The following is a 57,671-nucleotide window of genomic DNA, read 5'->3' on the forward strand; positions in this document are numbered from 1 at the left end:
CCATTCCGCAAGGAAGTAAGATCCCTGAAAGATGATCAGGTTGATAGGTCTGAGGTGGAAGCGTGGTGACACGTGGAGCTGACAGATACTAATAGATCGAGGACTTAACCTATATTCTAATGTGAAGCTTGAACATTGTTATCTAGTTTTGAGAGAACATTCTCTCCATCAGGTTTGGTGGCGATAGCGAAGAGGTCACACCCGTTCCCATACCGAACACGGAAGTTAAGCTCTTCAGCGCCGATGGTAGTTGGGGGTCTCCCCCTGTGAGAGTAGGACGCCGCCAAGCTTTTTGTTTATATCCTTCCAATGGAAGAAGTTACTTTATCATTCCGCAGTAGCTCAGTGGTAGAGCTATCGGCTGTTAACCGATCGGTCGTAGGTTCGAGTCCTACCTGCGGAGCCATGCTTCCATAGCTCAGTAGGTAGAGCACTTCCATGGTAAGGAAGAGGTCAGCGGTTCGAGCCCGCTTGGAAGCTTTCCTCTAAATTATAATGATTAATGTTTAAGGTTTCTCGATGATGAGAAGGCTTTTTTTGTTTGTTTTAAAATGTTGAACTTGCTCAGTGACAAGTAGACTAATGAAAATGGAATAGATCGATTTATAAGGAAGCTTTGTATCAATTTTCTACACATTCCTTCTTTTTGTTCTTGATTCTTTAGTGCCTTTCTTATATTCTTACTAAAGTGATGATATCCTCTCTAACAAAAGACTCTGTACGTCCCTCTTCCCCCCCCGAAAGTGAAGCATTATTTATTTTTCCTTTCTTCATCTCCAGGTTTGGTTGATCTTCTTTTTCCATGTTCGGTATGTATATAAAAAGGAGTAGATGGTTTGAAAGATTTATTTGTAAAGCAAGAATGGTTTGGGCATGTGCGTCAGGATGTGCTTGCGGGTATTTTAGTGGCTCTGGCTTTAATTCCTGAGGCGATTGCGTTTTCAATTATTGCGGGCGTTGATCCGAAGATCGGGTTGTATGCTTCGTTTTGTATTGCAATTGTGATTTCGTTTGTTGGTGGACGGCCAGGTATGATTTCGGCCGCTACAGGGGCTATGGCTCTGGTCATGGTTAATTTGGTTGCCGATCATGGATTGCAATATTTGTTTGCAGCTACGATTTTAACAGGTCTGATTCAAATAGTGTTTGGACTCTGCCGAGTGTCTCGTCTGATGAAATTTATTCCGAGGTCCGTGATGGTTGGTTTTGTGAATGCGTTGGCTATTATGATCTTCATGGCTCAGCTTCCACATTTCGTCGGAGAATCAATGGCCATGTATATCATGACAGGTGGCGCCTTGTTGATTATTTATTTATTGCCGATGGTGGTAAAAGTGATACCTTCCCCACTCATTGCGATTATTGTCATGACGATCATTGCTGTATTTGGACATATTGATGTTAGAACGGTTGGAGATATGGGAGAGCTTCCTAGTTCTTTGCCTGCTTTTCTGATTCCTCAAGTACCGTTTAGCTGGGAGACACTTACTATCATTTTTCCTTATTCTTTAGCACTTGCGATGGTTGGTTTACTTGAGTCTCTTTTAACTGCACAGATTGTCGATGATATGACGGAGACGTCTAGTCGTAAGAACAAGGAAGCGAGAGGTCAAGGGATTGCTAATGTGGTTGCAGGATTCTTTGGTGGTATGGCTGGCTGTGCGATGATTGGTCAATCAGTGATTAATACGAAGGCAGGCGGGCGTGGCCGTCTTTCTACCTTTGTAGCGGGTGCATTTCTAATGGTGCTGATTTTTGTACTCGGAGATGTGGTGGTTCAAATTCCGATGGCTGCTCTTGTGGCTGTGATGATTATGGTCTCCGTTGGGACATTTGATTGGAGTTCCTTTCAGCAGCTAAAAAAGAATCCGAAAACAGATTCTATTGTCATGATTGTCACGGTCGTGACTGTGGTGTTGACTCATGATTTATCAAAAGGTGTGTTTGCAGGTGTGCTGCTTAGTGCGATATTCTTTGTAGCAAAAATATCAAAGCTTCATATTACCTCTACAGAAAGCCAAGCGGGTATTTGGGTGTATCGAATTAAAGGGCAAATTTTCTTTGCTTCTGTCACTGATTTCATCCAAGCGTTCCATCAGGAGAAAGATCTCCAAGCCGTTGTGATTGATTTGTCTGAAGCGCGTATATGGGATGAATCAGGCGTGGCAGCGATAGAACGTGTAAAGGAAAAGTATCAAGCAGCTGGTGTACAGGTAGACGTAGTTGGAATGGATACCTCGAGTCGAAAGCTTGTGAAACAGGTGAATGGTTCTTAAAAAGATCTTTCTGTTTGTTACAATAGAAAAGGTAAGAAAGTGAAGGATGGAGGTGGCCGGCATGCTTGTGCGTTTGAACCAAGTGCTCGGCCGGATGATGCCGCTTATTACGCCCATTAGTGTGTTACTCGGTGTACTATTGTCGGCCTATTTAAAGGATTATACGTTTATGGTGCCCTGGGTATTTGCCATGATGACATTTTCAGGGAGCTTGTCATCTACTTTTTCAGCTTTAAAGCATACGGTGATGCACCCATTGCCTTTGATTTTATCGTTTATGATTTTACATGTGTTGATGCCCCTTTATGCCTGGTCAGCAGGGCATTTGATATTTGCGGGTGATTCCATGACGATCACCGGTTTGACGCTTGCGATGGTGATTCCAACAGGTGTTTCTAGTTTAATATGGGCGGCGATGTATAAAGGGAATGTCGGGTTAACGTTATCCATCATTTTAATTGATACATTGCTTTCGCCATTGATTGTGCCAGCCAGCTTGTCACTCTTCGTCGGTACACAGGTCCATATGGACATGGTCGCAATCATGAAAGGGCTGTTTGGTATGGTGGTGCTGCCCTCTATTTTAGGGATGCTCGTTCGCCAGTATGCAAAGCCATCAGTGACGAAAACAATTGGTCAGACCCTGTCTCCTTTTTCAAAATTAGGCTTGTTTGTTGTCGTATCGATTAACAGTTCTGTTGTCGCCCCATATTTGCGTGAACTGGATGTTGCATTTTTTAGCAAAGCAGCGACTGTCTTTTTCATTGCGATGAGTGGGTATGCTTTTGCATGGTTGATTGGAAAGGTGATGAAATGTACTCAAGGGGAGATTGTGGCCATTGTGTATACGGGCGGCATGAGAAATATTAGTGCCGGAGCTGTGCTTGCTATTAGCTTTTTCCCGCCTGCTGTTGCTGTCCCTGTTGTGATTGGCATGCTATTTCAGCAAGTGCTTGCTGCCTTGTTTGGTTTCTTACTCAATCGTTTTGAGCTGAAGGCGCCTGCTGTGACTAAATCTTTATCATGAAAAGACCTCCATCTTATGAGATGGAGGTCTTTTTGCGAATTAATAGATGAGATATTTCTTCCGTTTCTTTTCGAACGATTTGAGGTCGTGATGATAGCGCTTCATGATGTGTTTGACGGAAGTACCTTGATTGATTTCTTCTTTGATCCAACCATTTCCGATGAGTTTATCAAAGCTGCCTGTTTGAAGGAACTGAAAGTCTTTTGGATATAAATCATGTATTGCTTTGATGATGGATAACCCTGTTTTTACCGCTTCGAATGAAGAGCGGTCTGTGACGTATAGCTGCACACCGTGTGATAGCTTACTTGCATGTTTAGAAAAAGTGGGGGTGAATGATACTGGTCTAAATTGTACACCCTTTAGTTTTAACTGATTTAAATAATCTGCTAGTTCGCTGCTATTGATATATGGAGCGCCAATGAGCTCGAACGGTTTTGTTGTTCCTCTGCCTTCAGAGACATTTGTACCTTCAATTAATCCTGTGGCGGGATATACAAAGGTACTATCCACTGTCGGCATGTTAGGTGAAGGAAGGACGAACGGCAGCTTCGTGTCATCAAACGTCATGGAACGCTTCCAATTTTTCATTTTGATGACTGTGACATCAGCATTGATATGAAACTCTTTGTTAAAGAATTTTGCTAGTTCACCAGTGGTCATCCCATGTCTTAATGGTATTGGATAGAGCCCTACAAATGAAGCGTGCTCAGGTTCTAAGACAGGGCCTTCTACTTTTAGTCCGTCAATGGGGTTTGGACGGTCTAGGACAACAAAGGGAATGTTGTTTTCTTTAGCGGCTTCCATCGCATAAGCCATCGTGTAAATATAGGTGTAATAACGAGCGCCAACATCTTGGATATCAAACAACAAGACATCTACATTTTTGAGCATGTCAGGCGTGGGTTTTCTTGTTTTTCCATAGAGAGAGTAAACAGGAAGACCTGTTTTTTCATCAGTATAGGATTCGACGCCTTCTCCTGCTTGTGCATCGCCGCGCACACCATGTTCTGGTCCATATAGAGCAGTAAGCTTGATACTTGGATGCTCAAATAGGAGATCGACACTGTTTTTCATATTTGCATCAATGCCAGTTGGGTTGGTAATGAGACCGACTCTTTTTCCTTTTAACCATGAAAGGTTGCTTGAGAGTAGTGTTTCAATCCCTGTTTTGACCGCTGCTTTTTTTCCTTTTGTGTCTGTTCGTTCTTGCTCTGCAGGGGAGGCTGCGGTCAATGTGCTCATGATGAGAATGCTTGCGAGTATCAAGCTTGCTGTTTTTTTCAAGAGAATCCCTCCTATTTGATCTGTTTCCCTTTCAAGTTGAGTCCATAGCCGAATGGATACAGGGTTTGATTTGGATGAGTGACAGATGGGATATCCACAGGCAATTTGCCCTTAGGTGATGCAGCGCCAAAAATCACTTCTAATCCAGCAGGAATATTTGGCTGATTGAATTGTCCGTTTGAGTAGCCTTTAAAACCGTAAACGGCTAGTAAGGCATCAGCCTCCTCAAAATTTGCCGCATCGTAAGGATTTCTTAGACTCATGATGACCATTTTTTTGTTTTGTGCTGCTGTTTCTTTCATGACAGCACGCGGGAAAGCAGTAGCCCATTTTTTCGGGTCCTGTACATTGTCATCAATCACACCATCATTCACAGCTGGGTCATTTTGGACAACGTAAGAGCCAGTAATCACATAGTCAGCATCTTGAATCAGTTTGGCTGTTTCTTTGGTGAAGGTCTTATCTGCAAAAGCATATGATTGGATACGTACAGGCTTGATCTTTTTTTGTTTGATCAGAGAGTTAATCGTGACAGACATGGCTTTTGTCTGATCTTCGTAAGGTGCCATGACCAAGATCTTGTTATTCTTTTTAGGCTTGAATGGTAAGGTCTTTTCGTTGTTTTTAAGCAGGGTGATCCCTTCACGTGCCATTTTTTGTTCTGCTTTCCGGTGCGACTTTTTCCCAACGACTTGAGTGGCTTTTTTGATTTTTTTCTCAAGGGTGAAGGGTTTCTTGGAAGAAATGATGCCGCGTTTGATTTTCAATTGAAGAATTTTTTCGACAGATTGGTTGATTTGAGACATCGGAATTTCTTTCTTTACAATCGCCTGTTTTACAGCATTGAACACATTCTCTAGGTTTTTTTCTGTTTTTAGAGAGGTGACTGGTGCTGGCATAAGGGCGATGTCGACACCTGCCTTAATAGCCATCACCACGGCTTCTTCCTGCCCAAAGTTATCTGCAATCGCTTTCATATTTAGGGCGTCTGTTACGACAACTCCTTGAAAGCCCATCTCTTCTTTTAATAAGTGTGTGATGACTTTTTTCGATAAGGTTGCTGGAACCATAATGTCCTCGCCATCTTTTTTGCTTTTGTACGTTGTGTGGTCAATGGCAGGGAACTGAACATGAGCGGTCATGACCATATCCGCACCAGCGTTGATGGCTTGTTGAAACGGATAGAGCTCAACCTTTTTTAAACGATCTAGATCATGTTCTACGAGCGGCAAGCCGTAGTGACTATCGACAGCTGTATCACCATGTCCCGGGAAATGCTTGAGTGTCGAAATAGTTTTTTCCTTTTGAAGTCCTTTCATGGTTTGAAGGCCAAGTCTAGTGACAAGAGCAGGATCAGAGCTAAAGGAACGGACACCAATGACGGGGTTGTTTGGGTTATTATTCACATCAAGCACAGGAGAGAAGTTTGTATTGATCCCTAGTGCGTTTAGTTCTTTGCCGATGATTTTACCTGTGTCGTATGCATTTTTCTTACTTCTAGAGGCACCAATCGACATATTTCCTGGGAAATGTGTTCCCTTTTGTAATCTTGTGACGATTCCACCTTCTTGATCAATTGAAATGAGTAATGGAATGTTCGGTGATGCTTTTTGAAATTCATGAGTGAGTTTGACGGTTTGTTTCGTATCAACGACATTCTCTGCAAATAAGATGACACCGCCTAGATGATATTTTTCAACAAGATGGGACACTTCTTTATTCATCTTTGTTAAGCCTGTAGGTGCAGATTCATCTTTTGTTTGCCAATTGCGAAAGTCTGGCATGAGCATTTGACCTATCTTTTCATCCAGGGACATGTCTTGCACCATTTGTTTTGCGGTTGGAAGAGGGGCAGAGCTAACCTTTTCCATTGGAATGGAAGAGGTTAGCAGGGCCAAAACCAGAGCAGCGGGGAAAAGAGCTTTTAACATCGAATTCCTCCTTTTACTTAAAAGATTCGTAGATTGCGGTCATGATGCTTCCATAAGTACCAGTTGGGAAAAGGTCACCTTCAAATTGATTTGGGTTGGTTTCAGGTGAAACGACAGGCGAATGTTTCTTATTTGTCAGCAAGACGATACCTAGATTATGTTTTGGATCAATCAATGTCATGGTTCCGGTCCAGCCAGTATGTCCATAGGCTTCGTTACTTGCATATTTTCCAAACATCCATTCCATGTCAGTATGACCGTTTTTTCGCCAGCCTAGCCCGTATGTTGGGTTTGTATCAGAAGAGGCTGTAAAGAGATCGATAGAAGCTTGATCAAAGATGGTGGTTTTTCCATAGCCTCCTTTGTTCAGCATGAGCTGGAGCAGCACGGCCATGTCTGATATGTTAGAAAAAAGTCCAGCATGACCAGAGATACCTGCCATTGAGTAATATGCTTTCTCATCGTGGACTTCGCCTAGCAGGGTGTACCTGCGAATGTTTTCAAAATCAATGACACCATCTCGCGAATTACCTAAACGTTCGGTTGCTGCAAAATGCTTTTGTTTGAATCTTTTTTGCAGTGGATTGAACATTGTATGTTTGAGACCTAGCGGCCGATAGATTGTCGACTCTACATATTGATCAAGAGGCATACCTGTTTTTTTCTCAATGATCATGCCTAACAGCATGTAATCAATGTCACTATAAATGTGCTGGGTGCCTGGTTTGTATTGTAGCGGCACCTTTGGCAGCCATTTCATTGTTGTCTTTCTATCTTGAGAGAAAAAAGAGCCGGCGGCTTCTTTGCTATAAAATAAGACACTGGAAGGGAGACCGGCAGAATGGGTCAGAAGATCTTTTACACGAAGTTGATTTTTACCGGTTACCTTTGCATCTGGTTCATCTTTAAAATCTGGCAGGATGGATTGTATTTTTTCGTTCACATCCAGTTTTTTCTCGTAGACGAGCTTTTGCAGGGCATAGTTGGTCGCATACATTTTGGTGTTGGATGCCAAGTCGAACAGTGTATTCTTTTTCATTTTCTTATATGATTTAAGTTCAGTTGTGCCTTCGTATTTTTGCCTGTAGCCATAGGCTTTTTGATGGACGATTTTTCCGTCTTTGATAATGATGAGTGCGGCTCCTGGAAATCCTGCTTTGATGTCGTTTTGAATCATGTGATCAACCTTCCTAAGCTGCCTGGAAGAAAAACCTGCTTGTTCCGGTCGTTTTGCCTTTTTTAAGACGGGATATTCTTCAGGTGCTGTTTTAGACAAAGACGATACAGGATGGGAGCTAGTTGCAAATGTTTGTGCTGGTAATCCAAGGAGCATGAGCAGACTTGTAATTAAGAGAAAGTATTTCTTCAAGAGTTAGACCTCCTATTGCTTATTTTTCCTCAAATTCAACAGCCATATCATCATGAAAACCAAATAAGTATGTGAAAATAAATCCAGCGACATATGCAATAAAGAGTCCGATTAAGTAAAGAAGCATTTGATGTGTGTGAACAATAAAGGTTAATGGGAGACCTGATACACCAATCGCCTTCGTTGCAATTTGGAAGTAGGCTTGAAATGCGCCGCCGATTCCAGCGCCAAGACAAGCGGTGAGAAATGGCCGTCCCAGCGGGAGTGTGACACCGAAAATGAGTGGTTCACCAATGCCGAGCATCCCTGAAGGAAGTCCACCTGCGATGGCTCTTTTGAGTTTTTTCTTTTTTGTTTTCATATAAATGGCGAATGCCGCACCTACCTGTCCTGCACCGCCCATAGCGAGAATTGGCAAAAGCGGGTCATCTCCAATGGAATTAATGAGTTCCATATGAATTGGTGTCAGTCCTTGGTGAAGTCCTGTCACAACAAGTGGAAGGAAGGTCGCACCAAGAACAAATCCAGCGAAGATTCCGCCCATATTTAATAGATAAGTTAATCCTGAGGTGATGGCATCAGATATAAATCCGCCGACTGGCATGAAGACAACGTACGTAAAAATGCCTGTAATGAGTAGTGTGATGGTTGGTGTGACGATGATATCAAGTGATTGCGGGACGAAGCGTCTAATTCGGGTTTCCACAAGTGCCATAAAGATGGCGGCTAGAAGAACACCGATGAGCCCGCCTCTGCCTGGTAGAATATTTGTGCCAAATAACATAATGTCTGCGGAGGCTGGGTTAATAATGAGGATACCAGCTAATGCGCCTAATGCAGGAGAGCCTCCAAACTCCTTTGCGGCATTTGATCCGACTAAAATACCGAGATATGCGAACAAGCCTGAACCAATAACGGTTAAAATGATCGCTGCTTGAGACTTTTCATCGAGCCAGCCTGCTTGCACGATTGCTTTCGTAATCCCTGTAATAAGACCTGATGCAACGAGTGCCGGAATGATAGGAATAAAGATGCTGGCAATCCGTCGTAAGAACAGCTTGAACGGTGTGCGGTTCTTTTGTGAAATGGCTTGCTTGTTTTTTTGTGCTTCATTGTTTAAATCATAAGAGCCAGAGGCATTTAGCAGCTGTTCAAACGCACTTGATACTTGGTTGACAACACCTGTACCTAAAATGATTTGAAGCGTTTCTGCCTCGACGACACCTATGACGCCATCGAGTTCTTTAATTGCTGTGATGTGAACTTGTTCATTGTCAATCGGTGTAATTCGGAGACGCGTCATACAATGTGTATGGGAAGAGATGTTTTCAGAACCACCACAGAGAGAAAGAATGTCTTTCGCCAACTGCTGATATTTCTTTTGATGACTCATGTTGAATCCCCCTTTGATTTTCGTTTCATGGAGCGGATGGCATGTCTTGTCTTATCAATATATTGCGCTGTCTCTTCATATTGACGGGAAGCTAAGCTGAGGAACAAGACATCAATTAAGTAGAGCTGTGCCATTCTAGAGGAAGTGGCTGCACTGCGAAAAGGTGCTTCATTGGAACCGGACGTCGATAGGTGAACATCACTTAAAGCAGAAACGCTTGTTTGACCAGGATGCGTTAAGGCAATGGTTTTCACTTGATTGTCTTTTGCGAGCTGAAGGGCTTGAATGATGTCTAACGTTTCTCCTGAAAAGGATATACCGAACACAATGTCATTCTTTCCTGCATTTGCGATGACCGTTGATGCGATGTGCATGTCAGTGAAGGCAGTCGCTGCATAATTGATTCTGAGAAATTTCTGCTGGGCATCCGCTGCGACGATGCCAGATGCACCGACGCCGATAAAATGGATTTGGTTTGCATGCAGCAGTAATTGAACAGCTTTTTCTAATGCTTCTGCATTTAAAATAGAAGCGGTGTCCTTAATCGATTGAATCGAGTTTCCTGCTGTTTTTTGAATAATGGATTGAAGCGGTTCATCTTGTTCGATATCACGATAGCCTTGTTTATCGTCGTGCATCAAGTCTCCAGCGATTCGCATTTTTAAATCGTGATAGCCATCTAGCCCGAGAGATTTACAAAGGCGGATGACAGCAGAGCTGCTTGCTCCGGCTGCCTGACTGATCTCGTGTACTGTGCTTTTAATGACTTTGTCAGGATGGGCAAGGATATAGTCTGCAATGATTTTTTCAGATTGGGGGAGCTTTGCTTTCATTGTGTGTAGTAGGGTGAGTCCACCTGCTGACATGAGCTCTGCCTCCTTTAGGATTGATGATGAGAGATGGCTTTGTCGATATGGCCATTCGCTTTGTTGAGTAAATCCTTGGCTGTTTTTTTGTCTGTGTTTGTTTGGAGCATGACGATGGCGGTTTTGACTTCTAAGTCTGCTGCTTCAAGAGTCTTCACGGCTTGTTCATAGGAAGCGTTTGTCACATGTTGAATGATGGTGATGGCGCGTTCTTTTAATTTATAATTGCTGACTTTTACATCAACCATCAGGTTTTCATATACTTTACCTTGTCTGATCATGACAGAGGTCGAAAGCATATTTAAAATCATTTTATGAGCGGATGCGGCTTTCATTCGTGTTGACCCAGTGATGGCTTCTGGTCCTACAATGACTTCAATGGCGCAGTCTGCCAGCTCGCTAATTTCTGCTTGTTCATTGCAGCTGAGGGCTACTGTTTTTGCGCCGATGGATTTAGCGTAGTTTAAAGCGCCGATGATGTAGGGTGTCCTGCCGCTGGCGGCGATACCGACGACCGTATCTTTTGATGTCAGGTGAATGTGTACTAAATCCTGTTTGCCGGCTTCTTCACTGTCTTCCACATCTTCGGCAGCATGTGAAAAAGCAGAGTCGCCGCCTGCCATGATACCGACAATCACATCAGGTGAGACGCTATAGGTAGGGGGACATTCAACAGCATCCATCACGCCAAGTCTGCCGCTTGTCCCGGCTCCTAAATAAACGAGTCTACCCCCATTTGAAATGGATTCATAGGCGAAGTCACTTGCTGTTTTGACATGTGGTAGGACACGGTTCACTGCTTGAGCGACCTTCATATCTTCTTCATTGATCAGCTGGAGTATTTCGAGCGGATCTGCTTGTGATATTCCCATTGTGTTAGGGTTTCTTGATTCTGTTGTCAAAGAACGCAATTGAGATGGCTGCATGCGACATTCCTCCTTATTTCTTCATTTTCAGTATATTCAGTGTGATATGAAATTTCAACATTATATTTAAATATTGAAATTATATTTCACTCGAAACGTTGTGCTAACTGGAGGTAAATAATTAGAAAATAAAAAAAATAAAAATCCCCTTTACAAAAGGGGGACAACCTGTATATAATAACTTTTGTCAGCTTCACGGAAACAGCAAACTTGACAAACTGGCCCGTTGGTCAAGCGGTTAAGACACCGCCCTTTCACGGCGGTAACACGGGTTCGAATCCCGTACGGGTCACCATGATGTGGAGGATTAGCTCAGCTGGGAGAGCATCTGCCTTACAAGCAGAGGGTCGGCGGTTCGAGCCCGTCATCCTCCACCATATGCCGGTGTAGCTCAACTGGTAGAGCAACTGACTTGTAATCAGTAGGTTGGGGGTTCAAGTCCTCTTGCCGGCACTGTTTTTTCTTTATCAATTCCATATGTGGAGGGGTAGCGAAGTGGCTAAACGCGGCGGACTGTAAATCCGCTCCCTCCGGGTTCGGCGGTTCGAATCCGCCCCCCTCCACCATTTTTGGGCTATAGCCAAGCGGTAAGGCAACGGACTTTGACTCCGTCATGCGTTGGTTCGAATCCAGCTAGCCCAGTTAAGACACCTTTTTCAAAAAGGTGTCTTTTTTTATGTTGGCAGACGGAATGTATAACTATTCAAAATATTGTTGAGTTGAGTCAGAAGGCATTGAGAAAGTAAAATATAAGCATGAACGGAAAGGGGATGTACATATGGGAGATCAAAAGAAGGTCACGATTGTCGGAGTTCCGATGGATTTGGGTCAAATGAGAAGGGGCGTCGATATGGGACCGAGTGCGATTCGGTGTGCAGGTGTAAAAGAAAAATTGGAATCGCTTTCATTTGATGTGGAGGATCTCGGCGATATTTTGGTTGAACAAAGAGATGATGAGAAAGGTTTATATACAAGTGAAAAGCTAAAAAATTTAACGGAGAATGCTGGTGCGAATCAGCTGCTAGCTGAGAAGGTTGACAGTATTGTGCAATCAGGCTCATTCCCGCTCATTTTAGGCGGTGATCACAGCATTGCGATAGGAACACTTGCGGGGGTAGCCAAGCATTATGAAAACTTAGGTGCCATTTGGTATGATGCACACGGTGATTTAAATACAGAGGAAACCTCTCCTTCTGGAAATATACATGGTATGCCGCTTGCAGTCAGTCTCGGCCTTGGGCATGCTGATTTAACGAACATTGGTGGTTATTCCCCTAAATTGAAGCCTGAGAATGTTGTTATAATTGGTGCTCGATCCTTAGATGAAGGAGAGCGGGCATTGATTAGAGAGAAAGGCATTAAAGTGTATACGATGCATGAAATAGATCGTTTAGGGATGACAAGGGTGATGGAGGAAGCCATTTCATATTTAAAGGAAAGAACAGATGGTGTCCACCTGTCGCTTGATTTAGATGGACTAGATCCAGCGGAGTGCCCTGGTGTAGGAACTCCTGTGGCGGGTGGCATTAGCTACCGGGAGAGTCATCTTGCCATGGAGCTTTTAGAGGAAGCGGGTATTTTGACTTCAGCTGAATTTGTTGAGGTGAATCCGGTTTTGGATGAAAAAAATAAAACAGCCGAGGCAGCTGTTGCGTTGATTGGCTCGTTAATGGGCGAAAAGCTATTGTAGAGCGGGACTTGTTCCCGTTCTTTTTTGTTTTGGAGAAATTTAAGGATATATTAAGGTTTTTACCGGTGGATATGCGTAACACGCTGTCAAAAATTTGTTACACTATTTTTTAGAGGAGAATGAAACCTTTTGGAAAGAGATTCGTATACATAAAGACCGGTGAAGGCAGAGGTTGAATATACTATGGACACAATGATTAAAAAGAGAATTAAGCAAGTGAAAAAAGGCGACCAGAACGCATTTGCAGACATCGTAGACCTGTATAAAGACAAAATTTATCAGCTGTGCTACCGTATGCTTGGGAATGCACACGAAGCAGAGGATATTGCACAGGAGGCGTTTATTCGTGCCTATGTGAATATTGAAAGCTTTGATGTGAATCGTAAGTTTTCTACGTGGCTGTACCGCATTGCAACCAACCTGACCATCGACCGTATTCGCAAAAAAAAGCCGGATTATTATTTAGATGCAGAGGTGGCAGGAACAGAAGGACTGAATATGTATTCTCAAATTGCTGCTGATGGCATTTTGCCAGAGGAAGAGGTGGTGTCTCTTGAATTATCGAGTACCATTCAGCAAAAAATTCTAAGATTACCCGATAAATATCGTTCGGTCATCGTATTAAAGTATATTGATGAACTCTCGTTAAAAGAAATTAGCGAGATTCTGAATATACCCGTTGGTACGGTGAAAACGAGAATACACAGGGGTAGAGAGGCTCTCCGGAAACAGTTGAGAGACCTTTGAGTGAGGTGATTTTGATGAGCTGTCAGGAAAAAATCGTCCTGCTTATGCATCAGTATTTAGACGGGGACATTGAGCCCCAAGACGAAAAAGAATTAAAAAGCCATCTGCAATCGTGTGAGGAGTGCCGTACTCATTTTCAACAAATTGAGAAATCCATCGCGCTTGTGCAGAGTACATCTCATATAGAAGCACCAACTGATTTCACTGTAAAGGTGATGGCAGGTCTTCCAAAGGAAAAAAAGCGTGTGTCGATTCAAAGATGGATCAAAGCTCATCCGCTGATGGTGGCCGCTGCCCTCTTTCTCATTTTGATGGGAGGCAGTCTGTTTACAAGCTGGAATACCGATCATAATTTCAGTGTGTCGAAGCAGCCGAATCTCGTCGTTGTAAATGATACAGTGACCGTACCTAAAGGGGAAACCGTAAAAGGTGATGTCACTGTCAAAAATGGCAAGCTGATTGTAGAAGGCAAGGTTGATGGAAATGTCACCGTCGTCAATGGGGAACAGCTGACTGCTTCTGCCGGACAAGTCACTGGTCAAATTAATGAAATTAATGAAGTGTTTGATTGGATTTGGTACAAAATGAAATCCACAGCACAAAATGTGATGCGGGTCATTGGACCAGAGGAGCAAAAGTAATCATACGGGTCGAGAGCAGTCTCTTTATGGGGCTGCTCTTTTTCTATATTATAGGTCAGAATGTATGCGAACTAGCACGCCAGCCATATATGGCAACTGTTTTCCTTGCTGAAACAAAATGTGGTATAATAGCCACGCTATGTATTTACACATAGTCTCTTTTTTTATTAAAAATGCATCAAACGAAGAATAACTGAAAATTCTGGAGGACGAGGAAATGGCTTTAGGGGATATTCCTTTTTTGCAGTACCTCGGTAATGCTGTTGATGTTCTCGTTGTTTGGTATGTGATATATAAATTAATGATGGTCATCCGCGGAACAAAAGCGGTTCAGCTTTTAAAGGGAATTGTGGTCATTGTTCTTGTCAGGATGGGAAGTGCGTATCTCGGTCTTAACACACTTCAATGGCTGATGGATCAAGCGATTACGTGGGGATTCCTTGCGATCATTATTATTTTTCAGCCAGAGCTAAGGAGAGCGCTTGAGCAGCTTGGGCGCGGCCGTTTCTTCTCAAGAAGCGGGACACCTATAGAGGAACAGCAGCAGAAAACGATCGAGGCAATTACAAAAGCAATTAAATATATGGCAAAACGCAGAATCGGCGCGCTGCTGACAATTGAGCGTGATACTGGGATGAATGATTACATAGAGACTGGAATTCCTTTGAATGCAAAGGTGAGTTCAGAGCTGCTCATTAATATTTTCATTCCAAATACACCGCTTCATGATGGTGCTGTCATTATGAAGCGTGATGAGATTGCAGCTGCGGCTTGTTATTTACCGCTGTCAGAAAGTCCTTTTATCTCTAAGGAATTAGGGACGCGTCACCGGGCGGCAGTCGGAATTAGCGAAGTGACAGACAGCTTGACCGTCATCGTTTCTGAGGAGACAGGCGGCATTTCTGTCGCAAGAAATGGTGATCTCCACCGAGAATTGACAGAAGAAGCGCTTGAAGAAATGCTGATTGCTGAATTTAGTAAGAACAGCAAAGATGCTTCCTCGACCAAATGGTATTGGAGGGGCAAGAAAAATGGATAAGATTTTGAATAATCGCTGGGCCGTAAAGCTTCTTGCATTGGTCTTCGCTTTATTGCTGTACGGTGCAGTCAATTCAGCGCAAGCGCCCACGCCGAAAAAAATCGGTGAATCCTTTTTCCCAACATCGACGACAGATGAAGCAACCTTAACCGACATTCCTGTTAAAGCGTATTATGACGACGAGAAGTACGTCGTCACTGGTGTGCCGCAGACAGTCAATGTGACGATTAAAGGGTCAACAAGTGCTGTGAAAACAGCAAGACAAACAAAGAATTTTGAAATATACGCAGATATGCAGAATTTATCGACAGGTACACATAAAGTGGAGCTGAAGGCAAGAGATGTATCAAAGGGACTCACACTATCGATCAATCCGTCTGTGACGACGGTGACGATACAAGAAAAAACAACAGCTGAATTTCCTGTTGAAACCGAATTTTATAATCAAAATAAAATCAAAGACGGCTATTCACCTGAACAGCCTATTGTGAATCCGAAAAAAGTCACAGTCACTGGCTCAAAGGACGTGATCGACAAAATTTCTGTCATTAAAGCATTTGTGAACCTAGAGGATGTCGATCAGCAAATTGAAAAGGAAGCGAAGCTCACTGTGTATGATAGCAGCGGGAACGAGCTGCCAGTCGAATTGAGTCCGTCTGTGGTGAATATTACAGTTCCCATCTCGAGTCCAAGCAAAAAGGTTCCGTTTAAAATTGAGCGGACGGGCAGCTTACCTGACGGGATCAGTATCTCAAGCATTGAGACAAGCCCGAGTGAGGTCACGGTGTACGGCTCTCAAAAAGTGCTGGATTCGCTTGATTTTATTGATGGCGTCAAGCTGGACCTAAGCAAGATCAAAGATGATACCGAGATTGATGCCGACATTCCCCTGCCAGATGGTGTGAAAAAGGTATCGCCCGAAACGGTTAAAATCAAGGTGAAGGTTGCAACAGCGCAAGAAAAAAAGATCGATAATGTACCGATTTCTGTCGTGGGTCTGAGCAAGGATCTCACCTCTGATTTTGTGAGCCCATCTTCTGGACGGCTCACGTTAACAGCAAAGGGATCAAAGAGTGCGATTGATAAACTAAAGGCTTCAGATGTTGAAGCCTATATCAATGTTGGGGACTTGAACGAAGGAACACATGAGGTCACAATTCAAGTGAACGGTCCTCAAAATGTGACGTGGACATTATCGAGATCAAAGGTCAAAGTGAAACTGACTTCTACTGAGACAGAAGATCAGCCAGCGTCTACGAATGATCGCAAGGATCCATCTTCTGATGACGATGATCAGGATGAGAAGAGTAAAGAAGAATCCACGCAAGATAAAGCAAAGAAAGAATCAAGTCAAAGACAGCGGATCAAAGAAGATAAAAAAGAGGACGAAGCGTCCTCTTGAATGGTAAAAAAGGAGCGATTGAAACATGGGCAAGTACTTTGGAACTGATGGTGTAAGGGGTGTGGCGAATAGCGAATTAACGCCAGAGCTCGCATTTAAAATTGGGAGATTTGGCGGCTATGTGCTCACGAAGGATAAAGAACGTCCAAAGGTACTCGTTGGACGAGACACACGTGTATCCGGTCATATGCTAGAAGGAGCGCTCGTTGCAGGCTTACTTTCAATTGGCGCTGAAGTGATGCGTCTAGGTGTGATCTCAACACCTGGTGTGTCTTATTTAACGAAGGCAATGGATGCAGAAGCGGGTGTCATGATCTCTGCTTCTCACAACCCAGTTCAAGACAACGGAATTAAATTCTTCGGCGGTGACGGCTTTAAGCTGTCTGATGAACAGGAGAATGAAATTGAGCAGCTGATGGATCAGCCGGTCGATCAATTGCCACGCCCAGTTGGAGCGGATCTTGGAACGATGAATGACTACTTTGAAGGAGGTCAGAAATACTTGCAATTCTTGAAGCAGACAGCGGACGAGGATTTCACAGGTATTCACGTGGCGCTTGACTGTGCTCACGGTGCAACCTCTTCTCTAGCGACACATTTATTTGCGGATTTAGATGCAGATGTGTCCACAATGGGAACATCACCAAACGGATTGAATATCAATGATGGTGTCGGCTCAACTCATCCAGAGGCACTTTCTGCTTTTGTGAAGGAGAAGGGTGCAGATATTGGTCTTGCGTTTGATGGTGACGGAGACCGTTTAATTGCTGTCGATGAAAAAGGTGATATTGTAGACGGCGATCAAATTATGTACATATGTGCACGTTATTTGAAGGGTGAAGGCCGATTAAAGGATGACACCGTCGTGTCCACGGTCATGAGTAACCTAGGCTTCTATAAAGCGCTGGAGAAACAAGGCATTAAGAGCATCCAAACCGCTGTTGGTGACCGCTATGTGGTTGAAGCGATGAAAAAGGATGGCTATAATGTCGGCGGTGAGCAATCAGGCCATTTGATTTTCCTTGATTACAATACGACAGGTGATGGCATGCTTTCTGCGATCATGCTTGTCAATACACTCAAAGCAACAGGAAAAACATTGTCAGAGCTTGCAGCTGAAATGGAAAAATTCCCGCAGCTTCTAGTGAATGTGAAAGTGTCTGATAAATATAAAGTGGAAGAAAATGAAAAAGTAAAAGCAGTGATTCAAGAGGTCGAAAAAGAGATGAACGGTGATGGCCGTATTCTTGTTCGTCCATCTGGAACAGAGCCGCTTGTACGCGTGATGGCAGAGGCGAAAACAAAAGAGCTGTGTGATGAATATGTGACTCGAATTACCGCTGTTGTGAAAGAGGAAATGGGTATCGAGTAATAGATGAAAGCAAATCGCCAGCGGCGGTTTGCTTTTTTTTCGAATAAACGTCATAAATGGATGGATTTGTACGAATCTTATAAGCGAGGGCAATTTGCTGCCTTCATACATAGGAGAGCACATCAAAGGTAGAACATGACAAGCCTCATCGCATATAGTGTATGGAGGTCTCACTTTCTTGAGCGGGATCACCCGCTAAATTGTGATTGACGGAGGTCAGACCTTATAGTACAATCATCCTTGTGTTACTGGATTTTTATTCTATCAGGAAAGGCAGGGTAGATGTTCAGCAACTCTCTTATAATTATAGCGCCCGAACTAAGCGATCGGACGAAAGATGCTTAGTTGACGAGGATGGAGGTTATCGAATTTTCGGCGGATGCCTCCCGGCTGATCAAAAAAGAGATCACAGCCGTAAGTGTTTCTTTAAAGCAAAGAGGTGACTCTTTGTACAAAGGGAATACACATGATCTCCCAAATTAAACATGTAGAGAGGGACGAAGAAATGTCCCTTCTATTTTAGTAGGCTTTCTTTGTCCCTTTCACATGATCGGGAGGAAGAATATTTATGTGTGGAATCGTAGGTTATATTGGTCAGAATGATGCGAAGGAAATCTTATTAAAGGGTTTAGAGAAGCTAGAGTACCGCGGGTATGACTCAGCAGGTATCGCTGTGGCAAACGAAGAAGGCGTGCATGTGTACAAAGAAAAAGGACGTATCGCTGAGCTTCGTGAAGTTGTTGATGCAAATGTAGCATCTTCAGCTGGAATCGGACATACACGCTGGGCAACACACGGTGTACCAAGCCATCTAAATGCGCATCCGCATCAAAGTGCTTCTGGCCGTTTTACGCTTGTTCATAACGGTGTCATCGAGAACTATGTACAATTGACACGTGAATATTTACAAGACGTCACACTAAAAAGCGACACAGATACAGAGGTTGTTGTTCAAGTTATCGAACAATTTGTGGACAGAGGTCTTGATACAGAGGAAGCTTTCCGTCAAACGCTTCTTCAACTAAAAGGCTCTTACGCAATTGCCCTTTTCGATAACGAAAACAAAGAAACAATCTATGTGGCGAAAAACAAAAGCCCATTATTGGTTGGTTTCGGAGAAGATTTCAACGTTGTAGCTTCTGATGCAATGGCGATGCTTCAAGTAACAAACGAATATGCGGAATTAATGGATAAAGAAATGGTCATTGTCACTAAAGACGAGGTGATCATCAAAAACCTTGACGGTGATATCATGACACGTCCTTCTTATATCGCTGAGCTAGATGCAAGCGACATCGAGAAAGGCACATATCCTCACTACATGTTAAAAGAAACGGATGAGCAGCCGCTTGTCATGCGCAAAATCATCCAAGAATATCAAGACGAAAACGGCAAGCTGTCAGTCGCTGGCGATATCGCAAGCGCAGTAGCAGAAGCAGACCGCATTTACATCGTGGCTTGTGGAACGAGCTACCATGCAGGGCTTGTTGGTAAACAATATATTGAAGACTGGGCGAAAGTACCTGTAGAAGTCCATGTAGCAAGTGAATTCTCTTACAACATGCCGCTTCTATCGAAAAAACCGTTGTTCATCTTCCTTTCTCAATCTGGGGAGACTGCGGACAGCCGTGCTGTACTTGTTCAAGTCAAAGAGCTTGGTCATAAAGCATTAACGATCACAAACGTACCAGGGTCTACGCTTTCTCGTGAAGCAGACTTCACATTGCTTCTTCATGCAGGACCAGAAATCGCAGTGGCTTCAACAAAAGCTTACACAGCACAAATCGCTGTTCTTGCGATCCTTGCATCCGTTGCAGCCGAATTAAATGGTCAATCTCTTGACTTTGATCTTGTGAAAGAGCTTGGGATTGTAGCAAACGCAATGGAAGCCCTTGTCGATCAAAAGGATGAAATGGAACAAATCGCTCGTGACTTCTTCACAGTGACACGTAACGCATTCTTTATCGGAAGAGGACTTGACTACTATGTGTGCCTTGAAGGTTCACTGAAACTAAAGGAGATCTCTTACATCCAAGCAGAAGGATTTGCTGGTGGAGAACTCAAACACGGCACGATTGCTTTAATTGAAGAAGGCACACCGGTCATTGCCCTTGCAACGCAAGAGCACGTGAACCTCAGCATTCGCGGTAACGTCAAAGAAGTCGTTGCACGCGGTGCAAACCCATGTGTCATCTCACTAAAAGGCCTAGAAGACGAAGGCGACCGTTTCGTCCTTCCAGCTGTACACCCAGCACTTGCACCACTTGCATCTGTTGTCCCATTACAGCTCATCGCTTACTACGCAGCCCTTCACCGCGGATGTGATGTGGATAAACCACGTAACCTTGCGAAGAGTGTGACGGTGGAGTAGGGTTAATTTTTATAATGAAACACCCCTTTGAGAATTTGTTAAAGGGGTGTTTTTTGTTTAGGTTACTATTATTTGCGAATAATCACCATTTTCAAAGCGTTTAAGGAGATTTTCAATCTTTTTTATGGATGTTAATGAGTAACTATAAACTCCAAGCTCTTTTAATAAACAGATGTTCTCTATTTTGTAAATTGGCACTTCCCAATTATGTGCTTTACGTTTTATTAAGTCACCTTTAATTAAATAAGTAAACGTATTTTGGGGAATCGAAGGTAAATCCCAAAAATCAAAATCAGCTATTCCTAATTTCTCTATAAGATTTTGTTCGTCATTAGTACTATATTGTTGGCCGATATGATTAATTTTATCATGCTGTTCATATTCTAATAACAACTCCATAGTAGACATGAGTTTTAATACTTTTGATGATTCATCGCCATCTCCTAATTGTTTCATAAATCGCTTAATGGCAGGTTCAACATAGAATTGATTAAAATGATATGGTGTTAACTCTTCGAAAAGCCTATATAATATGCTTTCCCACTCACTGTTATAGATGTAGTATTCTCCAAATTCAGGATAAAATAGTTCAGATAATTTTTTTCCATTCTCCAGCTTTATTCGTTTGATTTTTTTTGAATTTTCACCCCATATTTCGGGGTAGATTTCTAGTAATTCATCATCATCAATGCTAAAACTTATACTCATCGAAAAGCAAGCGACGAATAATGGAATATTAATAAATCGTAACCACTGTTCATCCTCTAATATTAAATGTTCATACACAATATTTTTGAGTGGGGGGTTATCTGCTAAATGATCTCTATAAATGTTACTTTTTAAAAATTCCCTTTTTCGAAATAAAGGTTGTTCCCGATACATGAATGAACAAAATGAATCAATACAAAAGTCAATTAAATTTATTAATAATGTAGAATCACCTTGGGTTAAATAGGTTAACATTTTCATATATAAGTCGGTTTCTCTCTCAGGTAGCATTGAACCGTCTTTTTCTAATGTTGCGATTAATAAATTCAAAGATTCTTTCGTATTTAGTAACTGATAGATGTAAACTGGTGAATTATTGTCTAATACGAGATTTAATTTATCTTTGAAACCATTCGAAAGTTTGCTTTTTGATATAAGTTCGATAACTTCATCATTTTCTATTAATTCTTCTTCCTTTCCATACATCCAATCATATGCGTTATATTTTACTGTACTTACGTCATGTTCACTTAAATTATTCTCAGTTGGCGAATGTCTGTTCATTATTGAATGGTCATTATTTATTCGTGTAGGTGAGCGTCCATATAAAAGCTCAATTTGTTTATCCATTTCTATTGAGTATTGAAGGCCATAAAAGTCACATAAATCAGGAATGCTATCAATTAACATATCTAATTCTACATCCATGCAGTATTCTTCTAAAAAATCCAACTCTGAAAAAATCAATTGTTTTATATTTTTTCTAATTTTTGAGTTAAAAGATTCATAAAATATTTCGTACTCCTTAGGAAATATTTCTCGAAAACGTTCCATCGCTTTATAATGAAACACACTAAAGGCGTTTTTGAAGTATTTATCTATTAATTTATATCCGTTAAAAGCCATTCCAATATTTGTGCAACTTACGATATAATCAGGTAAATTATGCAAATCATTATATTGATATTCTTTAGGGTCATTACTCCCCATATCAATACAGTACTGATTGATTTTATACTCTAAAAATTTATAAAGTCTCGGTTGTTTTTGATTTTGTGTTAGATAAATTCTAAGTAAATCAAAGAATCTATCTAAGCTTCCCTTTTCTTGTTCTAAAATATCAATATTCCATATATTATCGTTTTCTGAAAAACTAGTTGTATAATCATCATAATGTTCTATACAACTTTGTATGATCTGTTCACTAATGTTTGAACTAAAAGAAGGTGATACATTCTTAAATAGAAACAATAATTGATTATAGAAGGAGCAGCAAGGCAGTAGTTTGGGAATCCATTGTTCACAATTCTCTTTCAAGAAGTCAAGCAGAAAATCTTGTGCTGATGGGTTTATAAAATATATAAAGATATCATCATACTCATCATCATAAACGGTCTTGATCATTGTTTCTTCAAGTTCTCTAAGACTCTCACTTAAATTCTTCGTGTGCGTTTCATTGAAATAATAATGTAAAGAATTTTTGTAGCAAACTTCTACATCCTCTTGTAATGAAGGTGTTGAAGTAATTAGTAGTAAAAAAGCTACAAACTTTGCTTCATTAGATAAATTATCAAAAATATCTCTCCAAAAATCACTTGGACAATCTAAATAATTTAACAATCGATTTAAGTAATCTTCTGGTGTTTCATAACTTTGAGGTTTTTGATCTAAAAATAGTGATAGTACCCTTGGATTATAATTGTCGTGATATACAATCTCATCTGTATGAAGATGCAAATAGTTAACATGCTCATAATTTAGTTTTGAGTAGTAGAGACGACTAAATAAAATACTTGCTTTTTCACTCTCGGAGTATGCTTCCAAGTTGCAAATTAAGGTATAGTTATCAAATACTTTTTTTAGTAAAGGACTTTTATGAATGAGTTGTTGAAGAATATATTCTCTTGTTGTAATAATTAATCTTGTATCATTAGGGAAATTTTCGATATCCTTTATTAACTTAGCTAAGCGTTCTTCTTCTTTTTTATTCTTTTCTTTTTCGAGGATACTTCCCCAGTAATCATCTAAAATAAAAACTTGTATTTGGTGATCATCTAACATACTGTATATATCATCGATTGAGTATACCCATCTAAATCCGTTTAAATGATTTTGATACAAATGGGCTAAAGCTAGAATTTGAGCGATTGTTGTTTTTCCAACACCTGGTTCTCCGGAAAGTATGATAGTTCGGTTAATGTCCCAATTCGAAACTGCTGATCTATAGACTTTTGAAGGTATAAAAGTTTTTGCTGTTTTACAAGCATCTTTTAATCTATAGGCAGACTCTCTATAAATACGACTATGTAGATATTCTTTTAACAAGTGTTCAAGCACATTTGAGTTTGGAATTAAAAGCTTTGGTTGATTAATTATCACTTTTCTGTAAGTCGGCTGTGAAAGGAGTCTGTTCAATTCAACCCTATCTAATATATCGTGTTCAGTCACATTGAATTCTTTAAATAATTCAACAATATCTTTCGTTTGTTGACGTGTTAACTCCATTGATATCCCTAAGATATAGCGATCTGGTTTTAATTTGCGAACTTTTTGTAGGTCTTGCTTTAAAGAATGTATTAAAGGCTTAAAAGATTGCTGAGCATAACGCTTTACTTGTATGACGGTTTCAGTTTTACCGTCTGTATAAAAACCATCAATGCCTTGATCTCGCCCCTCTTTAAAGGTTCTAAAGGGAACGTTCTCTCTTTGAGAGACTACATCACATACCAACACTTCAAACTCTAATGGTTGAAGTAATGCATGAAAATCGTAATTAGACAATTTTCTTCTTCCTTTCACATGTTGATAACGAGTAATTATATCATAATTTATGTATATATGGTTATTATTGTAATGTTTATTTTGTAGCTAGATTCCTCATTACTAGATTGGACATAAAAGGTTAGGCAGATTAAAAACGTGAGGGTAACTATCTTCTAATGCATGGATAAAAGTACTTTAAGAAAGAAAAGGGGAATAACACATGACCAAACCTAAAATCTATACAATGAGCTTCGCAAAAGTCTATCCTCTCTATATCGCAAAGGCAGAGAGAAAAGGACGAACGAAGGCTGAAGTTGATACGATTATTTGTTGGTTAACGGGGTACAGTCCAGAAGAGCTACAGGAACAGGTGGATAAACAGATAGACGTTGAAACCTTTTTTGCTGAGGCTCCTGAGCTTCATCCTTCCCGCAGCTTAATCAAAGGAGTCATCTGTGGTGTTCGAGTGGAGGATATTGAGGAAGAAACCATGAAAAACATTCGGTATATGGATAAGCTAATTGATGAGTTAGCGAAGGGAAAGGCGATGGAAAAGATTTTGCGAGGTTCATCTTAAACATTAAATAACAAGCAAGCCCAGTGAACTTACTTTCACTGGGCTTTTTTATATCTTATAGACCACTCGATCGATAAAAATAAAATCCATTTGAACGAAGTCACTCTTCATGTCGTCAAAAGAAGTGATATCAAAACAAATTGGTGTATGAAAAAGGAGTGGCGTGGATGGATATGAAGATGATTTTACCTCTCGTTTTGCTGCAAGCCATTTTAATGGTGATTGGTTTGTTTGATTTGCTGAAAAGAGATCCATCTAGGATCAGAGGAGAGGTGAAGTGGGTTTGGGCTTTGGTGATTGTGTTTGTGGCGAGTGCCGGTCCTATTGCGTATTTCATTTTTGGTCGTAAACAATCTTAGTAGGGGGGATTTGCTTGAATATGCTGGAGTGTCAAGGGCTGACGAAATCGTATGGTCGGCATGAAGTTTTAAAAAACGTTTCGTTTTCTGTTGGGGAGGTCGGATGTGTAGGGTTTTTAGGAGCCAATGGAGCAGGTAAGACAACGACGATTCGGATTTTGACGGGGCTTGCTCGTCCTACGTCTGGCGTCGTGAAGGTGGCGGGTATGGATGTGACAAAGGACATGGATGACATCAGTCATGTGATTGGATATTGTCCGCAGCAGCCTGCATTTTATCAGGATATGACAGGTCAGGAGTGGATGCATTGGGTTGGCGGGTTATTTCATTTAGAGAAAAAAATCATTCGTTCCAAAACAGAGGAACTGCTGAAGCTTTGCCGTGTGTATGAGGCGAAGGATCGTACCATTGGCAGTTATAGCGGAGGGATGAAGCAGAGGCTCGCCATTGCACAGGCGCTCATCAACAGCCCGAAGGTTCTTATTCTAGATGAGCCTGTGTCTGCACTTGATCCCATGGGGAGAAAAGACGTCCTGACTTTGATTGAGCGTCTAAAGCATGAGATGCTGATCTTTATGTCGACCCATATTTTAGATGACATTGAACGAGTGGCGGATCATATTATCATGATCAACAGCGGCAAAATTGAGATGTCCTCTTCGATGAAACAGATCAAAGAAGACTATATCCTCCCAGTGATTGAATTTCAATTAGAACAACAGAATACGAAACTAGTGGCTTTGTTAAAAGAGCGGGATTGGGTCGAGGAACTCATTGAGGCAGGGGACGGTTATCAGGTGCGGGTCAACAATCAACAAACGGCATTGAAAGAGCTGCCTGCTCTGATTACTGAAGCTGATGGTGTTCTCCTCCATTATCGACTATCTAAGCTGACGCTTGAAGATATTTTCATGAAGGTTGTGAATGCATGATGATGCTGAAAAAGGAATTTAGGGAGTTATTCACTAGTTATAAAATTTTATTTGTGCCGATCATTTTTACGATTTTAATGATCACACAGCCTATTACGCTCAAAATGCTGCCGGATCTTTTATCGAAATCAGCTAATTTACCTGAAGGGTCCACATTTTATATACCAGAGCCTAGCGCTGGTGAGGCTTTAGCGAGTGCATTGAGTAAGTTCGATTCGCTTGGCGTTTTTATTCTCATTATGATCGTGATGGGGACGATTGCGGGAGAGCGTGCCTCTGGGGTGACGGCGATGATTATGGTGAAGCCGATCAGTCGAATGAGTTATTATGTCTCAAAAATATGCGCCTATGCTGGTTTGACCTTGTTTAGTTTGGTGGTGGCGGTGCTTGCCTCCGTTTATTATGTGGACATTCAATTTGGGCATCTGGATTGGGTCAATGTGTTAAAAGGAACGCTTCTTTATTACCCCAATTTATTGCTGATTGTCGTGTCGACCATTTGTGCTTCGGCGTTCTTTACGCGTTCGGTCACAGCCGGCGGTGTATCGCTTGTGATCAACCTTATTCTATTTACTGTTCCTTCATTTTATGAGGATACATTAGGGAAGTACGCACCTAAAGGCGTGACAAGTGCGGCCGAGGAGATGATTCATAGAGGGACTTATTCGGATCAGACTCTTACAAGCTTTCTAGGTGTATCGGTATTGATTGTTATCTTTTTTCTCATTGGATGGTTTCTTTTTAGAAAACAAGAATTATAGGTTGCTGGACCCTTTGGAGCAGCTCGAATTATCGTTAGAGAATGTGAAACGGAATGTAGAAGCGGCAGATATGGCTGTAGAAGAAATAACGAAACTAGTGTTTTATCTTGTGGGAGAGTTCGATGCTGCGAGTAGAAAACGAATCATGAGTCAGTTTTTAGGTGATCATCTTCCTTGTATGACGATGGTTTATGTGGTGGCCCTGGCTTCTCCTGCTCTTAAGATAGAGGTGGATGCTTGGGCGTGTCAGGAGATTTAATAGGTAAAAGATTGGGTGGTTGATGCTCAATCTTTTTTTGTTTTGTGAAATTTTAAGTGTTGTCGTTCAATAAATTACCTCTATACCCTTATCTTGTTATTGTCTGTATGGTAATATCAGGGTAAATGTTGAGTGGGTCTAATTACATTTACATGTCATCGTAAAAAACACCATAGATAAGCATACATCACTCTAATACAAGGGAGAGATTCGATGCCATTCATGGAGGTTCAGAATATAAGCAAACGATACAGCAATGGTGATGGGATAGAGGGCCTGTCATTTTCCATAGAAGCAGGAGAAGTTGTGGCGCTGCTTGGGCCGAATGGCGCCGGGAAGACGACAACGATTCGGTGTTTAACGGGTCTATATAAACCAGATGGAGGGGAAATTCTCATTGAGGGTTTCCCGCCTGGTCATTCCCATGTCCAAAAACAAGTAGCTCTTATTCCTGATCAGCCGTATTTGTATCCAGACTTAACGGCTGCTGAACATGTTCAGTTCCGTGCTCGTGGATATCATAAAGGCTTAAAACAGATCAAGGAAAAGGTATATGGAGCGTTGAAAGAAGTACATATGGAAAAAAAGATGAACGAACTGTGCGGAAGGCTGTCAAGAGGTCAAAAGCAGCGTGTCGTCTTAGCAGGGGCCATTGTTCAAGATGCCTCCCTTTTTATATTAGATGAACCGACTGTTGGGTTAGATATTGCGTCAAAACAGTGGCTGTCGGATTGGCTGAGACAAAAAAGCAGTCAAGGTGGGTCGGTCTTTGTGTCGACTCATAGTCTGGAGTTCGTTCTCGATACGGCCAGCAGGGTGGTATTGATTCGAGACGGTGCCATCATGAAGAATATGGATGTTCCTCAATTAAAGGAAGAACAGATTGAGTGGAGGGCAGAAGTCATTCAACTTCTGGGGGAGTGGTCAAGTGAATAACACACTCTCCCTTTTATGGATGAAATCTCAAAGGCGCTTGATCAGTAAAAATCAAGAAAAGAAAATGCCTTTTGTGATCTTATTTCTTTTCATTGCGGCAATTGGTTTTCAGCTAAGCGCAGTTTCAAGTATGGGTGATTGGAATACGGTTGCAGCTGGATGGATCATTGTCTGCTTGTTTGTTCTCTATACGGGGTTTGGCTTGTTTACAAATCGGCTCCCTAGTCAAATGAACGATATCATTTGGTTATATGGAAATGGCGCTTCTCTATGGACAGTTGTCATCAGTGTATGGTTGTATCACATTTTTTGGCGAGGGGCTCTTCTCGTTGTTTCTGCTGTGGCTGCGGATCTTCTTCTGTTTTTTATGACGCAGCAGTACCCGTTACTGCTTGGAAAATCACTCATCCTGACAGGGCTGTTATGTTTGATCGAAACTTGGATGATTGCGATGTCTTGTGCTAGAACCATTCGGGTATATAAGCGCCTGCTCATAATCGGTTTTGTATTGATGTTTTGCTTCTTTGCACTGCTTGTTTTGAATCAATTCATGATGAAACAGCCCTTCTTGATGAACATTGCTGATTCTTTGATGTTTCAAGCTGGACGTATGATCGAAGAGTTCTCCATTCTTTCTTTCTTCATCTTTATTGGAGTAATGTTCCTATCTTTCATGATGATGTACAAGGCTAGTCATCGTTTAGAGATGAAGGAGTCTTTAGTCAAGGAGGCAGTATTTTGGGAGGAATTTGAGGGGAAACATATTCAATCAAGTCCAATCGTTCAAAAAAAGGGCAAGACGTGGTGGGGGCTTCCGTCATTAACGGGCAGCTGGGCTTTTCTTTGGATTGAATTATTGCTGCTAAAAAAGTATGCGACCTTCCATTTGTTATCTACCATGCTGTTAATTGGTACTTACTATGTCGTCCTTACTTATTTTTCAGATTGGCTGAATCTATTCTTAATCGTCATCGCTGCATCCGTTCTTTTTAGTTCATATTATGCGGGGATTGTAAGACACGCACAAACAGGAGTGCTCTATCTTTTTCCAGGCGCTTTATATCAAAAAATCATTCTGTTAGAAGTGTTTCAAACCTTTTGGCTGTATGCGTTCTACTTGATTTCACTTTATTTGGTTGAGATTCAGGATGTATTGTATTGGACCTTATTTGGTGGAGGAGTTTATATATGGTTTTTGGCCATACGGCTCTTTGCCTTTATGCAGCCTCTGAGACGAGAAAAGAGTTTTGCTTTGGCCGCCTATTATCGATCATTGCTATTTGCGTCTGTGATCAGTGCTATGGTCATTATTAGCATTCATCTAATCACTGATGGCTTGTTGACAACAATTGTATCCCTAGTGGCTGGAGCTGGATTTTATGTGCTTTGTTATCGATGCCGTGCGGTTCATTAAAAAGAGGAGTTGATTGTCAATGAAACCAGAAAATAAGCTGTCTCAATCAGTTCAACAATTGGCAAATACAAATGAAGTAACGATCGTTCAAGCAATAGGGGAATTGAGAAAGTTCGGAAAAGATGCAGTGCCCGTCCTTGTTGAGGCTTTAAAAGAAAAAGGATCTCTACGGAACATTGCAGCAGCTGTACTTGGTGAATTTGGAGCAGATGCGGGGGACGCAGCTGAGCCGCTAGCCCAGCTATTAGAAAGTGACGAAGAGGATACAAGAATGGCCGCTGCCATGTCACTCATGAGGATTGGACAGCCCAGCTTGCCATTCCTTCTGGCACTGGCTAAACGTTATGAGGGACCTACTTGTTTCTGGGCATCATGGTGTATCTCTTGGATTGATCCATCAAAAATTGAAAAAAACATGTACGAGTGCTTAAAACAAGAACAAGAAAATCCAACAGGCAGCGTCACTCCTTTTGCTGCAGAGGAAGCATTAGGGAAAATTATCGCTTTTCAGCTAAAGGAAAAGGAGGATGAATAGTGGAAAAGCAAAAACTCAATTGGCCTGAGCACCTTCCGTGGATTCATCCTTCAGATCAAAGGAAAAGTTAGAAAAACATTCAATTGGTTAGTAAGTGTAAGGGAGGAGAGAGTGTTGTTTCTATCAAACAAAGAATTAAAAAGAAACGCGGTTTTTTTCGCAGGGGTTGGAGCGGTTTTGTTGATTTTAATGATATTGAAATGGTTTTCGATTTCTGCAGACTGGGAGCTGACGTTGATTTTTTTCGGATTGGCGATTTTGTTTTATTTGAAACGTGTGATGCGGAAAGAAGAAAATCATCATTCATAATTCATCAGTAAGATACCTAGAATGTATATTCTAGGTTTTTTTATTAAATTTACCTTAAAACGCATGTTTTTACATGGGTGTAGAGACCAATTTTTTGAAAGTGTGGTAGGATAAATATGCTTTTATATTTTCCGAAGGAGCTGTCGTGTTGAAGGGATCTAGGGTTGAGTTCATTGATAATTTGCGTGGTTTTAGTTTATTAGGTATTTTGATCGTGAATATGCTTAATTTTCAATATGATTATGATTTTGAGAAAATGTTTGATTCGAGTTTTTGGGGGCAGGAATTCGGAGTTTATCTGACGGAAATTTTGTTCCAAGGGTCGTTTTATCCGATTTTCTCTTTTTTGTTTGGGTATTCTTTTATCAAGCTGATTGAATCAACGAAAGCCAAGGGACTAAATACGAATGCCATTGTCGTTCGCCGGGGCTTTGGTCTTATTGTGCTTGGGATGCTGCATTACATCTTTATTTGGAATGGTGACATTCTTCTTTATTATGGAGCTTGTACGTTTTTCTTGATGATGTTTTTGAGCAGCCGAATCAAAACAATGCTTATTTGGTCGGGTGTGTTAGGGGCGTTGTCTTTAGTCGTTGTGCCATATATGATGAACTTTGTTTATGGGAATGATGATTTTTTAACCGATGTGTATGCGAAGGGTGCATATGGAGATATTTTGCTCAGCCGGATTACGGTTGAAGACGATATGTTGATTGTGACCATGATTCTGGCGATCGTGACCATTACGCTTATGCCGATACTAGGGTTTCTTTTCGGTACGATGATGGTGGGTCCGTTCGCATTGCTTGGCATGGTGATTGGTAAACGAGGACATCTGACAGAAGAAGATCGAGGAATGGCCTATCGTAAAGGCTGGGTATGGATGATTGTCGTCGGGCTTGCGCTAAAATGTGCGACGTTCATTGATGCGCCTTGGAGTGAATTCGTGATGACGCTTGGTGCTTATGTGCTGGCGATCGGGTATATTCAAGCCTTTATTATTTTCTACTATTCGAAGGCAGCCCAAGGTCTCAAACGTCTGCTTGCAGGGCTTGGCCGTTTGTCCCTATCAAATTATTTGGCGCAGTCGATCATTTGTACAACGATTTTCTATTCTTATGGACTTGGTCTATTTGGACAGATGGGGTCAATGTTTGGACTGCTGCTCGCTGTCGGACTGTACACAGCACAGCTGTTCATCAGCTATCTCTATTTGAAAAAATGGAGAAGAGGTCCGGTGGAGTGGATGATGGGAAAATGGGTGTATTGGAGATGAATTTTGTTGGGGAAGGCCGCATAGCTGAAGAGCTGTGCGGTTTTTTTTAGTTGAGTTGCAATCAAAAAATGGTTGATTATTCTTTCAGTGTGTATATAATGTATATATTGTATATACAATATTTCGTTCCAAACACCAGTACAGAAAAAAGAGGTTTTTATATGCAGATTACGATTTCAAACCACTCTAAGGAGCCCATTTATGAGCAAATTACGAATCAAATCAAATCGATGATTTTAACAGGGGAGCTTGCGGAAGGCTTGGCACTGCCGTCTATTCGAAAGCTGGCGAAGGATTTGCAAATTAGTGTCATCACAACAAAGCGAGCATATGAAGAGTTAGAGAAGGCAGGATTTATTTATTCGATTGTAGGCAAGGGATCATTTGTTGCGGAACAAAACCTAGAGGTCATGAGAGAGAAAAAATTGAAGGTGATTGAGGATCAGCTTGGAGCGGTTGTCACAAATGGCAAGGAATTAGGCTTATCTTTTGATGAATTGCAGCAGTTATTAAAGTTCTTGTATGAGGAGTGAGAAGAGTGGAGCATGTGATTGAATTCAAAGGAGTATCAAAACGATTCAAGGACTTTTCAGTTAAGAGTCTCGATTTACAGGTCAAGAAAGGCTTTGTTACAGGGTTTATTGGGGAAAATGGAGCCGGTAAGTCGACTACCATTAAAATGATCATGAACTTGTTAAAACCAGATTCGGGAGAGGTTAAGATCTTCGGACTAGATTATCGCACCCATGAAAAAGAAATTAAGGAACGAATCGGTTTTGTTTACGATGCTAACGTTTTTTTCCCAGGATTGAATTTAAAAGACATCAAACGAATTGTGGCACCTGCCTATAAACGCTGGGATGACCAGCTTTTTTATCAATATATTGAACAGTTTGGTCTGCCGTTGCATAAAGCGATCAAAACATTTTCAAAAGGGATGCAGATGAAGGCGTCACTTGCGATTGCGCTATCACATCATGCAGAGCTGATTATTATGGATGAGCCAACAGCCGGTTTAGACCCAGTTTTTAGAAGAGAGCTGTTAGGAACGTTACAAGAGTTAATGATTGATGAGAACCGGACCATATTTTTCTCAACACATATGACAACAGATTTAGACCGGATCGCGGATTATATTGCGTTTATACAAAATGGACAATTGGTCTTTCAACAGTCGATTCATGAGGTAGCGGAGAATTATGCGCTTGTGAAAGGAAGCCTGGATTTGTTGGATCGAGACACAGAAAAGGCTTTTATCCATATTCAGCGTACAGCATCAGGATTTGAAGCATTAACAGATCGGATCGGTGAAGTGAATCATATTTTTGGAGACGCTGTTGTGATCGAACCGGCGTCGCTTGAGGATATCATGTTTTATTTGAAAGGCGGGGTGGCGCATGTTTCATTTAATTAAGCGTGATGTGATTTTGCAGAAAAAGCAGCTGATTATTTTCCTTCCGTTTATCTTATTTTTTATTCTCATGGATGCGCATCCGGCATTGACGTTTCTAGTCGCTAGTTTCTTCATTCCTTTTAACACATATGCGTACGACGAGAAGGCAGAAACGAATATTCTATTAAACTCTTTGCCTTATACACGTAAAGAAATTATCGCATCACGTTATCTTGGTGCCGTTTTCTATATGATTATCGCAATCGGGCTGACAAGTGCTGCTTTATTTGTTTTTGGGAAGCTGTTTTCGCTGACGGATATTGCGATTGGCAGCGGGCTGTTTTTATTGTTTGCGGCGTGTACGTTTCCATTGTTTTATATCTTGAAGCCTGGCTATATCACAACGGCAGTGATTATTGGCTTTATCCTTTTATCTGGTATAGGACCGCCATTTGTTGCCTATTTAGCGGAGCAATTCAGTGGGATCACAGATTTTATCATGAAATTATCGATACCTATTTTATATACTGGGTCAGCTGTGCTGATTATGCTTATCTACCTGCTGTCTTGGGGGCTTTCTACTGCTATTTATCAGAGGAAAGTGTTCTAGGAAAAATAGCTGAATCTATTCAAAGTAGATCATGACCGCAATTATGACCAAGTAGAGGTGAGCGAGATGATGTATAGTCTGTCACGCAAGAGGCGATTTTCTATTTTGAGTCGCATTTGATGGATGAGCTGTATTAAGGCAGGTGCCTGAAATAGTGGGATATTCTCATTTTCATTTCAATATGCGATTGTTTTAGATATCCCTTCTCACAGTGAATCCATTCATTTTGGTGTCTTGCTCAGCGGCAAGGGAACGGTATGGGCAGATGGGTTTCGATTTGAGGAAGTGAATGAGAAGACACCTACAACCAATATGGTGGAGGCTTTGGCATTGCCAGATGTTCCTATGAATTTACAGTTTGAGCTTGAGGAGACCGTGTGAGCGGTCTTTTTTATTTTATATAAAGAACCTATATTGACAGTTTATCATGAAGTAGATTAAAATACATACCAACGGTCGGTATGTAAAAGGAGGCGTTTTATTTGGCCAGAAATAAATATCCAGAAAAGACAATCCAGCAAATTTTAGATGTGTCGACGAAGCTGTTTCAGGAAAAAGGATTTGAAAAGACGAGTTTGCAGGATATCATCCATGAATTGAACATGTCTAAGGGTGCTATTTATCATCATTTCAAATCGAAGGAAGAAATATTACGTGCCGTGATGGATCGGCAATTTCGTCATGCGACAGAGAAGCTTGAAGATCTGATTGAGCATACAGAGGCAGTACATGCAAAAGAGAAGCTGCAGCTTATTTTAGAGAAGCTTGTGGCAGATCCACAGTCTCACTCAATTGATGGAATCTTAGTTGATCAGATCAAAAACCCGCAGTTTGTGGTGGAAGGGATGAAGGCAGGAGTAAATCAGGATGCGCTTAAAATTAAAAGGCTCATTCTAGAAGGAATTGATGATGGTTCGATGAAGACTGCTTTTCCTGGTGAAGTGGCAGAAGTGTTTATGCTTCTCGTGAATATATGGCTGAATCCAACACTATTTGCTCGTGATCAACAGGAAACTAGTCAGCGTTTGCTGTTTTTACAACAGATGATGAAAGGGCTTGGAGTGGATGTAGTGAGTGATCTATTTATTCAAAAGGTCACAGCGCATTATGCTGGAATTGGTGGATATGATCAGCCTGGAACCTAAATGTTCAGATAAGAGACAAAAAGAAAAATTCATTTCATAGGAGGATGCCTTATGCTTCACTACATAAAACTTGAGCTAAGAAAAAGCCATATGAAACATTATATTCAAGCTAGTATGATTGCAAGCATTGTACTGCTGGTGTTTATTTATTTTGTCGCGTTTGTTGCACAGGTTGAACAGGAAATAGGTTTTCAGCAATATCCGAATATCTATTTGTTGACCAGTATAGTATGGATGATCTTTTTTTCGATCGTCACAGCCTTGATGTATTGTCGAGTGATGGTGACTGTATTGAAAGAGCATGAACCTCATTCATCAAGTCTGAAAGCATCACTCCTTTCGAGAATGGTCTGGATGCTGTGCTTTTCTACGATTGCAATGCTGTGTAGCATCATTCCCTCATTTGTTGTGTTTAGTGTCACTGAAACGTTCTTCCCCCTTGTTCAGGATGCGCTGACAGCTGATGTGATGTTCACTGTGATCAAAACGTACCTAGTGTTTACTTGTTGTATCAACGGTATTGGCATGATTGCGATGAGAGTGGGGTTAATGAAGAAATCTACCTCCATGACCATTCTGACTGCGATTGTTCTATGTGCTGTTTTAGGAAACCTATTAATTGCTTTTTATGGAAATGATCAAATGAATTTCATTCTGTCAGGAGTCATGATCGCAGCCGTTCTCATTGTGATCTTGGAATTATGGGGCAGTATCATCCGGCTTCAAGAGAGATGAGCCGCGTTGAAAAAAGGAGGGAGACATTGTGGAGCATACGGTTCGAATTGAAGAATCGGTCGTAGAATTATCGCTGGATTGGCTATTGGGAGAGGTGCGTATTCATCATCATGATCATCCTTATCTATTCATTCGTCAAACGACCAATCAAGCTTTTCCCCAACGTTATTTGCTGCATCATCAGGTAAGTGATGGACGGCTGGTCATTCAAGATAGACGAAAAAAAATACTCAGCTTAGGGCTTCACCTTTATAAAACCGATGTAGCTATTTATCTTCCTAAACAACAATTACAGTCCATATCTCTTCGTTGTAAAGGAACAAATCTTCAGGCAGAGAGGCTGAAGGTGGAAAATGTCTCTTGTCATTTAATTTCTGGAAAGACGATGCTATCAGGTGAAATCAAACATCTCCATTTAGAGACAGTAGGTGGACTTATTTCTAGTCGGCAGCTGGTCGCGCAGAGATTATTACTGCACGCCACATCGTCAAAAGTTGAGTTGACGGGTGCTTTTTTGGAAGTTGATCTGCATGTAACAGGTAGAAGGATACAGATTCATTCTACAAACATGCTAAATTCACTTAAGTCTACTTCAACTGGAGCATATGTCAAAGTGGAGATACCGGAAAATGATGGGTTTACTTGTTATGTAAAGAAAAGATCCGGTGCTTTTCGGAATGACTTTTCTTGTCATCTAGAGAAGGGCAAAATGGTGCATAAAAATGGACTACGATCCTTTGAGATTGATATAAGAGGCGGTCAGTTTCTAATAAGTCATAAGCATTGAAGTGACTTTCACTCGTTGATTCAATATATCAATATAAAACAATTTGAGTCTCTTTTATCGTCGGAATATTTTGATAATAGTGTTTTCCTCAAAAAAACAATTGTTTTTTAAGGGTAGATTTATTATGATAATATACATCGAAAGATTGATGTTTCTCAATCAGAATGAACATTCTGATTTTTATTTTTTATGTTGTTTGTTGATGAGGGGGAAGAAAAGTGGCTCAAAAAGGATTAAAGAGAGGGTTAAGTGCCCGCCATATTCAAATGATCGCACTCGGCGGCACGATTGGTGTTGGCTTATTTATGGGGTCAGCTAAGGCCATTCAATGGACAGGTCCATCGGTTCTTCTCGCGTACGCAGTATGTGGTATCTTTATTTTTTTTATTATGCGTGCGATGGGAGAAATGTTATACGTTGAACCGAGTACAGGTTCATTTGCTACATTTGGTCATCAATATATTCATCCGCTTGCGGGGTATATGACAGCTTGGAGTAACTGGTTCCAGTGGGTCATTGTCGGGATGTCGGAAATTATTGCAGTAGGCGCTTATATGAAATATTGGTTCCCAGACCTGCCAGCGTGGATTCCAGGTTTAATCGCGATGATTATTTTGGGAGCGGCCAACTTGATTTCGGTTAAATCGTTCGGTGAGTTCGAATTTTGGTTTGCAATGATCAAGATTGTGACGATTATTTTGATGATCATTGCAGGTCTAGGCATTATTTTCTTTGGATTTGGAAATGGCGGGACGCCTATTGGCTTGTCTAATCTGTGGGCGCACGGCGGGTTCTTTACAGGTGGATTTACCGGATTCTTGTTTGCGTTGTCGCTCGTCATTGCTGCCTATCAGGGGGTAGAGCTGATTGGGATTACAGCAGGTGAAGCACAAAATCCAGAAAAGACGCTGACCAATGCCATCAAAAGTATCATCTGGCGTATTTTGATTTTCTATATCGGTGCGATCTTTGTCATTGTGACAGTGTATCCTTGGGATCAGCTGAATACCCTTGGCAGTCCATTTGTGGCGACGTTTGCGAAAATTGGGATTACAGCAGCTGCTGGTATTATTAACTTTGTCGTCATTACAGCAGCGATGTCAGGCTGTAATAGTGGAATTTTCAGTGCGGGACGTATGCTTTATACATTAGGTGTGAATGGACAGGCGCCTGCTTTCTTCACCAAAATTTCGAAGAATGGCGTGCCGTATTTTGGGACATTTGCTGTGCTGATTGGCTTAGCGATAGGAGTTGTCCTCAATTATGTTGCGCCACCAAACATTTTCGTCTATGTGTATAGTGCGAGTGTACTTCCTGGTATGGTGCCTTGGTTTGTGATTTTGATTAGTCATATCGGCTTTAGAAAGGCGAAGGGATCTGCGCTTGATCAACATCCATTCAAGATGCCGCTAGCGCCGTTTTCTAATTATCTTACAATCGGTTTCTTACTGATGGTGCTTGTATTTATGCTCATTAATCAGGATACGCGTATTTCTCTAATCGTGGCCATTGGGTTCTTGATTGTAGTAGCGCTTAGCTTCTATGTCTTTGGGATCGGGAAACGGAAACCGATCGAAACAGCTTCTTCTGATCAAACGGTAAAATAATCAAAGGCCTTGCGGGATGGACCGCAAGGCTTTTTTTGTTTAGAGTGAAGCTTTCACACGGTTAAAGACATCTGGAAAGTTGGTGAAAAGACCGGTGACGCCGTATTGCAGTAAACGGGTCATGTCTGCTTCGTTGTTTACCGTATATGGGTGGAGGAGGAGTCCGTGGCTTCTGACCTGCTGTACGTTTTCAGGTGTCAATGCTCTAAAGTTTGGCCCGACACCCACTGCATAAGTTTTGATGAAGTCGAGCTGATCGTCTGTGATGGACGTCATTTGGGTTCTGTCTAATAGCTGTACTTTTGGAAGGCGTGGAGCTAGTTTCTGTAGTTTTAGCAGGCTGTCTTGACTAAAGGATTGGATGATGACCTGCCCTTTTCTCGTATGTTTTCCGAGAAGATGATGTTTCTTTAAGGCGTCCAATAGTTTCTCTTCCATTTGCGGATAAAGGTCCGGTTTTTTTGTTTCAATATAATAATTCTCTCGTTTGCCGAAATAGCGCAGCACCTCATCTAATGTGAGTACTCGCTGTCCGATATAGTTGGCATTTTGTCTGTCGGGATTGACTTCGTTAAACCATGTACCGGCATCAAGCTGTTTGATTTCGGCAAGTGTGAGGTCTTTGATCCAGCCCGTTCCGTTTGTGGTGCGGTCAACGGTTTCATCGTGCATGACGATGAGATGTCCATCCTTTGTCATTTGAAGGTCGAGTTCGAGGTAATCCGCATTCATCTTTGTGGCGAGTTTGTAAGAAGCCAGGGTATGCTCTGGTGCATACCCTGATGCTCCGCGATGTGCAACGGTTAGAATACGATCTGGAGATAAAAGATGTTCATGTGCTGATACGGTGGTCGGCACCCAAGCAATAGACAGTAAAGCAAAAGAGAGCAACACGAAAGCAAGTAATCTACTTTTCTTCATATTTTATCCTCCTTTTACGGTAACTGCCTCCATCATAAGAAATAGATGTAAAGGGCATGTTGGGCGGATATGAATCTTTTATGTGATTTTCATTAAGCTTGCTCTACGCGCTTCCCTGTATTCCAAGTCATCGCCAGGAAGACAATCGCAAGCACACAAGAACCAACCAGTAAAATGAAGCCTCCTGTCCAGTCATAGTGATCTACGACGACGCCCATCATCGCATTGGCAAAGGCAGAGCCGCCAATATAGCCAAAGAAGCCAGTGAGTCCGGCCGCAGTGCCAGCCGCTTTTTTAGGAGCAAGGTCAATGGCTTGAAGTCCAATGAGCATGACAGGTCCGTAAATCAAAAAGCCGATGCTGATAAGGGCGATGTTATCGACCATTGGATTGCCAGCAGGGTTTAACCAGTAAACGAGCACCGCAATTAATACCCCAACCATAAAGAGGACGCCCGCTGGTGCACGGCGGCTTCTAAAGAATCGGTCGCTGATCCAGCCGCACAACAATGTCCCCGGAATGCCTGCATATTCATAAAGAAAATAAGACCAGCGTGAATGCTCTGGTGAAAAGCCCTTTGCTTCTGTTAAGTAGGTCGGCGCCCAGTCAACGACACCGTAACGGACGAAGTACACAAAGACATTGGCAATGGCGATATACCAAAGGAATTTATTGTTGAGTACATACTTAAATAAAATCTCTTTCACTGTTAATTCTTTTTCTTGATCTTCATACTGCTGTGCCGGATAGTCATTGCGATATTCCTCGATTGGCGGAAGACCAGCGGATTGCGGAGTATCCCGGACGAGTAGAATGATCACGAAGGAGACGATAATGGCAATGATGGCAGGGAAGAAAAAGATACTTTTCCATGTCGCAAACAGCACGATCCCTAAGGTGATGAGCGGTGCAAGAATCCCCCCGCCGATATTGTGAGCGACGTTCCAAATAGACATTTTCGTTCCACGTTCACTAACCGAAAACCAATGCGCCATCGTGCGTCCGCATGGCGGCCACCCCATGCCTTGGAACCAGCCGTTTAAAAACATGAATAAGAACATGATCCATACACTTGACGTCACCCATGGAAATGAGACAAATAGGATATTGATAAGGGCTGAAAGAAAGAGTCCGGTGGCTAAAAAGTATCTTGGGTTACAGCGGTCTGAGATCATCCCCATGATGAATTTACTAAAGCCATAGGCGATAGAGACAGCTGCGAGTACAAAGCCTAATTCACTTTTCGTGAACCCTTCTTCCTGTAGATAAGGAATAGCAAAAGCGAAATTTTTCCGCAGCAAATAGTAGCCCGCATACCCGATAAAGATGCCTAAAAAGACTTGCAGCCGCAGCCGCTTATAGGTCTCGTCTGTCTTGGCATCATCAAGTCTGTCGATATGCGGAGCGGGTTTAAACCATTTGAACATAAAGATCCTCCTCTTGTCGTTGTCCGATTGACTGAAGCAAAAGTACGAGATCAGCGTTTGATCTTGTACTTTTTAAGAGACAAAAGAATTGATAACGCTTTCTTTTGTACTCCCATCATATCGGATGGAAGAGACGTTTATGATGAGTCTTTTGTCATAATTTTGGAAAAACAGTTCATCAAGTAACGAAAAAAAATCCGCACAATGGCGGATTTTTCTTAGCTGTTACAGAGATACATTAATTTTCGCAGATTTCTTTAGTTTTTCAATTTCTTTTTGTACTTCTTTCTGCTTTTCTTGAGATTCTAGCTGTTTTTTAATTTGTGATTTAACCTCTTTGTATTCAGGTGCTTTTTGCTTTTGTTTTTTCATTTCATCTGCGTATTGGTCATAGTACGCTTTGATGTCCTTTTCAGAGACGGAGGCTGATTTGATTTCTTTGTCGACATATTGGCTGTATTTGATGCTGTCGGCAATGTCACTTTTCAGCTGATCCATTGTGAGTCCGCTTTTCTTAAGAGCTTCTTCAAATTGAGCGTTGTCTTTGAATTGTTTCTTTTCTTCTTTTAGCTGTTTATCTACCTGCTTGTCAGAGGCTTTGATGCCCTTCTTCTCAGCATCTTGCAGGATGAGCTCTTGACCTACGAGCGCATCAATGGTTTGTTTCTTGACTGCTTTTGCGCCTTCTTTAGAGGTTGGATCTTGCCCGGATTGCTGAAGCTGTCCTTGAATGGTAGATAAAGCACTATTATATTCATTACCTGTGATTTTGTCTTGGTTGACGGTCGCAACGACCTTTTGATCATCGATTTTTTGTGCGTCTAATTTTTTTTGCATCTCTTCCATTTGCTTTTGCTGCTCTTTTTGGTCAGCCTGTGTTGTTTCCTTGTTTTTGGCTGAATCGTTTTGCTTATCTTGTTTGGCATCGTTTGACGAGCAGGCTGCAAGCCCAACAGATAACAAACAAGCGATGAGTGTGTATGATACCTTTTTCATCATTTTCTCTCCCTTCGGTATGAGAACATCTAGTGCGCATTCTAACCGTTTTTTAGGAAAAATAAAACCGTACAGACAATTTGTTAGCGGATTGACATGTTTTTTATCTGTTTGTCCTCATTTTGTCTTCTCATAGTCATCTTATGACAGACTCAATCGTGGAATAATTGTTCCATCGCCTCGTCGATATTGGTAATGGGCTGGCGGCAGCTGTAGTTTTCACAAATATACACAGTGGTTCTGCCATCGATTGTTTTGTAATCTTTTGTAAAGGGCGCGAGCTGCGCTAATTCCTGCCCTGTTTCGGCAGTCAATATGATATCAAATGGCGTGAAGCGTTTCCGAAGCGCCTGTAAAAGCCGTTCTTTTTGAGGATCACCGTTTTTCCCGAGAATGATGATCTCTCTTTTTGTTGCATATTGACTCAAGAGTCCTTGCAGAAACGCTGTGTGCCCGCTTGGATAGGAAGAGACATCGACATAAAAAGCTTTGAACATCTGCTCTAATGTGTCCAGCCAGTCCTGACGTCCGGTCAGTCTGCTTAGCGTGAGAAGCTGCTTGAGTGCTGTGCTGTTACCAGAAGGCATGGCGCCGTCGTACACTTCTTTTTCTCGAACGAGGAGCGCTTCCGCATCTGATCCTGAGAAGAAAAAGCCCCCTTTTTCCTTGTCCCAAAACAGCTCAAACATGTTCTCAGCTACTGTTGTGGCTTTTTCCAGCCATTCTCGTTCAAAGGTTGCTTCGTATAAGGACATATAGGCAGAAAGCATATGCGCATAATCTTCGATAAAGCCAAGATGCTTCACGTCACCTTCTCTATAGCGGACCATGAGCCGCTCATGTTGGACGAGGTGTGTTTCTAGAAAAGACATCGCCTGCTTCGCCATGCGGATGGCTTCCTCTGCACCGAACACCCTTCCTGCTTTGGCGAGCGCAGAGATCATCAGCGCATTCCAAGATGTGAGCACCTTGTCATCGACAAGCGGTGCGGGTCGCTGCTGTCTGACAGATTTTAAAATATGCCGGGCTTCTTGCAGCTTAGTCTGAAGCGTATGGCCATCGATCGAAAAAGAGGCTTTGATGTCATCAAAAGAGGTGGAAATAGTATGAGGGATGTTCGCCCCTTCAAAGTTCCCCTCTTCTGTGATGTGATAGACAGCGCAGAATAAAACGCCGAGGTCCTCGCCTAAATGAGTGATGATCTCATCCTTTGACCAGACGTAATATTGTCCTTCTTTTCCTTCAGAATCTGCATCTATCGCTGAATAAAAGGAGCCGCCCGGATTCATCATATCTCGTTTAATAAAGTGGATCAGGTGTTGGACAAGCTTTTCATACTCAGGTTGTTGAGTAAGCTGATATGCTTCTGTGTAAGCTTCCATCAGCAAGGCGTTATCATACAGCATTTTTTCAAAATGAGGCACAAGCCATTTTTCGTCTGTTGAATAACGAGAAAAACCTGAACCCACATGATCGTATATACCGCCATTTGCCATTCCATCTAACGTTTTCGTGACTGCATATAGCGCATTTTCCTGCCCAGTCCATTCGTAATAGCGCATCAAGAATAAAAGCATATGAGGTGCAGGAAATTTCGGTGTGGAGCCGAACCCGCCATACAGCGTATCAAAGCTGCTCATGAGCTGGTAATAGGCTTTGTGGATCGCCTCTTGAGACAACGTATTTTCTGTCTGTCCTACTGCTTTGATCCGCAAATTATTTGTCGCCTTCTCTGCTAATGAATCGATATGATCGCGGTCGTTGTGGTACGCATCCAGCAGTTGCGTCAGTGCTTCAATGAAGCCAGGACGTCCGTAAGCACTTCTCTTTGGAAAATAAGTCCCCGCATAAAAAGGCTTTTGATCAGGCGTGACAAATACGTTCAACGGCCAGCCGCCTTGCCCCGTCATCATCTGACAAACAGACATATACATAGAATCGATGTCTGGACGCTCCTCACGATCGACTTTAATCGAAATGAAATGCTCATTTAAGATGTCAGCGACTTGCTGATCTTCGAAGCTTTCGTGTGCCATGACGTGGCACCAGTGACAAGTGGCGTAGCCGATGCTGACAAGCACCGGTTTATTTTCACGCTTGGCTTTGTCGAAGGCTTCTTGCCCCCACGGGTACCAGTGAACTGGGTTGTGAGCGTGTTGAAGGAGGTATGGTGATTTTTCGTTGATGAGTTGGTTGGGTGTTTGGTTGTTTGGCATGGGTCACCTGCTTTTTTGTTTTTATTTTTTATAAGATCCCTCATTTGGAAGGAATTTATCAACTTTACTTCTTCACCAGCACATATTGTAAGTGTTCTAATTCAAACATATCAATCAGTTCATCGATCTCTTTAAAATCGATATGTTTTCCAAATCGTTTTTTGCTTAGGTCAATTTCTACATCTAATTGATCGTCTTTTTCTTTCGTTTCCAGACCGTCTACACAAGAGTAGATTTCAATGGTTTCTCCTTTTGACAGCTCTGTTTCAATGAAAAGGAAAAGAGGACGAAGAGAATGAATGATGTCTAATTCATAAACAAAAGAATGGGTGAATTTATCTCTTACTGCTTCATAGACCGGATCTACATAAGCAATGTGAATGCCAGCAAAGTCCTCTTCTGTTTCGTATACTTCTATCAAGGGCTCTTCTTTTTGATAGATTTTGGTCTTTTTTCGTTTTCTATCAACCTTTTTGATATTGAGTTCAGAGAGTGGTTTATAGGTAGGCTTTTGACCAAAGATACCAAGCGGCAGCTCTTTATTAGCACCAATATAGTGATGTAAAGTCATATGTGTGTCCTCTTTTCGCCAACTAATTTCTCGTGCATTGATTAACTTCTTTTTATCAATAAATGGTGGAATGTGCAATTCTTTTCACATACGATCTTTCCTTTCTCTATAAAAAGGAGGGCAAGTCGTTTGACTAAATACCTCTTAGGGTATACTATCTGTTCATAGAAAGAATAGAAAGGAGTGCTGGTACATGGAATATAATCAGCAGATGAAGAACCGTCTTCGCCGGATTGAAGGGCAGATTAAAGGGGTTCTTGCGATGATGGAGCAAGGCAAAGATTGCCGCGAGGTGGTCACGCAGCTGTCTGCATCACGTAATGCCATTGATCGGGCAATGGGTGTGATTGTGAGTACAAATCTTGAGCAATGTGTTCGTGAAAGTCTTGAACAAGGCAAGGATACGGAAGGTCTTGTGAAAGAGGCAGTTGAGCTATTGGTGAAAAGCCGGTAAGAAATTCCTCAGCCTTTGGAGGTTGACGGATTTTTTTACTTGATATAATATACCCTCACCGGTATATGTATATATATTTTTTATTTTTATATACCCCCATAGGTAATATTTGAAGGAGGAGCAGAATGGAAGAACAGAAAAAACGTACGACGATTGTGTTATTCAGTGGAGATTATGATAAAGCGATGGCAGCTTACATTATTGCCAATGGTGCAGCAGCCTATGATCATGAGGTAACCATTTTCCATACGTTTTGGGGGCTGAATGCCTTGCGTAAGGATGAGATGGTGCCAATGAAAAAAGGATTTTTAGAAAAAATGTTTGGGAAGATGATGCCGCGCGGGGCTGATCGAATGGGGCTGTCAAAGATGAATTTTACAGGGATGGGGCCGAAAATGATCAAGCATGTGATCAAAAAGCACAATGCTATGACCTTGCCGCAGCTCATTGATATGGCAAAGGAACAGGATATCAATCTCGTGGCATGTACAATGACGATGGATCTTTTAGGATTACAGGAGAAAGAATTATTAGATGATATTCAATATGCTGGTGTAGCGGCATATTTAGCAGAAGCTGAAATCGGATGTGTGAATTTATTTATCTAGTGAGGTGATACAGGATGGTGCAGACGATTTTACTCATCATCGTGATTGGATTACTCGTGAGCCGCTTTCTGCCGGTACGAGGTGTGAAGCAAATGGATGCAGCCCATATGAAAAAGAAGCTGAAAAGCAAAGGTCAACAGCTCATTGATGTGCGCTCTCCTAGTGAATTTCAAACAAACCATATCAAAGGCTTTCAAAACATCCCGTTGTCTCATTTGAAGAAACGAGCTTCTCAGCTTGAGGAAAATAAAGAGGTCTATGTAATATGCCAAAGCGGAATGAGAAGTATGCAGGCGGCGAAAATATTGAAGAAGCAGGGATTTACTCAAATTACAAACATTAAGGGTGGCATGAATGCTTGGCATTAAGTGCGCATGAAAATATACCCCTATCCCTATATGAAGGAGGACATGACATGCAGCAACCAACTGTCATTTTAGATGCAAAAGGACTGGCATGCCCGATGCCGATTGTGAAAGCAAAAAAACAAATGAATGAGCTTTTGCCCGGAGATGTACTTGAAGTGCAAGCCACCGATAAAGGGTCAGCAGCGGATCTAGCGGCTTGGTCAAAAAGTGCCGGCCACGAATTTTTAGGAACAAAAGTAGAAGGTCAGGTGCTTCATCATTTGATTCGTAAGGGCGGAGAACAAGAGAAAGAAGGGAAGTCCATGATTTCGGAAATGTCTTTGGAGACTTTTCAACAGAAAGTAAAAGAAGATCCATCTTTGTTTATTTTAGATGTGCGAGAGCTGGATGAATACGAGGCGGGGCATATTCCGGGAGCTGTTCATATTCCCCTTGGTGAGGTTGAACAACGTGCGGAGGAATTGAGCCGAGAGACGGACATTTACCTTATCTGTCATTCAGGCAGAAGAAGTGAATTAGCTGCGCAAAAGTTAAAAGAAAAAGGATTTCATCAATTGGTGAACATCGTGCCAGGCATGAATAGCTGGACAGGAGCGATTGAAAAATAGGAGCTGAATGAAACATGACGGTAAAAGCGATGACTGCAGAGCAGTTAACAAAAAAGATCGTGAACAAGGAACCGATTTTGTTGCTAGATGTGCGAAATCAAGCGGATGTTCAGGATTGGAAGATCGAAGGGGAAGCAATCGTTCATATGAATGTGCCTTATTTTGATCTCCTTGAAGGAGTAGAGGGCATTTTATCTCACATTCCTTATGACCGTGAAGTGTTGGTGGTTTGTGCCAAGGAAGGCTCCTCTATCATGGTGGCGGAGATGCTGTCAGAGGCGGGCAGAACGGTCCATTATTTAGAAGGCGGTATGAAGGCGTGGAGCGAGCATCTAGAGCCAGTGAAGATCGGGGATTTAACCGGCGGTGGAGAGTTGTATCAATTTGTGCGGATGGGCAAGGGATGCTTGTCTTATATGATCATGTCAAATGGAGAAGCCGCAATTGTAGATGCAGCTAGAATGACGGATATCTATACCCGTTTTGCTAAAAAACATCATGTCTCTATCACGCAAGTGTTGGATACTCATCTTCATGCGGATCATATTTCTGGTGGGAAAAGACTGGCTGAACAGACTGGTGCCAGCTACTGGCTGCCGCCAAAAGATGCAGAAGAAGTGATCTTTGAATATAACCGTCTTGAAGAAGGGCAGCGCATCACGATTGGAGCGGCTTCCATTGATATTCATCCGCTTTACTCACCGGGGCATACAATCGGTTCAACATCTTTTATCGTGGATGATCAATATCTTCTTTCAGGTGATATTTTGTTCGTTGATTCGATTGGAAGACCTGATCTCGCTGGAATGGCGGAGGACTGGGTAGGTGATTTGAGAGAAACACTCTATGACCGATATAGAGCACTTTCGAAAGAATTCATTGTATTGCCAGCGCATTTCATGATCATGGATGAAGTCAATGAAAACGGAAGCGTTTGGAAGGAGCTAGGCGTTCTATTTGAAAAAAATCATGGACTGAATATTGAAGATGAAGACGTATTTAGACAAATGGTCACGAAGAATCTGCCTGCACAGCCAAACGCCTATCAAGACATTCGTCAAGCCAATATGGGGAAGCTGAGCCCAGACGATGAAGCGCAGCGTGAAATGGAAATTGGTCCAAACCGTTGTGCGATTCGGTAATGTCCAATAAAATAAGGAGAGAGGAACAATCAAATGACATCAGATCAAATTTTAGACGTAACAGGGCTTGCATGCCCAATGCCGATTATTCGGACGAAGAAAAAAATGAATGACTTGACGGAAGGTCAAGTTTTAGAAATACATGCAACAGATAAAGGGGCTAAAGCTGACTTGGCAGCATGGGCGAAGTCAAGCGGACATGAATTGATCACGCAGACGGATGAAGGACATGTGCTGAAGTTCTGGGTGAGAAAAGGGTCCTAAAGGATGTAGGGGTATCTGCTGAAGATCCCCTTTTCCTTTTGCAAAGGAGGAGACCAGCGTGGATTTTGCGTTTTTGATTACACTTTTTATCATCGGATGTATTGGTTCCTTCTTATCAGGAATGGTGGGGATCGGGGGATCTGTGATCAACTATCCCATGCTGCTTTATATCCCGCCACTGGTCGGTGTGATGGCACTATCAGCTCACGAGGTATCAGGGATTGGTGCTATTCAAGTGCTTTTTTCGACGCTGGGTGGGGTATTGGCCTACCGAAAAAGCGGATATTTACATCGATCGTTGATTTTATATATGGGGAGCAGTATATTGGCGGGCAGCTTATTAGGCAGTTATGTCTCCCACTTTATGCCAGAGAATGGGATGAATCTCGTCTATGGATTGCTCGCGGTAGTGGCTGTGATCCTCATGCTGATTCCAAAAAAGGGACAGCGTGCAGACTCAGAGGGAGAAGTCACTTTTCATAAAGGGCTTGCGGCAGGTATTGCCTTTGTGATTGGCAGTGTTTCCGGGGTGCTAGGCGCGGGTGGAGCATTTATATTGGTACCGGTGATGCTGTCTATTTTAAAAATTCCTGTCCGGATGACGATTGCGTCCTCACTTGCGATTACGTTTCTATCTGCTATCGGTGCATCGACTGGAAAGGTATTGACGGGTCAAGTTATGCTTCTTCCTGCGGTTGTGCTGATGCTGGCAAGTTTAGTAGCTGCTCCGATTGGTGCTAAGGTCGGTCAGAAAATCAATGCCGTCTACTTACAATGGGCACTAGCTGTGATGATTACGGCGACAGCGGTCAAAATTTGGCTTGATTTATTATAAAGAAAAGACCAACAAAGCAAACGTGTTGGTCTTTTTTATGTGACGTCATCGTGCTCGATATATGTTTCAAGGGCTGGGTGATACTCTTTTTGATAATGAAGGTTGGGACATGTTTTCACGACTTTGCCTTGTAAGGCATTGGACTTAGAGACTTCTAATGCTGTTTTACATTTAGGGCAGCGTTCGGCAAACAGTGAGGGCCAGCGCTTCATAGATCACCACTCCAGTTAAAGTCTTAAAAACCGATTATATTAATATGAATTATAGGGGATCGTGCAGGTGAGGTCAATGGGTGTTTGGGTCTTTTTAACAAAAAAGAAGCCTCAGCGTGTAGATAAACCCTCGCATTCGTTGTCAGTTCTGCGCGCCGATGCTCACGAATGTCAAATTCGCTTCGCTTCGGTGCTCGTCCTTCCTAGACTTCAAAGGTTTTCAGGTCACGCTGAAAAGAAGACAAAGGGCTAAAATAAAGATCATTTTAGCCCTTTGTCAACAATCTGAAAGAAGCATCGTGAAGGATGCTTCTCTTTCGTTCCTATTCTTAATAAGCTTTCGCCCAGAAGACCATATCAGATGCAGGCTTTCCGCAGCAGACACATGTGTCTGAAACGGATTCCTGTTCAAATGGGATACAGCGTGAGGTCGCCCCTGTTCTTTCTTTAATGTCGTTTTCACAGGCTTCGTCACCGCACCACATGGCTTTAATCAATCGGTTTTCTTCTGAAAGAATGTGCTCAATGTCTTCAATTGTGTGAGCTTCTGATGTTTTTTCATGTAATCGTTCTTTCGCCTTTTCGTACATCGTCCGTTGAATGTCTTCAAGCGTGGATGTGATGGTTTGTTCAAGTGCATCTAATGTGACAGCTTGCTTTTCACCAGTGTCTCGTCTTGCGAGCATCACTTGTCCTTTTTCAATATCCTTTGGTCCCACTTCTACACGTAAAGGAATGCCTTGCATTTCACATTCGTTGAATTTCCAGCCTGGCTGTTTATCGCTTGTATCGATGTCAGCACGTGCGATGCGGGTGAGTCGATTTTTCAATTCGTAGGCATGATCGAGCACACCTTCTTTATGAGAGGCGATTGGCACGATCCGCACTTGGGCTGGCGCAATGTTTGGCGGAAGGACAAGCCCTCTGTCATCGCCGTGCACCATAATCATGGCGCCGATAATTCTTGTGGTGAAGCCCCAAGAGGTTTGCTGGACATGCTCTAGTTTTCCTTCACGGTTTAAGAATTCAATGCCAAATGCTTTGGCAAATCCGTTCCCGAAGAAGTGAGAAGTGGCCGTTTGCAGCGCTTTTCCATCATGCATCAAGCTTTCGACCGTATAGGTGAAGCGGGCACCAGCGAATTTTTCCTTCTCTGTTTTTCTCCCTTTAATGACAGGAATGGCAAGGAGCTCTTCGCAAAGAGAAGCGTAGATGTGAAGCATTCTTTCTGTCTCTTCAATCGCTTCTTGCTCAGTCTCATGGCATGTGTGTCCTTCCTGCCATAGGAATTCAAGCGTTCTAAGGAATGGACGTGTGGTTTTTTCCCAGCGGACGACATTCGCCCATTGGTTATAAAGCTTCGGTAAATCACGGTAGGAATGAATGATATTTTTGTAATGCTCAGCGAACAGTACTTCAGAGGTTGGTCTGACGCAGAGCCTTTCCTGTAATTCGGATTCACCGCCATGTGTGACCCACGCCACTTCAGGAGCGAAGCCTTCGATATGGTCTTTTTCCTGCTGCAGCAGACTCTCTGGGATAAAGAGCGGCATATACACATTCTCATGCCCTGTTTCTTTGATTTGGCGGTCAAGTTCGTCGCGAATATTCTCCCAAATTTTAAAGCCGTATGGCTGAATGATCATACTGCCTCTGACGCTTGAATAATCGACGAGGCGCGCCTTTGTGACAACATCTGTATACCACTGGGCAAAATCGTCTTCCATGCTTGTGATTTTTTCAACAAATTGTTTCTTTGACATTGCATGTTCCTCCTTTGTAAAAACAAAAAAGCTGTGCTTTAAGTTAGGGACCATTCCTGGTGGTACCACCCTAATTTAAAGCACAGCTTTACACTCGATCATGATAACGGTATGAACCGCTGTATGAAACAGAACTAAATCGGCAGGTTCACTTGAAGATGTCAGTAGGAACTTCTCAGCACCGTTCCCTCTCTGTTAAAGGTCAATTCAAGCTACTATTCCAGATCTACGTTGATCAATGTTCGTTGATTTTTCATCAGTTTACCTGTAAATGCAGGAGAAAGCAAGTTGTTCTGGGGTTTCTTGTCATGCTGCTCTGAGTGCTTTTGTGTGATCGTGAATTTGCAGTCATTTCCTATTTTTACAGCTTGCCAGTTATGTAAGGCTATGCTAATATATTTGAAGAAAAAAATAGACTTGTATAACCTCAATAATATGGTTTGAGGGTTTCTACCAGGATCCGATAAATCCTGATTACAAAAGCGCGCTTTCCTTTTTTGTAATCAGGGTTTTTTTGTTTGTCTGCGCCCTGTATCAAAAGTGAAAGCGATGATATATAGAAGGGATGTTAGACATGAACTGGAGAGTATATTTATTAGCCGTTTCTACTTTTGCGGTTGGATTAGTTGAGCTTGTGGTCGGGGGCATTTTGCCAAGCCTTGCAGAGGATTTGAATGTATCTCTTGCGACAGCTGGGCAGCTTATCACCGTATTTGCCATTGTGTATGCCATTTCAGCACCCGTGCTGCTGACCGCCACAGCCAAAATCGAACGAAAGCGTCTTTATTTAATAGCGTTATTGGTGTTTACATTAGGAAATGTGTTCACTTATTTTAGTTCGACCTTTGCCCTTGTCATGATCTCAAGGGTATTGATCGCGATGAGTACAGCGCTTGTGGTGGTATTGTCACTGACGATCACAGCTAAATTGGTGGAACCAGCGCATCGTGCGAAGGCATTAGGGCTGATTTTTATTGGGATTAGTTCTTCACTTGTTCTCGGTGTACCGATCGGTATTTTTATTACAGAGAGCTTTGGCTGGAGAGTGATGTTTTTAGGAATCAGTATTTTATCAGCGATATCGATGGTGCTGATCTATTTCCTATTGGAGAAAATGCCTGTTGAAAAAGTCACACCTCTGAGAGAGCAAATACGTTCTTTAGGGCATCCGAAAATTTTTAGTGCACATTTGATCAGTTTGTTTATGCTTGCAGGTCATTATATGCTTTATTCTTATTTCACTCCGTTTTTAATGGAAGTTCTGCATATGACCCCGTTCTGGATTAGTATTTGTTATTTGGTCTTCGGGCTTGCTTCTATTGGCGGGAATGGGTTTGGCGGCTGGCTTAGTGACAAGCTGGGTTCAGGGAAAGCCATTTTGCTGGTGACAATCGCATTTGCGGTTGTGATGTTTATCCTTCCTTATACAGCGGGTGTGTTTGTCCTCTTTATGGTCATGGTTGTCCTATGGGGAGCGCTTAGCTGGGCATTAACGCCTGCCTTGCAGAGTTATTTGATTCAAACAGATCCTGTTACGTCTGATATTCAGCAAAGCTTAAATACATCGGCCTTGCAAATTGGTATCTCAATTGGATCAGCGGTTGGCGGTGTCCTGTTTACGATGACCGGTTCATCTGTTGATCTGGCGAAATTCGGTGCAGTTTTTGTGCTGATTGCCTTTAGCTGTGCGGTGATTTCGTTGAAGAGACCGCCACTTTATATGGATCGTCAGCATCGTGCTGAATAGCTGCCTCATGATAGGCAGCTTTTTTTCTGTTCTATATTATTACAACATCACACGAAAAGAGCCTTTCTTTCCATGAATTATAGCAAATAAAAGAAAGAGGAGCTGTGACATGATGGGTCAACTAGTAGAAAAGTACATACACCATTTTCAGGTCTGATGGCCTGTTCTTTTTCTCACACTGACATTTCTTTTGACTCCTCTTTTAATTATTAGTACCATTTTATTAACCAGTTAAGAGTGGAGGTTCAGATGGAAACTAAAGAGCAGACTGTATTAAAAGCGATTCAAGATCTGATTATGCATAGGGAAAAGAGACGGAATGATCCAACAGATCCACTGATTACCACGACTGATACACTCAAGCAAGATTGGACACTCACACAGCTTCACATTTTATCGATGATTCAAGCCAATCCAAACGAATCAAATAATACATTTCTTTCTCAACAACTAAAACTATCAAAACCTGCCATTACAAAGGCTGTGAAAAAACTAATTGATAAAGGCATGGTGGACTATTGCCACCGGCAAGGGGATAAGAAATCTGTCTACTATTCATTGACAGAGAAAGGCACGCAATTGGCAGCGCTGCATGATGAACTGCACGAGAAAGCTGTCGCGTCCTACTTAGAATTTCTCCAGCAGTTTCATGAAGATGAATTACAAGTGATTGAGCGCTTTTTGAAGGCTTGGAAAGAAAAGATATAGATTAAAAAAACCGAAACCGAAACCATCGGAGAAAATGAGATGATTTCGGTTTTTTATATGGTAAAATTAACATATATTTACGTTATTCGTGATCATGCTCAAAAGGAGGGAGCTTCTTTGGAGAAAGAGATGATGGAAAATTTTAAAAAGTCCGCCACCATCATGCCGTTCGTTGGATTGTTTGTCAGCTTGCTATTATATGTTTATTTTTTTGGCATTACTGGAGTTGAAGGGTCGATTTGGACTGCTGCTTTGTATTGTGCTCTGCCCTTTTTGGTGTACACGATATTTTGTTTGCCGATAAGTATTTATTTTTCGGTCAGTAGAAAACGTTCAATCCATAAAAATGAGGAACAGACGTGATTGTAGTCAGCGCTTGTCTTGCTGGGTTGAAGGTCCGGTATAATGGCAGCCATCGATTAGATCAGCGAATTGAAGAGCTTGTGCAGGAAGGAAAGGCTGTGACAGTTTGTCCTGAACTGCTTGGCGGCTTCTCTACGCCTAGACCACCGGCAGAAATCATTGGCGGAGATGGATATGATGTTTTACGGGGGCAGGCTGCTGTTGTCGATGTTCATGGAACTGACGTCACAGAGATGTATGTAAAAGGTGCAAAAGCCACGCTGGAACAGGTTCAGTCTCTGAAAGCAACAGCGGTTGTGCTAAAAGAGTACAGCCCTTCTTGCGGTAGCCGGCTGATTTACCAGGGAGAGTTTAACGGTAAGACAAAAGCTGGTGATGGTGTGACGTCCGCCTTGCTGAAACAGCACGGGATTCAAGTGTTCTCTGAGGAGGATGATTGGACTTCGTTGTTTCAATAGGTGTGGTGTGGATAGAAGGAGGAGCTAGGTTGAAAAAGTGGATCATTGGTTTAGTTGTAGTGGTTTTAATAGGAATTGGTATTTATTTTATGATCAATGCCAAAACGTACTCTTTTGATGATGTGACCTCACTGGATAAGAATAAGGTGACTTCGATTCAAATTGAGCATGACAATGAGCAAGTTGTGGTAGATAAGAAAGAAGATATTCAAAAGCTGCTGAATGAATTTTCAGGTATGAAATTAAAGAAGGCGAATGGCGCTAAAAAAGAAACAAAAGAGTCTTATTGGATTAGGGTGTTAGAGGAAGGCAATGTTACATACGGATTCGTCTTTTATGATCAAGCTTATTTAGAGACATATGATGGTTCTAAAACGAAAAATAAGATCAGCGAATACCAAATCGTTGACGCCAATCAAGTCGATATAGGACAATATATCAAATAACACCAGCGAAATTTCTTGCATGATCAATAGAAAATTCGGGTATAGTGCTTGGTAAGTAAAAATGAAGCGGAGGTTTGTTTGATGAGTGGATTAACAGATACAGTCACATTAGCAAACGGAGTAAAAATGCCGAAGCTAGGCTTTGGTGTATGGCAGGTAAAAGATGGGGATGAGGCTGTAAATGCAGTCAAAGACGCTCTTGAAGCGGGCTACCGCAGCATTGATACAGCAGCGGCCTATCAAAATGAAGAAGGGGTAGGCAAAGCCATTCAGCAATCAGGCATCTCTCGCGATGATCTGTTTATTACGACAAAGGTCTGGAATCGTGATCAAGGCTATGAAGCAACACTTGAAGCCTTTGAAACAAGTATGAACAAGCTTGGGCTAGATGTATTAGACCTTTATTTAATTCATTGGCCAGTTGAAGGTAAATATAAAGATACTTGGAAAGCACTAGAGAAGCTGTATAAGGATGGACGCGTTCGAGCCATCGGTGTGTGTAACTTCCATCAGCACCACCTAGATGATTTATTAGAAGAGGCAGAAGTTGTGCCAATGGTCAATCAAATCGAGCTGCATCCAAAGCTGACGCAGGAGCCTTTACGAGACTACTGCAAGGAGAAAGGGATTCATGTAGAAGCGTGGTCACCATTAGGCAGCGGGAAGCTTCTGAACCATCCTGTTCTTCAGGATATTGCGAAAAAACATGACAAATCCGTGGCACAAGTCATTCTTCGCTGGGACTTGCAGCATGATATTATCACTATTCCAAAATCTGTGACGAAGAGCCGAATCATCGAAAACACACAAGTCTTCGATTTCGAGCTGTCCGCACATGAGATGGGCGTCATCGATCAGCTTAATGAAGATGAGCGCACAGGTCCAGATCCAGATAACTTTGATTTTTAATCGAAAGAAAAGCACAGGTGAGATGCCTGTGCTTTTTTTATTTAACGGTTTTTCGAGGCTGATACGTTATCAATGTCTTGAATGGCGTCGGCAATTTGCTCTTTGGAATAGTCTCCAATCAAGCAAAAAGTTTCGTCTGCACGTGCAGCATGGCTTGCCACTGTTTTTGCGGCTTCTTCCAGCTGGGCTGTGATGCCAAGCTCACGCATATTTTTAGGTAATCCGAGTGTTTCATAAAGCTCAAGTAATTCTTCTACTTCGCTCATTCGATTTTCTGCGGCAAGCTGAACAAGAATGCCATAGGCCACTTTTTGACCATGTAATACGTGATGCGTTTCTTCAATAAATGTCAATCCGTTATGGATGGCGTGAGCTCCTGCCATTCTGCCGTAGCGTCCCCCGTACCCGCCGACCGTGCCGGCTAATGTAATAATGGTATCCGTTACATCCGCAAATGCTTGCGAAAGCTGACCCGTTTGTAAGCTGTGGACAGCTTCTTCGCTATGAGAAACAAGAATATCTCTCACGTATACCGCCTGTTTTAGTGCAGCATGCACCATGAGCGGTAAGGAATCCTTTGCGTTTCGAATAATGGCTTCCGCTTCATACCATTTGGCCAGCGTATCTCCAATCCCACTTTGAAGGTAGGAAAGAGGAGAAGAAAGCAAAAATGTATGATCAATGAGCGTGAGGTAGCTGGACCGTTTATGATAATCGACTCTCATGAAATTCCCCTTGTCATCATAAATGACGCTAAGCGGTGTAGATGCAGCACATGTCCCTGGGATGGTTGGAACCATGATCACTTCAATTTGAAGAGCTTCTGCTACTGACTTGGCGGTGTCTAAAATCGTGCCGCCTCCAATCCCAATCATCACATCTGCCCCTTTCAGTTCTTCAGCAATTCGTGTGATCGCATTTGGTGAACTGTATCCTTTGTGCTGAACAACAGGCCAATGAGGTGGAAGCTTTGTGTACGCTGAAAAAGCATGAAATGAATCGTGTCCCGTCAGTACAGCGGGCGACTGGAAGGATGGAGAAACAAGTGAATCGAGTTCATGATAAATCCCTTTTTGAGAAATAAATTGGTTTGGGCCGCTTCTGACGATATCTTCTGGCTGGATCATTGCGTTCTGCTCCTTTACAACATCATATTTCATAAATCATCTCATTTTACAGAAAGTTCTGTCAAACAATCGATAATATGAGGAGAAAGACCCTTCCGTTTTATGGAATTGAGCCGCTGACATTGCCTTTAGGTATGTATTTCCTGTATGATAAAGAACGGTATGTTTTGATTAAATTTAAGAGGTGTTTATATATATGGAAAAACAATATCGTGTCTTACTTTACTATCAATATGTCCCCATTGAGGACCCAGAGACGTTTACAGCAGAGCATCTAGCATTCTGTAAGGAGCTTGGTTTGTTAGGCCGTATCCTTGTGTCAGCAGAAGGCTTGAACGGAACTGTTTCTGGTACCATTGAGCAAACGGACAAGTACATGCAAGCGTTAAAAGAAGATCCGCGCTTTGCGTCTATGCCGATCAAAATTGACGAAGCAGATGGTCATGCGTTTAAAAAAATGCACGTCCGCCATCGGAATGAACTAGTGAATCTTAGCCTTGAAGATGACGTGAATCCGTTAGAATTAACAGGTAAACATCTCAGCCCGGTTGAATTTTACGAGCAAATGCAATCACCTGATACCGTTGTGATTGATGCACGTAATGATTACGAGTTTGATGTCGGCCACTTTAGAGGGGCAGTACGTCCTGATATCGAGACATTCCGCGAATTACCTGAGTGGATTCGTGACAATAAAGAGATTCTTGAAGGGAAAAAAATCCTGACGTATTGCACAGGCGGCGTACGCTGTGAGAAATTCTCAGGCTGGTTAAAGCGTGAAGGCTTTGAAGATGTCTCTCAGCTTGACGGCGGAATTGTCACGTACGGAAAAGACCCAGAAGTTCAAGGAAAGCTATGGGATGGTCAATGCTATGTGTTTGATACCCGCTTAACAGTGCCAGTGAATCAAACAGAGCATGTAGTTGTCGGAAAAGATTTCTTCACCGGTGAGCCTTGCGAGCGTTATGTGAACTGTGCAAACCCTGCATGCAACCGCAAAATGATTGCAACAGAAGAGAGCGAGCATAAGTATATGCGCAGCTGCAGCCATGAATGCCGTACAAGTGAACGTAACCTTTATGTGAAACAGCACAATCTGTCTGAAGAAGAAGTGCAAGAAAGACTAGCTGTGATTGAAAAAGAACAAGCAATCTCACAAGGATAGAGGGACCCCCTTTATCCTTTTTTTCTATACACGAGAGGGTTCAGAAGAAAGAGGGATTCATTTCCTCTTTCTTTTTTTTGTTTTGTTTTTTTCAAAATAAGGGTAAAGGTAGTTATTCAGTCTAATAGATTGAATCGTTGAAAAAGCGCTTTCTTTAGAAATAAGCATGTTCGACTATTTCAGAAAATAGAGAATTGAGAGATAATAAAACAGGCGAAAAAATGAACAAGGGTAAAGATTTAGTTGAAGAAATATTTGTCAATTGAATGAAAAGTGAGCTGCAAGTAAGAAAGACGCTTACTTGGGCACATGCTTTGTAATTTAATCGAAAGGTGTTATGAACATGAATCATTTGCATCGTAGAATGGGAACTTTCGCTTTAATGATGGTAGGTCTTGGCTCAATCATTGGTTCAGGATGGCTTTTCGGTGCTTGGCGTGCCGCTCAAATTGCCGGCCCTGCTGCTATTTTGTCCTGGTTGATTGGGATGGTCGTGATTTTATTTATCGCTTTGTCTTATAGTGAACTCGGATCGATGTTTCCAGAGGCAGGCGGAATGGTGAAATATACGCAATATTCACACGGCTCTTTTATCGGGTTTATTGCTGCTTGGGCAAACTGGATCGCTATTGTCTCCGTCATTCCTGTTGAGGCGGTGGCTTCTGTCCAGTATATGAGCTCATGGCCTTGGGAGTGGGCAAAGTGGACAAGCCATTTGGTCACAAAAGGGGTTTTGACGACAGAAGGGCTCATGGTCGCCAGTGTACTTCTTGTGATTTACTTTCTGCTCAATTATTGGACAGTTGGGTTATTTTCAAAAGCGAATACATTCATTACTGTGTTTAAAATTGTCATTCCAGGATTAACAATTGGTGCGCTCTTATTCGTAGGTTTTCATAGTGAGAATTTTACTTCTGGAA

The 57,671-nt window shown here is 42.0% G+C and carries 55 protein-coding genes, 7 tRNA genes, 2 rRNA genes, 2 pseudogenes and 1 riboswitch (1 of these 67 running past the window's edge); of the genes and pseudogenes, 50 read left to right on the forward strand and 16 right to left on the reverse strand.

Going from position 1 to position 57,671, the window contains the following annotated elements:
- The 6 genes from C6348_RS11945 to C6348_RS11970 form a co-directional block, all read left to right on the forward strand.
- Window positions 1–112: ribosomal RNA gene (locus C6348_RS11945) — 23S ribosomal RNA — on the forward strand; the annotation flags it as partial.
- A 61-nt stretch (window positions 113–173) separates the two neighbouring features.
- Window positions 174–289 (forward strand): 5S ribosomal RNA (gene rrf, locus C6348_RS11950).
- 42 nt (window positions 290–331) lie between these two features.
- A tRNA-Asn gene (locus C6348_RS11955) sits at window positions 332–406 on the forward strand.
- A 1-nt stretch (window position 407) separates the two neighbouring features.
- Window positions 408–480, forward strand: a tRNA-Thr gene (locus tag C6348_RS11960).
- A 356-nt stretch (window positions 481–836) separates the two neighbouring features.
- A complete protein-coding gene (locus C6348_RS11965; protein WP_106043234.1) occupies window positions 837–2,276 on the forward strand; it encodes a SulP family inorganic anion transporter in 1,440 nt (479 codons plus the stop codon).
- A gap of 46 nt (window positions 2,277–2,322) precedes the next feature.
- Entirely contained in the window at window positions 2,323–3,303 is a 981-nt protein-coding gene (locus C6348_RS11970) for a bile acid:sodium symporter family protein (protein ID WP_095285878.1), read from the forward strand.
- A gap of 39 nt (window positions 3,304–3,342) precedes the next feature.
- Here C6348_RS11970 and C6348_RS11975 read toward each other — a convergent pair whose 3' ends face one another.
- From C6348_RS11975 to murQ, 6 genes are read right to left on the reverse strand one after another with little or no spacing between them, the layout of a single operon-like run.
- Window positions 3,343–4,590, reverse strand: coding sequence for an exo-beta-N-acetylmuramidase NamZ family protein (locus tag C6348_RS11975; RefSeq protein ID WP_106043236.1), 1,248 nt, complete (start codon window positions 4,588–4,590; stop codon window positions 3,343–3,345).
- 11 nt (window positions 4,591–4,601) lie between these two features.
- The gene (locus C6348_RS11980) at window positions 4,602–6,521 is read right to left on the reverse strand and encodes a glycoside hydrolase family 3 protein (RefSeq protein WP_106043237.1); all 1,920 of its coding nucleotides are present in this window, start codon (window positions 6,519–6,521) and stop codon (window positions 4,602–4,604) included.
- A 13-nt stretch (window positions 6,522–6,534) separates the two neighbouring features.
- Entirely contained in the window at window positions 6,535–7,890 is a 1,356-nt protein-coding gene (pbp4b, locus tag C6348_RS11985) for a penicillin binding protein PBP4B (protein WP_106043239.1), read from the reverse strand.
- A gap of 19 nt (window positions 7,891–7,909) precedes the next feature.
- Window positions 7,910–9,283 carry a PTS transporter subunit EIIC gene (locus tag C6348_RS11990; protein ID WP_060595392.1) on the reverse strand — a complete coding sequence of 458 codons (1,374 nt, stop codon included), beginning with the start codon at window positions 9,281–9,283 and terminating at the stop codon, window positions 7,910–7,912.
- Window positions 9,280–10,149, reverse strand: a complete 870-nt coding sequence (locus C6348_RS11995; RefSeq protein ID WP_060595393.1) for a MurR/RpiR family transcriptional regulator — start codon at window positions 10,147–10,149, stop codon at window positions 9,280–9,282. The genes C6348_RS11990 and C6348_RS11995 overlap by 4 nt, the downstream gene beginning before the upstream one ends.
- A gap of 14 nt (window positions 10,150–10,163) precedes the next feature.
- Window positions 10,164–11,075: an N-acetylmuramic acid 6-phosphate etherase gene (gene murQ, locus C6348_RS12000; protein ID WP_095285883.1), complete on the reverse strand. Its 912-nt coding sequence runs from the start codon at window positions 11,073–11,075 to the stop codon at window positions 10,164–10,166.
- A 220-nt stretch (window positions 11,076–11,295) separates the two neighbouring features.
- On the opposite strand from murQ, the gene C6348_RS12005 reads away from it, so the two are divergent.
- The 12 genes from C6348_RS12005 to glmS all read left to right on the forward strand — a co-directional run bounded on the left by C6348_RS12005 (window position 11,296) and on the right by glmS (window position 20,337).
- Window positions 11,296–11,370, forward strand: a tRNA-Glu gene (locus C6348_RS12005).
- A gap of 6 nt (window positions 11,371–11,376) precedes the next feature.
- Window positions 11,377–11,452 (forward strand) — tRNA-Val (locus C6348_RS12010).
- A gap of 3 nt (window positions 11,453–11,455) precedes the next feature.
- Window positions 11,456–11,528 (forward strand) — tRNA-Thr (locus C6348_RS12015).
- A 28-nt stretch (window positions 11,529–11,556) separates the two neighbouring features.
- A tRNA-Tyr gene (locus C6348_RS12020) sits at window positions 11,557–11,641 on the forward strand.
- Between the two features lie 4 nt (window positions 11,642–11,645).
- A tRNA-Gln gene (locus C6348_RS12025) sits at window positions 11,646–11,717 on the forward strand.
- Between the two features lie 136 nt (window positions 11,718–11,853).
- Window positions 11,854–12,765 (forward strand): arginase, encoded by a 912-nt coding sequence (rocF, locus tag C6348_RS12030; RefSeq protein ID WP_106031853.1) that lies wholly within the window; start codon window positions 11,854–11,856, stop codon window positions 12,763–12,765.
- 183 nt (window positions 12,766–12,948) lie between these two features.
- Complete coding sequence (sigW, locus tag C6348_RS12035) at window positions 12,949–13,512, forward strand: RNA polymerase sigma factor SigW (RefSeq protein ID WP_034664426.1); 564 nt, start codon at window positions 12,949–12,951, stop codon at window positions 13,510–13,512.
- Between the two features lie 14 nt (window positions 13,513–13,526).
- Window positions 13,527–14,153: an anti-sigma-W factor RsiW gene (gene rsiW, locus C6348_RS12040; RefSeq protein WP_106043241.1), complete on the forward strand. Its 627-nt coding sequence runs from the start codon at window positions 13,527–13,529 to the stop codon at window positions 14,151–14,153.
- A gap of 217 nt (window positions 14,154–14,370) precedes the next feature.
- On the forward strand, window positions 14,371–15,192 hold the full coding sequence (gene cdaA, locus C6348_RS12045; protein WP_060595397.1) for a diadenylate cyclase CdaA: 822 nt from the start codon (window positions 14,371–14,373) through the stop codon (window positions 15,190–15,192).
- Window positions 15,185–16,594: a CdaR family protein gene (locus C6348_RS12050; RefSeq protein ID WP_060595398.1), complete on the forward strand. Its 1,410-nt coding sequence runs from the start codon at window positions 15,185–15,187 to the stop codon at window positions 16,592–16,594. The genes cdaA and C6348_RS12050 overlap by 8 nt, the downstream gene beginning before the upstream one ends.
- A 25-nt stretch (window positions 16,595–16,619) precedes the next feature.
- On the forward strand, window positions 16,620–17,966 hold the full coding sequence (glmM, locus tag C6348_RS12055; protein ID WP_034664420.1) for a phosphoglucosamine mutase: 1,347 nt from the start codon (window positions 16,620–16,622) through the stop codon (window positions 17,964–17,966).
- Window positions 17,967–18,534: 568 nt separating this feature from the next.
- A complete protein-coding gene (gene glmS / locus C6348_RS12060) occupies window positions 18,535–20,337 on the forward strand; it encodes a glutamine--fructose-6-phosphate transaminase (isomerizing) (RefSeq protein ID WP_106043243.1) in 1,803 nt (600 codons plus the stop codon).
- 57 nt (window positions 20,338–20,394) lie between these two features.
- Here the strand turns inward: glmS and C6348_RS12065 are convergent, their stop codons facing one another.
- On the reverse strand, window positions 20,395–23,826 hold the full coding sequence (locus C6348_RS12065) for an nSTAND3 domain-containing NTPase (protein WP_189293937.1): 3,432 nt from the start codon (window positions 23,824–23,826) through the stop codon (window positions 20,395–20,397).
- Window positions 23,827–24,028: 202 nt separating this feature from the next.
- On the opposite strand from C6348_RS12065, the gene C6348_RS12070 reads away from it, so the two are divergent.
- From C6348_RS12070 to C6348_RS12155, 17 genes and pseudogenes are all read left to right on the forward strand, one after another.
- Window positions 24,029–24,385 carry a DUF2200 domain-containing protein gene (locus tag C6348_RS12070; RefSeq protein ID WP_106043247.1) on the forward strand — a complete coding sequence of 119 codons (357 nt, stop codon included), beginning with the start codon at window positions 24,029–24,031 and terminating at the stop codon, window positions 24,383–24,385.
- 167 nt (window positions 24,386–24,552) lie between these two features.
- A complete protein-coding gene (locus C6348_RS12075; protein ID WP_106038463.1) occupies window positions 24,553–24,744 on the forward strand; it encodes a PLD nuclease N-terminal domain-containing protein in 192 nt (63 codons plus the stop codon).
- Window positions 24,745–24,758: 14 nt separating this feature from the next.
- Window positions 24,759–25,676 (forward strand): ABC transporter ATP-binding protein, encoded by a 918-nt coding sequence (locus C6348_RS12080; RefSeq protein WP_106043249.1) that lies wholly within the window; start codon window positions 24,759–24,761, stop codon window positions 25,674–25,676.
- Window positions 25,673–26,437 (forward strand): ABC transporter permease, encoded by a 765-nt coding sequence (locus tag C6348_RS12085; protein ID WP_106043251.1) that lies wholly within the window; start codon window positions 25,673–25,675, stop codon window positions 26,435–26,437. Before C6348_RS12080 ends, C6348_RS12085 begins: the two co-directional genes overlap by 4 nt.
- 10 nt (window positions 26,438–26,447) lie before the next feature.
- A pseudogene (locus C6348_RS12090) lies at window positions 26,448–26,696 on the forward strand (RidA family protein); the annotation flags it as partial.
- Window positions 26,697–26,909: 213 nt separating this feature from the next.
- A complete protein-coding gene (locus tag C6348_RS12095; RefSeq protein WP_106038467.1) occupies window positions 26,910–27,632 on the forward strand; it encodes an ABC transporter ATP-binding protein in 723 nt (240 codons plus the stop codon).
- On the forward strand, window positions 27,625–29,046 hold the full coding sequence (skfF, locus tag C6348_RS12100) for a sporulation killing factor system integral membrane protein (protein WP_106043253.1): 1,422 nt from the start codon (window positions 27,625–27,627) through the stop codon (window positions 29,044–29,046). The genes C6348_RS12095 and skfF overlap by 8 nt, the downstream gene beginning before the upstream one ends.
- A gap of 19 nt (window positions 29,047–29,065) precedes the next feature.
- Window positions 29,066–29,581: a HEAT repeat domain-containing protein gene (locus C6348_RS12105; RefSeq protein WP_034664409.1), complete on the forward strand. Its 516-nt coding sequence runs from the start codon at window positions 29,066–29,068 to the stop codon at window positions 29,579–29,581.
- Between the two features lie 111 nt (window positions 29,582–29,692).
- Window positions 29,693–29,890, forward strand: a complete 198-nt coding sequence (locus tag C6348_RS12110; RefSeq protein WP_223251562.1) for a hypothetical protein — start codon at window positions 29,693–29,695, stop codon at window positions 29,888–29,890.
- Window positions 29,891–30,038: 148 nt separating this feature from the next.
- Complete coding sequence (locus C6348_RS12115) at window positions 30,039–31,166, forward strand: DUF418 domain-containing protein (protein ID WP_106043256.1); 1,128 nt, start codon at window positions 30,039–30,041, stop codon at window positions 31,164–31,166.
- Window positions 31,167–31,327: 161 nt separating this feature from the next.
- Window positions 31,328–31,699, forward strand: a complete 372-nt coding sequence (locus C6348_RS12120; protein WP_095285894.1) for a GntR family transcriptional regulator — start codon at window positions 31,328–31,330, stop codon at window positions 31,697–31,699.
- Window positions 31,700–31,704: 5 nt separating this feature from the next.
- Window positions 31,705–32,580, forward strand: a complete 876-nt coding sequence (locus C6348_RS12125; RefSeq protein ID WP_106043258.1) for an ABC transporter ATP-binding protein — start codon at window positions 31,705–31,707, stop codon at window positions 32,578–32,580.
- On the forward strand, window positions 32,564–33,169 hold the full coding sequence (locus C6348_RS12130; RefSeq protein ID WP_034664396.1) for an ABC-2 transporter permease: 606 nt from the start codon (window positions 32,564–32,566) through the stop codon (window positions 33,167–33,169). Before C6348_RS12125 ends, C6348_RS12130 begins: the two co-directional genes overlap by 17 nt.
- Window positions 33,170–33,681: 512 nt before the next feature.
- Complete coding sequence (locus tag C6348_RS12140; protein WP_080869585.1) at window positions 33,682–34,314, forward strand: TetR/AcrR family transcriptional regulator; 633 nt, start codon at window positions 33,682–33,684, stop codon at window positions 34,312–34,314.
- 51 nt (window positions 34,315–34,365) lie between these two features.
- Entirely contained in the window at window positions 34,366–35,049 is a 684-nt protein-coding gene (locus C6348_RS12145) for a bacitracin ABC transporter permease (RefSeq protein ID WP_106031876.1), read from the forward strand.
- Window positions 35,050–35,077: 28 nt separating this feature from the next.
- Window positions 35,078–35,836 (forward strand): DUF4097 family beta strand repeat-containing protein, encoded by a 759-nt coding sequence (locus tag C6348_RS12150; RefSeq protein WP_106043260.1) that lies wholly within the window; start codon window positions 35,078–35,080, stop codon window positions 35,834–35,836.
- A gap of 218 nt (window positions 35,837–36,054) precedes the next feature.
- On the forward strand, window positions 36,055–37,443 hold the full coding sequence (locus C6348_RS12155; protein WP_106043262.1) for an amino acid permease: 1,389 nt from the start codon (window positions 36,055–36,057) through the stop codon (window positions 37,441–37,443).
- A gap of 39 nt (window positions 37,444–37,482) precedes the next feature.
- Here the strand turns inward: C6348_RS12155 and C6348_RS12160 are convergent, their stop codons facing one another.
- From C6348_RS12160 to C6348_RS12180, 6 genes and pseudogenes are all read right to left on the reverse strand, one after another.
- Window positions 37,483–38,364 carry a glycerophosphodiester phosphodiesterase gene (locus tag C6348_RS12160; RefSeq protein WP_106043264.1) on the reverse strand — a complete coding sequence of 294 codons (882 nt, stop codon included), beginning with the start codon at window positions 38,362–38,364 and terminating at the stop codon, window positions 37,483–37,485.
- 92 nt (window positions 38,365–38,456) lie between these two features.
- Entirely contained in the window at window positions 38,457–39,791 is a 1,335-nt protein-coding gene (gene glpT / locus C6348_RS12165; RefSeq protein ID WP_066031402.1) for a glycerol-3-phosphate transporter, read from the reverse strand.
- A gap of 225 nt (window positions 39,792–40,016) precedes the next feature.
- Window positions 40,017–40,787 (reverse strand): SurA N-terminal domain-containing protein, encoded by a 771-nt coding sequence (locus C6348_RS12170; RefSeq protein WP_106043266.1) that lies wholly within the window; start codon window positions 40,785–40,787, stop codon window positions 40,017–40,019.
- A gap of 152 nt (window positions 40,788–40,939) precedes the next feature.
- On the reverse strand, window positions 40,940–42,427 hold the full coding sequence (locus tag C6348_RS19230) for a thioredoxin domain-containing protein (RefSeq protein WP_317615471.1): 1,488 nt from the start codon (window positions 42,425–42,427) through the stop codon (window positions 40,940–40,942).
- Between the two features lie 84 nt (window positions 42,428–42,511).
- Window positions 42,512–43,003, reverse strand: a pseudogene (locus tag C6348_RS19075) (thioredoxin domain-containing protein); the annotation flags it as partial.
- 64 nt (window positions 43,004–43,067) lie between these two features.
- Entirely contained in the window at window positions 43,068–43,574 is a 507-nt protein-coding gene (locus tag C6348_RS12180) for a hypothetical protein (protein ID WP_106043270.1), read from the reverse strand.
- 193 nt (window positions 43,575–43,767) lie between these two features.
- Here C6348_RS12180 and C6348_RS12185 point away from each other — a divergent pair, with 193 nt between their 5' ends.
- The 7 genes from C6348_RS12185 to C6348_RS12215 all read left to right on the forward strand — a co-directional run bounded on the left by C6348_RS12185 (window position 43,768) and on the right by C6348_RS12215 (window position 47,853).
- Complete coding sequence (locus tag C6348_RS12185) at window positions 43,768–44,028, forward strand: metal-sensitive transcriptional regulator (protein WP_003217059.1); 261 nt, start codon at window positions 43,768–43,770, stop codon at window positions 44,026–44,028.
- Between the two features lie 125 nt (window positions 44,029–44,153).
- Window positions 44,154–44,636 carry a DsrE/DsrF/DrsH-like family protein gene (locus C6348_RS12190; protein ID WP_106043272.1) on the forward strand — a complete coding sequence of 161 codons (483 nt, stop codon included), beginning with the start codon at window positions 44,154–44,156 and terminating at the stop codon, window positions 44,634–44,636.
- A gap of 14 nt (window positions 44,637–44,650) precedes the next feature.
- Window positions 44,651–45,004 (forward strand): rhodanese-like domain-containing protein, encoded by a 354-nt coding sequence (locus tag C6348_RS12195; protein WP_106043274.1) that lies wholly within the window; start codon window positions 44,651–44,653, stop codon window positions 45,002–45,004.
- Between the two features lie 47 nt (window positions 45,005–45,051).
- The gene (locus tag C6348_RS12200; RefSeq protein ID WP_106043276.1) at window positions 45,052–45,612 is read left to right on the forward strand and encodes a sulfurtransferase TusA family protein; all 561 of its coding nucleotides are present in this window, start codon (window positions 45,052–45,054) and stop codon (window positions 45,610–45,612) included.
- A 14-nt stretch (window positions 45,613–45,626) separates the two neighbouring features.
- Window positions 45,627–46,754, forward strand: a complete 1,128-nt coding sequence (locus tag C6348_RS12205; RefSeq protein ID WP_106043278.1) for an MBL fold metallo-hydrolase — start codon at window positions 45,627–45,629, stop codon at window positions 46,752–46,754.
- 33 nt (window positions 46,755–46,787) lie between these two features.
- Complete coding sequence (locus C6348_RS12210; RefSeq protein WP_034664361.1) at window positions 46,788–47,018, forward strand: sulfurtransferase TusA family protein; 231 nt, start codon at window positions 46,788–46,790, stop codon at window positions 47,016–47,018.
- Window positions 47,019–47,076: 58 nt separating this feature from the next.
- Entirely contained in the window at window positions 47,077–47,853 is a 777-nt protein-coding gene (locus C6348_RS12215) for a sulfite exporter TauE/SafE family protein (RefSeq protein ID WP_106043280.1), read from the forward strand.
- 35 nt (window positions 47,854–47,888) lie between these two features.
- Here C6348_RS12215 and C6348_RS18905 read toward each other — a convergent pair whose 3' ends face one another.
- Together C6348_RS18905 and proS are read right to left on the reverse strand one after the other, a co-directional pair.
- A complete protein-coding gene (locus C6348_RS18905; protein WP_189293938.1) occupies window positions 47,889–48,065 on the reverse strand; it encodes a hypothetical protein in 177 nt (58 codons plus the stop codon).
- Between the two features lie 329 nt (window positions 48,066–48,394).
- Window positions 48,395–49,828, reverse strand: coding sequence for a proline--tRNA ligase (gene proS, locus C6348_RS12220; protein WP_106043282.1), 1,434 nt, complete (start codon window positions 49,826–49,828; stop codon window positions 48,395–48,397).
- A gap of 397 nt (window positions 49,829–50,225) precedes the next feature.
- Window positions 50,226–50,325: riboswitch (purine riboswitch) on the forward strand.
- 77 nt (window positions 50,326–50,402) lie between these two features.
- Between proS and C6348_RS12225 the strand changes: the two genes are divergently transcribed.
- From C6348_RS12225 to C6348_RS12250, 6 genes are all read left to right on the forward strand, one after another.
- Window positions 50,403–51,575, forward strand: a complete 1,173-nt coding sequence (locus C6348_RS12225; RefSeq protein WP_106043284.1) for an MFS transporter — start codon at window positions 50,403–50,405, stop codon at window positions 51,573–51,575.
- Window positions 51,576–51,824: 249 nt separating this feature from the next.
- Window positions 51,825–52,283 (forward strand): MarR family transcriptional regulator, encoded by a 459-nt coding sequence (locus tag C6348_RS12230; RefSeq protein WP_106043286.1) that lies wholly within the window; start codon window positions 51,825–51,827, stop codon window positions 52,281–52,283.
- A 117-nt stretch (window positions 52,284–52,400) separates the two neighbouring features.
- A complete protein-coding gene (locus C6348_RS12235; protein ID WP_106043526.1) occupies window positions 52,401–52,646 on the forward strand; it encodes a hypothetical protein in 246 nt (81 codons plus the stop codon).
- A complete protein-coding gene (locus tag C6348_RS12240; RefSeq protein ID WP_034664351.1) occupies window positions 52,643–53,104 on the forward strand; it encodes a 2-thiouracil desulfurase family protein in 462 nt (153 codons plus the stop codon). The genes C6348_RS12235 and C6348_RS12240 overlap by 4 nt, the downstream gene beginning before the upstream one ends.
- Before the next feature lie 29 nt (window positions 53,105–53,133).
- Window positions 53,134–53,550: an MlaD family protein gene (locus C6348_RS12245; RefSeq protein ID WP_106043288.1), complete on the forward strand. Its 417-nt coding sequence runs from the start codon at window positions 53,134–53,136 to the stop codon at window positions 53,548–53,550.
- Between the two features lie 81 nt (window positions 53,551–53,631).
- On the forward strand, window positions 53,632–54,459 hold the full coding sequence (locus C6348_RS12250) for an aldo/keto reductase (protein ID WP_106043290.1): 828 nt from the start codon (window positions 53,632–53,634) through the stop codon (window positions 54,457–54,459).
- Between the two features lie 41 nt (window positions 54,460–54,500).
- Here C6348_RS12250 and C6348_RS12255 read toward each other — a convergent pair whose 3' ends face one another.
- Entirely contained in the window at window positions 54,501–55,583 is a 1,083-nt protein-coding gene (locus tag C6348_RS12255) for an iron-containing alcohol dehydrogenase family protein (RefSeq protein ID WP_106043527.1), read from the reverse strand.
- Window positions 55,584–55,782: 199 nt separating this feature from the next.
- On the opposite strand from C6348_RS12255, the gene trhO reads away from it, so the two are divergent.
- Both trhO and aimA read left to right on the forward strand, forming a co-directional pair.
- Window positions 55,783–56,751 (forward strand): oxygen-dependent tRNA uridine(34) hydroxylase TrhO, encoded by a 969-nt coding sequence (gene trhO, locus C6348_RS12260; RefSeq protein WP_060595437.1) that lies wholly within the window; start codon window positions 55,783–55,785, stop codon window positions 56,749–56,751.
- A gap of 343 nt (window positions 56,752–57,094) precedes the next feature.
- Window positions 57,095–57,671, forward strand: the 5' end (the start) of a protein-coding gene (aimA, locus tag C6348_RS12265) for a glutamate/serine transporter AimA (RefSeq protein WP_106037042.1). 1,043 nt of this gene lie beyond the right edge of the window; 577 of the gene's 1,620 nt are visible here — the first part of the coding sequence; its start codon is at window positions 57,095–57,097; the stop codon falls past the right edge of the window.

This window comes from Bacillus sp. YBWC18, assembly GCF_002998775.1.
Lineage (GTDB): Bacteria > Bacillota > Bacilli > Bacillales > Bacillaceae > Bacillus.

Bases quoted from the DNA above. Each gene is read 5' to 3' on its own strand.
- glmS (WP_106043243.1), top strand. From the start codon at position 18,535: ATGTGTGGAATCGTAGGTTATATTGGTCAGAATGATGCGAAGGAAATC.
- C6348_RS12095 (WP_106038467.1), top strand. From the start codon at position 26,910: ATGCCATTCATGGAGGTTCAGAATATAAGCAAACGATACAGCAATGGT.
- rsiW (WP_106043241.1), top strand. From the start codon at position 13,527: ATGAGCTGTCAGGAAAAAATCGTCCTGCTTATGCATCAGTATTTAGAC.
- C6348_RS12160 (WP_106043264.1), bottom strand. From the start codon at position 38,364: ATGAAGAAAAGTAGATTACTTGCTTTCGTGTTGCTCTCTTTTGCTTTA.
- C6348_RS12120 (WP_095285894.1), top strand. From the start codon at position 31,328: ATGCAGATTACGATTTCAAACCACTCTAAGGAGCCCATTTATGAGCAA.
- C6348_RS12085 (WP_106043251.1), top strand. From the start codon at position 25,673: ATGATGATGCTGAAAAAGGAATTTAGGGAGTTATTCACTAGTTATAAA.
- rocF (WP_106031853.1), top strand. From the start codon at position 11,854: ATGGGAGATCAAAAGAAGGTCACGATTGTCGGAGTTCCGATGGATTTG.
- C6348_RS12195 (WP_106043274.1), top strand. From the start codon at position 44,651: ATGGTGCAGACGATTTTACTCATCATCGTGATTGGATTACTCGTGAGC.
- C6348_RS12130 (WP_034664396.1), top strand. From the start codon at position 32,564: ATGTTTCATTTAATTAAGCGTGATGTGATTTTGCAGAAAAAGCAGCTG.
- murQ (WP_095285883.1), bottom strand. From the start codon at position 11,075: ATGCAGCCATCTCAATTGCGTTCTTTGACAACAGAATCAAGAAACCCT.
- glpT (WP_066031402.1), bottom strand. From the start codon at position 39,791: ATGTTCAAATGGTTTAAACCCGCTCCGCATATCGACAGACTTGATGAT.
- trhO (WP_060595437.1), top strand. From the start codon at position 55,783: ATGGAAAAACAATATCGTGTCTTACTTTACTATCAATATGTCCCCATT.
- C6348_RS12050 (WP_060595398.1), top strand. From the start codon at position 15,185: ATGGATAAGATTTTGAATAATCGCTGGGCCGTAAAGCTTCTTGCATTG.
- sigW (WP_034664426.1), top strand. From the start codon at position 12,949: ATGGACACAATGATTAAAAAGAGAATTAAGCAAGTGAAAAAAGGCGAC.
- cdaA (WP_060595397.1), top strand. From the start codon at position 14,371: ATGGCTTTAGGGGATATTCCTTTTTTGCAGTACCTCGGTAATGCTGTT.
- glmM (WP_034664420.1), top strand. From the start codon at position 16,620: ATGGGCAAGTACTTTGGAACTGATGGTGTAAGGGGTGTGGCGAATAGC.
- C6348_RS12105 (WP_034664409.1), top strand. From the start codon at position 29,066: ATGAAACCAGAAAATAAGCTGTCTCAATCAGTTCAACAATTGGCAAAT.
- C6348_RS12250 (WP_106043290.1), top strand. From the start codon at position 53,632: ATGAGTGGATTAACAGATACAGTCACATTAGCAAACGGAGTAAAAATG.
- C6348_RS12200 (WP_106043276.1), top strand. From the start codon at position 45,052: ATGCAGCAACCAACTGTCATTTTAGATGCAAAAGGACTGGCATGCCCG.
- proS (WP_106043282.1), bottom strand. From the start codon at position 49,828: ATGTCAAAGAAACAATTTGTTGAAAAAATCACAAGCATGGAAGACGAT.
- C6348_RS19230 (WP_317615471.1), bottom strand. From the start codon at position 42,427: ATGAGCAGCTTTGATACGCTGTATGGCGGGTTCGGCTCCACACCGAAA.
- C6348_RS12225 (WP_106043284.1), top strand. From the start codon at position 50,403: ATGAACTGGAGAGTATATTTATTAGCCGTTTCTACTTTTGCGGTTGGA.
- C6348_RS12205 (WP_106043278.1), top strand. From the start codon at position 45,627: ATGACGGTAAAAGCGATGACTGCAGAGCAGTTAACAAAAAAGATCGTG.
- C6348_RS18905 (WP_189293938.1), bottom strand. From the start codon at position 48,065: ATGAAGCGCTGGCCCTCACTGTTTGCCGAACGCTGCCCTAAATGTAAA.
- C6348_RS11995 (WP_060595393.1), bottom strand. From the start codon at position 10,149: ATGTCAGCAGGTGGACTCACCCTACTACACACAATGAAAGCAAAGCTC.
- C6348_RS12190 (WP_106043272.1), top strand. From the start codon at position 44,154: ATGGAAGAACAGAAAAAACGTACGACGATTGTGTTATTCAGTGGAGAT.
- C6348_RS12070 (WP_106043247.1), top strand. From the start codon at position 24,029: ATGACCAAACCTAAAATCTATACAATGAGCTTCGCAAAAGTCTATCCT.
- C6348_RS12180 (WP_106043270.1), bottom strand. From the start codon at position 43,574: ATGACTTTACATCACTATATTGGTGCTAATAAAGAGCTGCCGCTTGGT.
- C6348_RS11970 (WP_095285878.1), top strand. From the start codon at position 2,323: ATGGAGGTGGCCGGCATGCTTGTGCGTTTGAACCAAGTGCTCGGCCGG.
- C6348_RS12210 (WP_034664361.1), top strand. From the start codon at position 46,788: ATGACATCAGATCAAATTTTAGACGTAACAGGGCTTGCATGCCCAATG.
- C6348_RS12230 (WP_106043286.1), top strand. From the start codon at position 51,825: ATGGAAACTAAAGAGCAGACTGTATTAAAAGCGATTCAAGATCTGATT.
- C6348_RS12170 (WP_106043266.1), bottom strand. From the start codon at position 40,787: ATGAAAAAGGTATCATACACACTCATCGCTTGTTTGTTATCTGTTGGG.
- C6348_RS12145 (WP_106031876.1), top strand. From the start codon at position 34,366: ATGCTTCACTACATAAAACTTGAGCTAAGAAAAAGCCATATGAAACAT.
- C6348_RS11980 (WP_106043237.1), bottom strand. From the start codon at position 6,521: ATGTTAAAAGCTCTTTTCCCCGCTGCTCTGGTTTTGGCCCTGCTAACC.
- C6348_RS11990 (WP_060595392.1), bottom strand. From the start codon at position 9,283: ATGAGTCATCAAAAGAAATATCAGCAGTTGGCGAAAGACATTCTTTCT.
- C6348_RS12075 (WP_106038463.1), top strand. From the start codon at position 24,553: ATGGATATGAAGATGATTTTACCTCTCGTTTTGCTGCAAGCCATTTTA.
- C6348_RS12185 (WP_003217059.1), top strand. From the start codon at position 43,768: ATGGAATATAATCAGCAGATGAAGAACCGTCTTCGCCGGATTGAAGGG.